Annotated in this window: 46 protein-coding genes and 2 pseudogenes; 23 read left to right on the top strand and 25 right to left on the bottom strand. The window is 61.1% G+C overall.

Going from position 1 to position 50009, the window contains the following annotated elements; all coding sequences use genetic code 11:
• Positions 1-115: 115 nt before the first annotated feature.
• The 3 genes from K9857_RS11300 to K9857_RS11290 all read right to left on the bottom strand — a co-directional run bounded on the left by K9857_RS11300 (position 116) and on the right by K9857_RS11290 (position 2804).
• The gene (locus K9857_RS11300; RefSeq protein ID WP_224535791.1) at positions 116-745 is read right to left on the bottom strand and encodes a glutamine cyclotransferase; all 630 of its coding nucleotides are present in this window, start codon (positions 743-745) and stop codon (positions 116-118) included.
• Between the two features lie 36 nt (positions 746-781).
• A complete protein-coding gene (locus K9857_RS11295) occupies positions 782-2002 on the bottom strand; it encodes a helix-turn-helix domain-containing protein (RefSeq protein WP_224535789.1) in 1221 nt (406 codons plus the stop codon).
• A 247-nt stretch (positions 2003-2249) separates the two neighbouring features.
• The gene (locus tag K9857_RS11290) at positions 2250-2804 is read right to left on the bottom strand and encodes a MarR family winged helix-turn-helix transcriptional regulator (RefSeq protein WP_224535787.1); all 555 of its coding nucleotides are present in this window, start codon (positions 2802-2804) and stop codon (positions 2250-2252) included.
• Between the two features lie 124 nt (positions 2805-2928).
• Between K9857_RS11290 and K9857_RS11285 the strand changes: the two genes are divergently transcribed.
• Genes K9857_RS11285 through K9857_RS11275 form a run of 3 tightly spaced genes read left to right on the top strand, consistent with a single transcriptional unit; the run spans position 2929 to position 4211 of the window.
• Positions 2929-3669 (top strand): hypothetical protein, encoded by a 741-nt coding sequence (locus K9857_RS11285; protein ID WP_224535785.1) that lies wholly within the window; start codon positions 2929-2931, stop codon positions 3667-3669.
• The gene (locus K9857_RS11280) at positions 3669-3929 is read left to right on the top strand and encodes a DUF2024 family protein (RefSeq protein WP_224535794.1); all 261 of its coding nucleotides are present in this window, start codon (positions 3669-3671) and stop codon (positions 3927-3929) included. Before K9857_RS11285 ends, K9857_RS11280 begins: the two co-directional genes overlap by 1 nt.
• Positions 3930-3932: 3 nt before the next feature.
• Positions 3933-4211 carry a Rho-binding antiterminator gene (locus K9857_RS11275; RefSeq protein WP_224535783.1) on the top strand — a complete coding sequence of 93 codons (279 nt, stop codon included), beginning with the start codon at positions 3933-3935 and terminating at the stop codon, positions 4209-4211.
• 166 nt (positions 4212-4377) lie between these two features.
• On the opposite strand, the gene K9857_RS11270 is transcribed toward K9857_RS11275, so the two are convergent.
• The gene (locus K9857_RS11270) at positions 4378-5127 is read right to left on the bottom strand and encodes an SDR family oxidoreductase (RefSeq protein WP_224535781.1); all 750 of its coding nucleotides are present in this window, start codon (positions 5125-5127) and stop codon (positions 4378-4380) included.
• Between the two features lie 100 nt (positions 5128-5227).
• Here K9857_RS11270 and K9857_RS11265 point away from each other — a divergent pair, with 100 nt between their 5' ends.
• From K9857_RS11265 to K9857_RS11250, 4 genes are all read left to right on the top strand, one after another.
• Positions 5228-6127 (top strand): LysR family transcriptional regulator, encoded by a 900-nt coding sequence (locus K9857_RS11265; protein WP_224535780.1) that lies wholly within the window; start codon positions 5228-5230, stop codon positions 6125-6127.
• A 111-nt stretch (positions 6128-6238) separates the two neighbouring features.
• Positions 6239-6745, top strand: a complete 507-nt coding sequence (locus K9857_RS11260; RefSeq protein WP_224535778.1) for a sigma-70 family RNA polymerase sigma factor — start codon at positions 6239-6241, stop codon at positions 6743-6745.
• The gene (locus K9857_RS11255; RefSeq protein WP_224535776.1) at positions 6742-7722 is read left to right on the top strand and encodes a FecR domain-containing protein; all 981 of its coding nucleotides are present in this window, start codon (positions 6742-6744) and stop codon (positions 7720-7722) included. The genes K9857_RS11260 and K9857_RS11255 overlap by 4 nt, the downstream gene beginning before the upstream one ends.
• 90 nt (positions 7723-7812) lie before the next feature.
• Positions 7813-10254, top strand: coding sequence for a TonB-dependent siderophore receptor (locus K9857_RS11250; protein ID WP_224535774.1), 2442 nt, complete (start codon positions 7813-7815; stop codon positions 10252-10254).
• Positions 10255-10405: 151 nt separating this feature from the next.
• On the opposite strand, the gene K9857_RS11245 is transcribed toward K9857_RS11250, so the two are convergent.
• The 3 genes from K9857_RS11245 to K9857_RS11235 are packed head-to-tail and all read right to left on the bottom strand — an operon-like array spanning position 10406 to position 13954.
• Positions 10406-11641, bottom strand: a complete 1236-nt coding sequence (locus K9857_RS11245) for a nucleoside permease (protein WP_224535773.1) — start codon at positions 11639-11641, stop codon at positions 10406-10408.
• Positions 11642-11693: 52 nt separating this feature from the next.
• Positions 11694-12794 (bottom strand): sugar phosphate isomerase/epimerase family protein, encoded by a 1101-nt coding sequence (locus K9857_RS11240; RefSeq protein WP_224535770.1) that lies wholly within the window; start codon positions 12792-12794, stop codon positions 11694-11696.
• Positions 12791-13954 (bottom strand): Gfo/Idh/MocA family protein, encoded by a 1164-nt coding sequence (locus K9857_RS11235; RefSeq protein ID WP_224535769.1) that lies wholly within the window; start codon positions 13952-13954, stop codon positions 12791-12793. The genes K9857_RS11240 and K9857_RS11235 overlap by 4 nt, the downstream gene beginning before the upstream one ends.
• A 175-nt stretch (positions 13955-14129) precedes the next feature.
• Between K9857_RS11235 and K9857_RS11230 the strand changes: the two genes are divergently transcribed.
• Positions 14130-15137, top strand: coding sequence for a LacI family DNA-binding transcriptional regulator (locus K9857_RS11230; RefSeq protein ID WP_224535767.1), 1008 nt, complete (start codon positions 14130-14132; stop codon positions 15135-15137).
• A 252-nt stretch (positions 15138-15389) separates the two neighbouring features.
• On the opposite strand, the pseudogene K9857_RS30525 reads toward K9857_RS11230, so the two are convergent.
• The 4 genes and pseudogenes from K9857_RS30525 to K9857_RS11215 form a co-directional block, all read right to left on the bottom strand.
• Positions 15390-15926 (bottom strand): annotated as a pseudogene (locus K9857_RS30525) (methyl-accepting chemotaxis protein); the annotation flags it as partial.
• 324 nt (positions 15927-16250) lie between these two features.
• Positions 16251-17144, bottom strand: a pseudogene (locus K9857_RS30520) (cache domain-containing protein); the annotation flags it as partial.
• A gap of 468 nt (positions 17145-17612) precedes the next feature.
• The gene (locus tag K9857_RS11220; protein WP_175378424.1) at positions 17613-17951 is read right to left on the bottom strand and encodes a hypothetical protein; all 339 of its coding nucleotides are present in this window, start codon (positions 17949-17951) and stop codon (positions 17613-17615) included.
• Positions 17952-18168: 217 nt separating this feature from the next.
• Positions 18169-18669 (bottom strand): winged helix-turn-helix transcriptional regulator, encoded by a 501-nt coding sequence (locus tag K9857_RS11215; protein WP_224535763.1) that lies wholly within the window; start codon positions 18667-18669, stop codon positions 18169-18171.
• A gap of 99 nt (positions 18670-18768) precedes the next feature.
• On the opposite strand from K9857_RS11215, the gene K9857_RS11210 reads away from it, so the two are divergent.
• Together K9857_RS11210 and K9857_RS11205 are read left to right on the top strand one after the other, a co-directional pair.
• Entirely contained in the window at positions 18769-19392 is a 624-nt protein-coding gene (locus tag K9857_RS11210; RefSeq protein WP_224535761.1) for an isochorismatase family cysteine hydrolase, read from the top strand.
• Between the two features lie 8 nt (positions 19393-19400).
• A complete protein-coding gene (locus K9857_RS11205) occupies positions 19401-20966 on the top strand; it encodes an aldehyde dehydrogenase (NADP(+)) (protein ID WP_224535759.1) in 1566 nt (521 codons plus the stop codon).
• Positions 20967-21092: 126 nt separating this feature from the next.
• On the opposite strand, the gene K9857_RS11200 is transcribed toward K9857_RS11205, so the two are convergent.
• On the bottom strand, positions 21093-22160 hold the full coding sequence (locus tag K9857_RS11200) for a GGDEF domain-containing protein (RefSeq protein WP_224535757.1): 1068 nt from the start codon (positions 22158-22160) through the stop codon (positions 21093-21095).
• Positions 22161-22508: 348 nt separating this feature from the next.
• Here K9857_RS11200 and K9857_RS11195 point away from each other — a divergent pair, with 348 nt between their 5' ends.
• The 4 genes from K9857_RS11195 to K9857_RS11180 all read left to right on the top strand — a co-directional run bounded on the left by K9857_RS11195 (position 22509) and on the right by K9857_RS11180 (position 25736).
• A complete protein-coding gene (locus tag K9857_RS11195) occupies positions 22509-22655 on the top strand; it encodes a hypothetical protein (RefSeq protein WP_224535755.1) in 147 nt (48 codons plus the stop codon).
• Positions 22656-22958: 303 nt separating this feature from the next.
• Positions 22959-24272, top strand: coding sequence for a C4-dicarboxylate transporter DctA (locus K9857_RS11190; protein WP_224535753.1), 1314 nt, complete (start codon positions 22959-22961; stop codon positions 24270-24272).
• Positions 24273-24323: 51 nt separating this feature from the next.
• The gene (locus K9857_RS11185) at positions 24324-25034 is read left to right on the top strand and encodes a FadR/GntR family transcriptional regulator (protein ID WP_224535751.1); all 711 of its coding nucleotides are present in this window, start codon (positions 24324-24326) and stop codon (positions 25032-25034) included.
• 24 nt (positions 25035-25058) lie between these two features.
• The gene (locus tag K9857_RS11180) at positions 25059-25736 is read left to right on the top strand and encodes a GntR family transcriptional regulator (protein ID WP_224535749.1); all 678 of its coding nucleotides are present in this window, start codon (positions 25059-25061) and stop codon (positions 25734-25736) included.
• Positions 25737-25879: 143 nt separating this feature from the next.
• On the opposite strand, the gene K9857_RS11175 is transcribed toward K9857_RS11180, so the two are convergent.
• Positions 25880-26077, bottom strand: a complete 198-nt coding sequence (locus tag K9857_RS11175) for a YbdD/YjiX family protein (RefSeq protein WP_224535747.1) — start codon at positions 26075-26077, stop codon at positions 25880-25882.
• Between the two features lie 15 nt (positions 26078-26092).
• Positions 26093-28150 (bottom strand): carbon starvation CstA family protein, encoded by a 2058-nt coding sequence (locus K9857_RS11170; protein WP_224535745.1) that lies wholly within the window; start codon positions 28148-28150, stop codon positions 26093-26095.
• A 488-nt stretch (positions 28151-28638) separates the two neighbouring features.
• Here K9857_RS11170 and K9857_RS11165 point away from each other — a divergent pair, with 488 nt between their 5' ends.
• Together K9857_RS11165 and K9857_RS11160 are read left to right on the top strand one after the other, a co-directional pair.
• Positions 28639-30006 carry a cache domain-containing protein gene (locus K9857_RS11165; RefSeq protein WP_224535743.1) on the top strand — a complete coding sequence of 456 codons (1368 nt, stop codon included), beginning with the start codon at positions 28639-28641 and terminating at the stop codon, positions 30004-30006.
• Between the two features lie 24 nt (positions 30007-30030).
• The gene (locus tag K9857_RS11160) at positions 30031-30663 is read left to right on the top strand and encodes a response regulator (protein WP_224535741.1); all 633 of its coding nucleotides are present in this window, start codon (positions 30031-30033) and stop codon (positions 30661-30663) included.
• A 344-nt stretch (positions 30664-31007) separates the two neighbouring features.
• Here the strand turns inward: K9857_RS11160 and K9857_RS11155 are convergent, their stop codons facing one another.
• The 7 genes from K9857_RS11155 to K9857_RS11125 form a co-directional block, all read right to left on the bottom strand.
• Positions 31008-32354 (bottom strand): glutamine synthetase family protein, encoded by a 1347-nt coding sequence (locus K9857_RS11155; RefSeq protein ID WP_224535739.1) that lies wholly within the window; start codon positions 32352-32354, stop codon positions 31008-31010.
• Positions 32355-32376: 22 nt separating this feature from the next.
• Positions 32377-32931 carry a helix-turn-helix domain-containing protein gene (locus K9857_RS11150; RefSeq protein ID WP_224535737.1) on the bottom strand — a complete coding sequence of 185 codons (555 nt, stop codon included), beginning with the start codon at positions 32929-32931 and terminating at the stop codon, positions 32377-32379.
• 25 nt (positions 32932-32956) lie between these two features.
• Positions 32957-34246: an NAD(P)/FAD-dependent oxidoreductase gene (locus tag K9857_RS11145; protein WP_224535735.1), complete on the bottom strand. Its 1290-nt coding sequence runs from the start codon at positions 34244-34246 to the stop codon at positions 32957-32959.
• A gap of 374 nt (positions 34247-34620) precedes the next feature.
• The gene (locus K9857_RS11140) at positions 34621-35169 is read right to left on the bottom strand and encodes a cupin domain-containing protein (RefSeq protein WP_175380457.1); all 549 of its coding nucleotides are present in this window, start codon (positions 35167-35169) and stop codon (positions 34621-34623) included.
• Positions 35170-35583: 414 nt separating this feature from the next.
• Complete coding sequence (locus tag K9857_RS11135; RefSeq protein WP_224535733.1) at positions 35584-36882, bottom strand: NAD(P)/FAD-dependent oxidoreductase; 1299 nt, start codon at positions 36880-36882, stop codon at positions 35584-35586.
• 52 nt (positions 36883-36934) lie between these two features.
• Positions 36935-38425 carry an aldehyde dehydrogenase gene (locus tag K9857_RS11130; RefSeq protein ID WP_224535730.1) on the bottom strand — a complete coding sequence of 497 codons (1491 nt, stop codon included), beginning with the start codon at positions 38423-38425 and terminating at the stop codon, positions 36935-36937.
• A 169-nt stretch (positions 38426-38594) separates the two neighbouring features.
• A complete protein-coding gene (locus tag K9857_RS11125; RefSeq protein WP_224535728.1) occupies positions 38595-39971 on the bottom strand; it encodes a glutamine synthetase family protein in 1377 nt (458 codons plus the stop codon).
• A gap of 283 nt (positions 39972-40254) precedes the next feature.
• On the opposite strand from K9857_RS11125, the gene K9857_RS11120 reads away from it, so the two are divergent.
• The 5 genes from K9857_RS11120 to K9857_RS11100 all read left to right on the top strand — a co-directional run bounded on the left by K9857_RS11120 (position 40255) and on the right by K9857_RS11100 (position 45563).
• Positions 40255-41016, top strand: coding sequence for a gamma-glutamyl-gamma-aminobutyrate hydrolase family protein (locus tag K9857_RS11120; protein ID WP_224535726.1), 762 nt, complete (start codon positions 40255-40257; stop codon positions 41014-41016).
• 343 nt (positions 41017-41359) lie between these two features.
• Positions 41360-42502 (top strand): polyamine ABC transporter ATP-binding protein, encoded by a 1143-nt coding sequence (gene potA / locus K9857_RS11115; RefSeq protein ID WP_224535724.1) that lies wholly within the window; start codon positions 41360-41362, stop codon positions 42500-42502.
• Between the two features lie 29 nt (positions 42503-42531).
• Positions 42532-43413, top strand: a complete 882-nt coding sequence (locus tag K9857_RS11110; protein WP_224535793.1) for an ABC transporter permease subunit — start codon at positions 42532-42534, stop codon at positions 43411-43413.
• Complete coding sequence (locus K9857_RS11105) at positions 43410-44294, top strand: ABC transporter permease subunit (RefSeq protein WP_224535723.1); 885 nt, start codon at positions 43410-43412, stop codon at positions 44292-44294. The genes K9857_RS11110 and K9857_RS11105 overlap by 4 nt, the downstream gene beginning before the upstream one ends.
• Before the next feature lie 171 nt (positions 44295-44465).
• Positions 44466-45563, top strand: coding sequence for a polyamine ABC transporter substrate-binding protein (locus K9857_RS11100; RefSeq protein WP_224535720.1), 1098 nt, complete (start codon positions 44466-44468; stop codon positions 45561-45563).
• A gap of 234 nt (positions 45564-45797) precedes the next feature.
• Here K9857_RS11100 and thpR read toward each other — a convergent pair whose 3' ends face one another.
• Complete coding sequence (gene thpR / locus K9857_RS11095) at positions 45798-46337, bottom strand: RNA 2',3'-cyclic phosphodiesterase (protein WP_224535718.1); 540 nt, start codon at positions 46335-46337, stop codon at positions 45798-45800.
• Positions 46338-46457: 120 nt separating this feature from the next.
• Here thpR and K9857_RS11090 point away from each other — a divergent pair, with 120 nt between their 5' ends.
• Positions 46458-46649 carry a hypothetical protein gene (locus K9857_RS11090; protein ID WP_224535716.1) on the top strand — a complete coding sequence of 64 codons (192 nt, stop codon included), beginning with the start codon at positions 46458-46460 and terminating at the stop codon, positions 46647-46649.
• 16 nt (positions 46650-46665) lie between these two features.
• Here the strand turns inward: K9857_RS11090 and K9857_RS11085 are convergent, their stop codons facing one another.
• Positions 46666-47019 carry a DUF1428 domain-containing protein gene (locus K9857_RS11085; RefSeq protein ID WP_224535714.1) on the bottom strand — a complete coding sequence of 118 codons (354 nt, stop codon included), beginning with the start codon at positions 47017-47019 and terminating at the stop codon, positions 46666-46668.
• A gap of 16 nt (positions 47020-47035) precedes the next feature.
• Complete coding sequence (locus K9857_RS11080) at positions 47036-48100, bottom strand: hypothetical protein (RefSeq protein WP_224535712.1); 1065 nt, start codon at positions 48098-48100, stop codon at positions 47036-47038.
• 552 nt (positions 48101-48652) lie between these two features.
• Here K9857_RS11080 and K9857_RS11075 point away from each other — a divergent pair.
• Complete coding sequence (locus tag K9857_RS11075) at positions 48653-48916, top strand: hypothetical protein (RefSeq protein ID WP_224535710.1); 264 nt, start codon at positions 48653-48655, stop codon at positions 48914-48916.
• Positions 48917-48997: 81 nt separating this feature from the next.
• Here the strand turns inward: K9857_RS11075 and K9857_RS11070 are convergent, their stop codons facing one another.
• On the bottom strand, positions 48998-49888 hold the full coding sequence (locus K9857_RS11070; RefSeq protein ID WP_224535708.1) for a LysR family transcriptional regulator: 891 nt from the start codon (positions 49886-49888) through the stop codon (positions 48998-49000).
• Between the last annotated feature and the right edge of the window lie 121 nt (positions 49889-50009).

Raw genomic sequence — 50009 nt, 5'->3', positions numbered from 1 at the left:
CCCATCTTTTGGGGCCGCTTCGCAGCCCAGCGGGGGCAAGCCCCCTCGCCACAATGTTCTTCATCGCTCTTAACTAATTAGCCTTGAGCACCCTTTTTCGTACGTGCTGGAACAATCAAGGACGACGCACCACCCTCACCTTCCCACTGTTACCACCCCCACAGAAAAACCGCTCACCACCATCGGACTCCAGCCCCGACACACCAATGCCAGCCGGCAACGTCAGACTCTCCAGAACCTCACCGGTACGCGAATCAACGCGGCGCAATTCACTCTCCTCCCCCTCCCAGGTCCCATGCCACAGCGCGCCTTCGACCCAGGTCACGCCGGTGACGAACCGGTTGGATTCCAGCGTGCTCAGAATGGCGCCGCTGTCCGGATCGATCCGGTGGATTTTGCGCTCGCGATACTCGCCCACCCACAGCGAACCCTCGGCCCAGGTCAGACCCGAATCATTGCCGCCACCGGGGGCCGGAATGGTGCTGAGGACCTTGCCGGTGTGCGGATCGATTTTCTGGATGCGGTCTTCGGCGATCTGGAACAGGTGCTTGCCATCGAAGGCGGTGCCGGCGTGGGCGGCGACGTCGATCGAGCGCAACGTGCGGCCACTGTCGGGGTCAAGGGCGGTGAGTTTATCGGTGGCGGCGAACCACACCTGCTGCCCGTCCCAGGTCAGGCCGTGCACGGCGTCGACGCCCTCGAAAGGGCCATATTCACGGAGGATTTCAGCGGCTGACTGTTTCATCTTGGTGTTCCTCGAAAGGGGTTGGTGGCGTTCATCCTAGCCACCGGGCAGCGGCACCGGGAGTAACAAGGTCGTCGCGAAACCGGGCACCGGCGGCGTCAGCCAGCGTCGAGCGCGGCCCTGTCCGAACGATTGCACCTTGCCCTGCGCCGCCAGCGAATCGAGGGCACGCTGCACGTTGCGCTGGCTTTGACCGAGCGCCAGGGCCAGCGCCGAACTCGACCAGGCTTCGCCATCGTTGAGCAAGGCGAACAATGCCGCGTACTTCTCTTCGACCGGAGGCGTGAGCAGCACCACGTCGGGGGATGACTGGGTGACCAAGGCGAATCCGCGCTTGGTCGCGGTGATACCCGCCAGCGGTTTGAGCGCCACCCGCAGCCGCCCGATTTCGACCCGCAGGCGCGCACGGTGGGATTCATCGCTGAGCTTCAGGCGAAAGGCGCGGGAGATGAGAGTTTCGCGCGGCACATCGTTTGGCCAGGCTTCAGCCAGTGTGCGTGCGAGGGTGAACAGGATCGGGCGCGTCGATAACGACAGCGACATGCCGGCGTCGCGAACGACGTAACGACAGGCGTCCACCACCAGTGACGGCGAGGTGAGCAGCGCTTCTACCGCTTCCAGCGACAACGGCTGTTGCTGCCCCTTCGTCGTCAGATGCGCGGCCGTGCTGTTGAGCAGTTGAACCGCGCTGTCGACTTCCGCCAGCAGCGCCGGGATCGCCGATTGCCGGGCAGCGAGTTCGGCCCTGGCCAGCGCCGCATGGGCAGTCTGCGATTGCAGATGACGCATGGCGATCCCCGCCGCCACCATTTCATGGGTAGCTCTTAGCGCCGATGGCAAAGTGGCCGGATCGAGTGGCGCCAGTTTTTCCTGCGCCTCATCGAGCTGCCCGATCAACAGCAAACGACGGATATCCAGATAGCGCGCATGGGCAGCGTTCACCCAATCGCCATGCGCCTCCAACGTGACCCGCGCCGCCTCCAACGCCGCCACGGGCCAACCCAGATCCCGCGAAGCCAACGCAATCTCCGCCTCGGCCACCACACACCGCGCCCGCGCCACCACCTCCTTCGCCCCAAACGCCCTCGCCGCCCGCCGCACCAACACCCGGGCCCGCGCCAGATCACCCAACTGCGCCATGGCAATCCCGCGCAACGCCAACGCCGGCGCATCCTCACGCAACGCCACCCGATCCAGCGCCCCCAACGGATCCCCCGCCGCCAGCGCCTGAGCGGCGGCGGTGATCAGCGAGTCCATTGCAGTCCTGCCATGGGGGCTCTCCGGTGGTGGGTGGGTGTTGTTGAGTCTATATCAGGGAATTTGTTGTGCCTGCCGAGACGCCTTCGCGGGCAAGCCTTGCTCCTACGGGTCCTGCGTCGTTTACGCAAATTGCGAACAACCGCAATACCTGTGGGAGCGGGCTTGCCCGCGATGGTCGTCAACGATTACGCGGGCTGTCTGGATGCCCGCGGTGTCTGTACCTCCATCGCGAGCAAGCTCGCTCCTAAAGGGGTTCTGGAACCTGGTGTTCGCGGCAGATCAACTCGATTTCTCGCGCTTCAAGCGGCTCTTGGGTCAACCCACAAAACGCCCCGCCCGCCACAGTCTGATGAAACCGACACGTCCGGCACAGCCCGAATCCCGGCACGTCTTCCCCGCGCTGGATGTTGCGCAACAACTCCATCAGTAACCCCTCCAACACCTGCGCATCGGCGCCCATGCGTTGTGCGGCGCTGGCCAGGAAGTCCGGCGGCGTCACCGCGTCGAGTAGCGCTTGCGCCGGTGGGGTCAGTTTCAGGTGCACGCTGCGTTTGTCTCTGTCGTCCGGCTGTTTGGTCAGCAGCCCCTTGCCTTCCAGGGCCTTGAGCGATTGGGAGACGGTGCCTTTGGTCAGTCCCAGGTATTCGGTGACCGCCAAGGGCGTGTCGGAGTAGCGATTGCAGCGGCCGAGGTACATCAGTGCGCTCAACTGAATCGGCTGCAAGTCGGTCAACAGCGGGTGTTCGCGGAACCAGACGCGCGTGAGGCTCGAGAGCCTTTCCAGCAGATCAAACAACACGGGGGTGATTCCTGATAGATGAATTCAATAAATGGTATCGAATAAATACCATATTGACAAAGGATCGACTTGCCGTAGTCTATTGGTATCGATTCGAAACATAATCATCCACGGGAGACGCATCATGAAAACTGCACTGGCATTGACCCTCGGCGCCCTGTTGGCCGCTCCGGCCTGGGCCCACGACACGCAAGGCATCAGCAGCCCCAAAGGCAAGGCCGACGCCGCCTTTGATCTGGTTAACACCCGGGTCTTCAAAGACGGCAACGATCTGGTGTTCGAGCAACTGGTGGACGGCAAGGCCGGCAGTCGCGTGCCGAGCGCCAAAGGCTCGTTCGCCGGTGCCGAGGTCTACAGCTATGTCTGGCCGACCAGCCTGGACAGTTCCGCGGTCGGCTTTGAAGCGAAGTCCGGCATCCTTGCGCTGGCGCTGACCTCGCACCCGGATTTCGACGACACCCCTCAGCTGGACGAAAACAAGGACGGCAAGAAGGATAACGATGGCGGTCTGTGGCACTCGCACTGGGTGGTGTTGACCAAGGATGAAAGCTGCGGGCCTGGCGGGTTGAAGGTGCGTGACATCCCCAAGGATGCCAAGCCGAAACTGCCGGCGACCTGGCCCGGCGCGCCGATCTACATCGACTCCCCCGGCTATGATCTGAGCGTCGAGAAAAACGCGGCGAAGATCCGTGTCCCGCTGGCGGCGGTCGGCTTTCCTGAAAGCTTCAACTACGACGGTGTGACTGCGGCCCTGAAGGTCAATGCCGATCTGCACAATCCGTTGCTGTGCGTCAGCAGCGTCTACGACATTGCCTCGGGCGACCTTTCGTTGCCGGGCACCTGGAAACTGAAGGAGAGCAAATGATGAGCATCAAGGTCTTCGATACCCACGTGCGCACCAAAGACGGCCGTTACCTGCACTTCGATGTGCTGATCGAGGAGAACGATCCGGATCTGGCGAAATCCTATGCTCGCCGGTTCCTTGATGAACAGGGCGTTCAGGAAGAAGATGTTGCCCAGGACCGATGCCAGTTCTGTCACGTCGAACCATCCAACCCGCAAGTGGCCGAGGCCATCGCCCGGCAGGGTTACTTCATTCTCAAACTGCAAGGTTGTCGGGAGTAACGTATGAACACTTATCAGCCCATGAACTGCGACCTGTACGACTACCTGGAGATCGCCTGCATGCGCGGTTACCGGCTGCATATCGAGCTGCACGATGGTTCGCGCCTGGAGGCCAAGGCACTGACCACGCGGACGGCGAGCAGCAAGGAGGAGTTCTTGTTGCTCGAATCCGCGGACGGCCAACAGGAGATCCGTCTGGATCAACTGCTGGCCATCACGCCGCTGGATGCGAATGCGCAGTTTGGGCGGGTGGTGTTTTCCGATGCGGTTTGCAGCTTCTGACGCGGAACCCCTGTACCTGTACCTGTACCTGTAGGAGCCGAGCTTGCTCGCGATGAACGTGAGAACAACGCGGGGTGTCAGGCAGCCAGCGTCATCGTTGGCGACCATCGCGAGCATGCTCGCTCCTACAGTGGGTCCGGGTACATCCGTGAAATCGGGGCGGTGTTTAGACCAACGACATACCCCCGTCCACATTCAACTCGATCCCATTGACGAACGAACTGTCGCTGGACGCCAAATACAGCGCCGCCCGCGCCAGCTCATCCGCCTCGCCCAAACGACCGGCCGGGATCATATCCGCCATCATCTGCATGAACCCCGGGCGCTGCTCTTCTGAAACCCCCAGCTTGCCAATGATCGCCGTATCCACCGGACCAGGGCTCAGCACGTTCACACGAATCCTGCGCGCACGCAGTTCCAGCGCCCAGTTACGAGCAAACGCCGCGATGGCCGCCTTGGACCCGGCATACACCGCGTGCCCGTCGAGCACTTTGGTTGCGGCCAGGGAGCTGGTCAGAATGATGCTCGCCCCGTCACGCAACACCGGCGTGATCGACTGCACACCGAAAAACACCCCGCGTGTATTGATGTTGAATTGCGCGTCAAACTCCTGCGGGGTGACCTGCTGCGAAGGCGTCAGGGTGATGACCCCGGCGTTGGCCATGTAGATATCCAAACCACCGAATCGCTGGCGCACCTGTTCGGCCACTTCGGCGTGATGCTCAAGGCTTGCGACATCGCCCTTTATGCCGATCGCGTCATGGCCGATCTGGCGAACGGCCTCGTCCAGAATCTCCTGGCGGCGGGCGGTGATGATCACCTGCGCACCCTCTTTGGCGAACAGGCAGGCCGAGGCCAGGCCTATGCCGCTGTTGCCGCCGGTGATCACCGCGACCTTTCCTTGAAGACGTTGCATCTGCTGACTCCGCTTGTTGAAGGAGCGCAGTATTATGTCGCCCGCCCCAATGCCCACCAGTCCAGCGAACGGCACATCAGTTGTGCCCTGGAGTCATACCATGTCGAGCCTGTTGAACCAGTCGGCCAGCCTGATTGCTTTCGTCCGCGCGGTCGAAGCCGGCTCGTTCAGCGCCGCCGCGCGCAACGCCGGGACCACCCCATCGGCCATTTCGAAAAGCGTCGCCCGGCTGGAGTCGGAACTCAATGCCAAGTTGTTCCGCCGCTCCACGCGCATGCTCAGCCTGACGCCCGAGGGCCAGGCATTTTTCGAGCGGGTCGCGCCGCTGTTGCAGGCCATCGACGATTCGGCCGACGCCCTGCGCCACACCGGCGGTGCCCGTGGTCATCTGCGGGTGAGCATGCCCAGCGAACTCGGCCGGTTGCTGATGCCGCGGATTCACTCGGTGTTCCTCGCCGAGCATCCGGAGGTGGAGCTGGACCTGACCCTGCTCGACCACCACGTCGAGGTGATTCGCGAGGGCTACGACGTGATTTTCCGTGTCGGTAGCCTCGCCGACAGCGACCTCAAAAGCCGCACGCTGGCCCAACTGGAAATGGCGCTGGTGGCTTCTCCCGGGTTTCTCGAGCGATCAGGCAATCCGACGTCCATCGAGGAGCTGCGCGCCCTGCCCTTCGTGCGGTATCAGTTGAATGGTCGGACCTTGCCCATCGTGTTCGCCAATGGGGAAACGGTGGTGCCGCGTGGGCGCATCGGGCTTGATTCGGGATTCGGTTTGCGCGCAGCGGCACTGGAAGGCATGGGCATCGCCTATCTGATGAGGTGCACGGTGCAGCGGGATCTGGATGGAGGGGATCTGGTGCAGGTGTTGCCCGGGGAGCAGCTGCCGGTGCTGGCGATGCATTCGCTGCATGCGTTTGGTTCGCTGACACCTATCAGGATCAAGCTGTTTGCCGATTTTGTGCAGCAGGAACTGCAACGCTGGAACTCCCCCCGATGAGCGCAAGAGCAAAAAGGCCAATCATCACTTCACAAAGTCTGCGATTGCAGCAGCTCTGTTCATCCGGGTAGTATTGCGAACGATTCCCACTAACACTTGGAAAGTCCTTCGGTGCAACCTACTTCGACCAGCAAGCTGAGCTACTTTTTCAGCGACCATCACCGTTGGCTGCTCCAGCATATTCAAAGGCGACTGCGCAATCACGCAGACGCCGAGGACACCGCCGCCGATACGTTCTGCCAACTGCTGACCGCCCGCGTCGATCCCGACACCATCGAACAGCCTCGCGCCTACCTCTCGACCATCGCCCGACGGCTGATTTTCGATCGGCATCGTCGACGCAAACTGGAACTGGCGTATCTGGAAAGGTTGTCTGCCCTGCCCGAAGTACACGCCCCCTCCCCCGAAGACCAGCTGCAACTGATAGAAGCCCTGGTCGCCATCGATCGGGCGCTTGATGGCTTGCCGATGGTGGTCAAGGCCACGTTCCTCTACAGCCAGCTGGACGGGATGAGTTATGTGACCATCGCGAAAAAACTGGATCTGTCGGAGCGCACGGTCAGCCGCTATATGAAGCAGGCGTTGCTTCAGTGTTACCTGAGCGAGTCGTCGTCATGAGTAAACCGCGGCTGGACCCGGTCAGCGAGCAAGCCATCGACTGGATGGTGCGACTGCGCGCCGGCACGCCTACCGAGGCCATGCAGGCGCGTTTCAACGCCTGGCTCAACAAGGACCCTGCGCACGCCCTGGCCTGGACACGATTACAGGAACGGGTCGGCGGCTCCTTCAATACGGTGCGCAACCTGGATCGACGACTGCCCGGTCAATCCGAGCATGCCCGCCAACTGCTCTTGCAGCCTCAGAGCTCCAGACGCGATGCACTGCGGGTGATTGCCGGCCTTGGCCTGCTCGGTGGCGGCTTGTGGCTGGGCGCCCGCAGCCCGCTGGGCGACTCGCTGCTGGCCGATCTGCACACCGGTCGGGGGCAGCGCCAGGATTTCAATCTGGCCGACGGCAGCCGCTTGAGTCTGAACGCCGACAGTGCAGTGAACCTGCAATTCGACGACCAGCAAAGGCTGGTCATCCTGCGCCACGGTGAACTGATCATCCAGGTGGCGGCCGATCCTCGACGTCCCCTGCGCGTACGCACCGCGCAAGGCGAAATACGCGCTTTGGGCACACGCTTCCTGGTGGCGCAGGAGCCGGAGGCCAGTCGCGTGGTGGTGCTGGAGCACTCCGTCGAAGCCAGCCTGTTCAATGGCACCCGGCGCAATCTGCAGGAAGGCGAATCTGCCCTGCTCTACGCCGGGCGCATCGATTCCGTCAACGGCGACCAGCGCTATCGCGCCGACTGGCTCAGCGGGCGGCTGAATGTTCTGGACGAGCCTCTGGAACAAGTCATCGCCGCGCTGCGCCCCTACAGCCGCGGCTTCGTGCGGGTTTCTCCCGAGGTACGCAACCTGCGCGTCCAAGGCGTATTCCCGCTCAACGATCCCGCCAGAACCCTCGCGGCGCTGGCCGAAACCCTGCCGATCCGGGTCGATCACTACAGCCCGTGGCTGACGCTGATTCGCGCGAAAACCGACCGAGAATAATTATTTTTTGGAAATCTTTCTTATTTGTGTCCGGTTTTCATTTCTCGCCCCACCTATCTCCTGACACTTACAAACCTTCAGGAGAATGCTGTGTTCAACCCGTGGCCTCACTCACTGTCCGTAGCCGTTGCCCTGGCGAGTCTCGCAGGCCCTGCCATGGCCCAGGCGCAAACCCTGTCGTTCAATCTGCCGGCTGGCCCGCTCGCCAGTACGCTGAACGCCATCGCCAGCCAGAGCGGACAAATCGTTTCGCTGGAACCTTCGCTGGTCCAGGGCAAGCAGGCGCCTGCCGTCATCGGCCAGATGTCGCCGGAACAGGCGATGCAAACGGCGCTGACAGGCAGCGGCCTGCAATTGCGCGTGACCGCACAGGGCAACTTCAGCGTCGAGCCCGCCGCCGGCAGTAACGCCACCGTGCAACTGGGCGCGACCAACATCGTTGAACACAGCCTGGATGCCACCACCGAAGGCTCGGGCTCCTATGCTGCAAAAGCGGTGACCATCGGCAAGGGCGTGCATACCCTCAAGGAAATTCCGCAGTCGATCACTGTCATGACGCGCAAGCAGATGGACGATCAGGACCTGACCGACCTCAAGGATGCCGTGAACAAGACCACCGGCCTGGTCGGTGTCCAGGGCGTGGGTAAAGGCATGATCATTACCTCGCGCGGTTTTCAGATCGATGACTGGCAATACGACGGAGTTCCGGTCCTGCGCAACTCCTACGCGCTGGGCAACTGGGCCACGCAAGACCTGATCTTCTTTGATCGCATGGAAGTGCTGCGCGGGGCATCTGGATTGCTTCAGGGCACCGGCAGCCCGGGCGGGGCAATCAATCTGGTGCGCAAGCGTGGCCAGGTTGCGCCGACCGTGACTGTCACCGCCAAGGCGGGCTCCTGGGATCATTACGGCTTGCAACTGGACGCCGGCGGACCGCTGAACCAGACCGGCACCATTCGCGGTCGTTTCGTGGCCGACGAGGACCGGAGCGACTCGTTCATCGACTACGAATGGAGCAGGACGCACTCGCTGTACGGCGCACTGGACATTGACCTGCGTGAGGACACCACTCTGGGCCTTGCCGTCAGCAACTCCGACGGCGAGTCACGCCCGATGGTCCGCGGCCTGCCTCGCTACGCCGATGGCAGCTCCCTCAATGTGCCGCGCTCCACATACACCGGCGCGCGCTGGAACCATTCGGAGATCGACGTCACGACTGTCTACGCCGATCTGGAGCACCGTTTCAACGACGACTGGACGTTCAAGGTCGGCGGCGTACGCATGACTGAAGACAACAAATCAAAAAACCAGCGGCTGCAGAGTATCGGCGACGCCATTGAAGCCGATGGCAGCGGCGTGCAGTACGCCGACTTCGTGACCGATTTCGACTCCACCAAATATGGCCTGGACATGAACCTCGTCGGGCGCTTCGAAGCCTTGTCCATGCAGCAGGAAATCATGGTCGGCGGCAACTACGAGAAGTTGAATTCGGATGACCGTTTCGCCCGAACCTTCAACGACAGCACCGACACCATCTTCGGCATCGACCACAACCGCCCCGACATCAGTTATGACGGTTTGATCAATACCGAAGGTGGTCGCGGAACGCCGAGCAAATACGACATCCGCCAAAAAGGTCTGTACGGCAGCTGGCGGGTCAAGCCGATCGAGCCGTTGACGTTGGTACTCGGCTCGCGGGTCAGCTGGTATGACTACAGCTACAAGTCATGGACTCAGCAAGCCTTCAGCGACGTTGCCACCGCGGAACCGGAAAGCACCGCCAACGAAAACGGTGAGGTCACGCCCTACGCCGGGATCATCTACGACCTGAGTCGCGAATGGGCCGTGTATGCCAGCTACACCGATGTGTTCGAACCACAAACCGCACGTGATGTGGGCGGTTCGGTGCTCAAGCCGGTGATCGGCAGCAACTACGAAATCGGCCTCAAGGGCGAGTTGATGGATGGACGGGTCAACACGTCTCTGGCGGTGTTCCGCTACGATCAGAAGAACCGTGCCCTCAATGATCTGGACTCGGGCTTCGCCTGCGATGGCTGGTACTGCTCGACGGCATCGGGGAAAGTACGCAGCCAGGGGATCGACGCCGAGATCAGCGGCGAAGTGCTCAGCGGCCTGCAATTGTTTGCCGGCTATACCTACAACACCACCAAGTACCTCGATGACCCGGAAAACGAAGGCAAGGTCTTCAGCACCTGGACGCCCAAGCACATGCTGCGGGTGTGGGGCGACTACCAGTTCAGCGGCGACTGGAATCGCGTCAGCACCGGCCTTGGCTTCACCACGCAAAGTCATACCCTGGGTTACGAACACACCTATGAAATCCCGGGCTATACCGTGTGGAGCGCGCGGGTCGGCTATCAGCTGACACCTGAAATCGCCCTGGCGCTGAACGCCAACAACCTGTTCGACAAGCATTACTACACGGCGGCGTACAACCAGCTCAACGGCAACAACAACTACGGCGATCCGCGGAATGTGATGTTCAGCGTCAAATACACCCCGACGTTCTGAAATCACCACCTCCCCTGTAGGAGCGAGCATGCTCGCGATGGAGGTCAACGATAACGCTGGGTGTCAGGCTTCCCTCGTTATCGTTCACGACCATCGCGAGCATGCTCGCTCCTACAGAAAAGCGGGTTCATCAGCAAAAGTCCGTTGGCTGTCAGGCCGGCGATTGTGCCGCCACCGGTTGCCGTCCCTTGAACGCCACGGAGAAGCAGAAAAAGATCGCCAGAGCAAAACCGGCCGGGAACAGCCAGATGTTCTTCCAGTCATGCCCGCCCGCCGTTGCGGCGTAGTGATCGGTCACCTGCCCCGCCACCCAGAAACCGATCAGCATGCCCAGGCCGTATGTCGCCAGGGTGATCAAACCCTGCGCGGAACTTCTGAAACGCTCCGAGGCCTTGGCGTCGGTATAGATCTGGCCGGAAACGAAGAAGAAGTCATAGCAGATGCCATGCAAGGCGATGCCGGTGAACAACATGAAGGCCAGGTCGCCATTGTTGCCATAGGCGAACAGCAGGTAGCGCAGCGCCCACGCCAGCATGCCCACCAGCAGCGCGAGCTTGATCCCGAAACGGTGAATGAACAGCGGCAACAGCAGCATGAACAGCACCTCGGAAACCTGCCCGATGGCCATTTTCGCAGTCGGGTTGGTCACACCGATTTCCGCCAGGAACGGGTTGGCATTCTGGTAGTAGAACGCCAGGGGAATGCAGATCAGGATCGAGGCGATGAAGAACACCAGGTAACTGCGATCCTTGAGCAGGCCCAGCGCGTCCAGGCCGAGCATCTGCTTGAGGCCGCCGTTGCCCGATTCGTTTTTCAGCGGAGCGGTAGATGGCAAGGTGAAGCTGTAGAGCCCCAACAGCAGCGAAGCCACGGCGGACATCAGGAAGGTGTTGCGCAAGGCACCGGTGGCGATCGAGCCCTGGGAGTCCCAGGCGAACACGAAACTGATCACCAGTCCGGCGACGATCCAGCCCACCGTGCCCCAGACGCGAATACGGGAAAACTCCAGCGCCGGGTCGCGCATCTGCCGGAACGCCACGGAATTGACCAGCGCCAGGGTCGGCATGTAGATCATCATGTAGGCCAGCACGAACGGATAGAAGGTGCTGAAGTCCGGCGCGCGATACAGCTGGAACAGCAACACCGCACCCAGCAGGTGCAAGACCGCGAGAATGCGCTCGGCATTGAAGAAACGGTCGGCGATCAGGCCAATCACGAAAGGCGCAATGATCGCACCCCAGGACTGGGTCGAGAAGGCCATGCCGATCTGCCCGCCACTGGCCCCCAGATTGCTGGCCAGAAACGTGCCGAGGGTGACGAACCAGCCACCCCAGATAAAGAACTGCAAAAACATCATTGCGCTTAGCCGCGCGTTCATCTTGCTCATAACAGTCACCGTCTTATTGTTGTTTTTTTCTGCATGGAAAACGCAAACAGGTTCAGGCGTCGGGCAAGCCCAACAATCGTCGATTGAAGGTGGCATCGGACGACACGCCGGCGAAATCGTCGAAAGCCTTGCGGGTCTTTTCGATCATGTGCCGCTCGATGAACGCCGCACCTTCGGCCGCGCCTTGCGCCGAATCCTTCAGGCAGCATTCCCATTCCAGCACCGCCCAGCCCTGGAAGTCGTATTGGGCCAATTTGCTGAAGATCGATTTGAAATCGATCTGGCCATCGCCCAGGGAACGGAAACGCCCCGGCCGCTCGACCCAGCCCTGATAACCGCCGTAGACACCCGAGCGGGCGTCGGGCCGGAACTCGGCGTCCTTGACGTGGAACATGCGAATGCGCGCGTGGTAACGGTCGATGAAGCCCAGGTAGTCCATTTGCTGCAGCAACAGGTGGCTGGGGTCGTAGAGAATCGCCGCGCGCGGATGGTGATCGACCGCCTCGAGAAAACGCTCGAACGAGGCGCCGTCGTGCAGGTCTTCGCCGGGGTGGATTTCGTAGCACAGGTCGACACCGGCCTCTTCGAAGCAGTCGAGAATCGGCAACCATCGCCGGGCGAGTTCATCGAAACCCTGCTCGACCAGGCCACTCGGGCGCTGCGGCCAAGGGTAGACATAGGGCCAGAGCAAGGCGCCGGAAAAGGTCGCATGCGCCTTCAGGCCCAGACGCTGGCTGGCCCGGGCGGCGAGTTTCAATTGCTCAATGGCCCAGGCGGTGCGTGCTTCAGGCTGGCCGCGCAGGTGAGCGGGTGCGAAGTCGTCGAACAGCGTGTCGAACGCCGGATGCACGGCCACCAGTTGCCCTTGCAGGTGAGTCGACAGTTCGCTGATCTGCACCCCGGCTTCAGCGCAGACGGCCTTCAACTCGTCGCAATAGCTCTGGCTTTCGGCAGCTCGCGCAAGGTCGATGAACTGCGTGCCCAAGGTCGGCAACTGAATGGCTTTGTAGCCTTGGGAGGCAGCCCAGCGGGCGATGTTGGCCAGGGTGTCGAACGGCGCCTGATCGGACATGAACTGCGCGAGGAAAATGCCCGGGCCGCGCAGGCCCGTGGGTGGTGTCGGGGAATCGGTCACGGAAGTCTCCAGGTTCATGGGTTGCACGCCAGTTCGGTCCACTTGGTGTCGCCGCGATGGTTGGCGATCGCCGCCTCGATGAACGCCATGCCCCGCAGGCCGATCTCGATACCCGGCACACCGGGGGCGTCAGGCCCCGCCACTTCGCCACGAATGGCCGTGGCAAAATCGCCATACAGGTTGGCCATGGCTTCGAGGTAGCCTTCGGGATGCCCGGCGGGCAGGCGCATGCGTCGGCTCGCGGCGTCGCACAACCATGGCTGGCCGACACCGGAACGCAGGATGCGCAGGGGTTGATCGAGGGCGCGGTGGATCAGGCTGGCGGGTTCTTCCTGGCGCCATTCAAGGCCACCCTTGTCGCCATAGATGCGAATCTTCAGCGGGTTCTCTTCACCGGCGCAGACCTGGCTGGCAATCAGCATGCCGCTGGCGCCATCGGCCATCTTGAACAACATCGAGGCGTCATCATCCAGTTGCCGGCCTTCGATGTGGACGTTGAGCATCGCGCAGATCTGCTTGATCGGTTGATCGGCAACGAACTCGGCCAGGGAGAAGGCATGGGTACCGATGTCACCGATGCAACCGCCCAGCCCGGACTGCTCCGGCAGATCGCGCCAGGCCGCCTGCTTGTTGCCCTGCCCGGCCACGTCCTGGCTGAGCCAGCCTTGCGGGTATTCGACGATCACTTTGCGCACGCTGCCGATCACGCCGTTGCGCACCATGTCCCGGGCCTGCCAGACCATCGGATAGCCCAGATAGGTGTGAGCCAGACCGTAGAGGCGGTTGCTGCGCTCGACCACGTCTTTGAGCGCGAGCAATTCGCCGAGATTCAGCGCCGCAGGCTTTTCGCTGAACACATGGAAACCCGCGCTCAGCGCCTCGCCGGCCACGGGTGCATGCAGATGATTGGGGGTGACGATGATCAGCAATTCCATGCGTTGTTCGGCGGGCAACGCGCGCTCGGCTTCGAGCATGTGGCGCCAGTCGCTGTAGCAACGGGAATCCGGCAAGCCCAGGGCAACGCCGGTTCGCTGGTTGTTCAGGGGATCGCGGCTGAACGCACCGCACACCAGTTCGAAGCGTCCGTCGAGCCCGGCGGCCTGTCGGTGAGCCGTGGCGATGAACGCGCCCTCGCCGCCCCCGACAAAACCCATTCTGATTTTTGGCACAGCGTTCATCGCAAGGACTCTCTTGTTTTGGGTAACCGCTGAATAATGTAACCGGTTACATCGTGGCGGAAATGTAGGCTCAGTCAGCACAGGTGTCAAACCCCGAATGCCACCGGTGAGCATTTCAGCCGATAGCCATCCTGCGGTAAGCTCCCCGGCCGCGCGGTTCGAAAGTGAGGTGATTTTGTCCAATATCCGTGAAGTGGCCCGTCTGGCCGGCGTCTCGGTCGCCACAGTGTCCCGGACCCTGAAGTCTCCGGAGCGCGTGCTCCCCGAGACTCGCGACAAGGTCAACGCTGCCGTGGAACAGGCCGGTTACCGGCCGAACCTGATGGCGGTGCAGTTTCGTTCGCGGCGCACCGGCAACCTGGTGATTCTGGTGCCGACCATCGCCAATACCTTCTTCGCCCGGGTCATCAGCGGCGCCCAGCAAGCGGCGCAGACTGCCGGGTATCGAGTGCTGCTGTGCGACACCCAGGGCCGCGAGGACATCGAACGGGAATTCGCCGAACTGGTGCACAACCATCAGGCCGATGGCGTGATCCAGTTGCGGGCTTTCGACCCGTTTGCCGAGCCCTGTCACAACCTGGAACCTGCGCCGATCGTCAATGCGTGCGAGGTTATCCAGGGCGGTCGGCATCCGACCATCAGCCTCGATAACCGGGCCGCGGCCAAGGCCATGACCGAACATTTGATCGGCTTGGGCCACCGTCGCATCGGCTTGATCAAGGGCCCGAAAAGCAGCCCGCTGACCCGCGACCGAGTGGCCGGTTATCAGGATGCCCTGCAGGCGGCGGGCATCACCTGCGACCCGGCCCTGATCTGCCACGGCGACTTCACCCTGCAAGCCGGCCACGACGGTGCCGCCGCGCTGCTGGCGCTTTCAGAACGCCCGACGGCGCTGTTTTGCGAGAACGATGAAATGGCCATCGGTGCGTTGAAACGCATCAAGGAGCAAGGTTTGCGGGTGCCCGAGGACATCTCCCTGGTAGGCTTCGACGACATCCCCTTCGCCGCCTACTGCGACCCACCACTGACCACCATCGCGCAACCGGCTGAAGTGTTCGGACAGAAAGCGGTGGAAATGCTGATCGCACTGATCGAGAAAAAACCGCTGGCCGAGCGGCATGTGGTGCTGCCGTTTGAGTTGGCGTTGCGGGGGAGTACGGCGGCGGTGAAACATGAGAAATAGTGGCGCCCGACACACCGATCCACTGTAGGAGCGAGGCTTGCCCGCGAAGGCGTCGGCTCAGTCAACATCAATGCTGAATGTACCGGCCTCTTCGCGAGCAAGCCCGCTCCCACAGTGGTTGTAGGTGAACCATAAATTCGGGACATACCCCAATCCCTGTGGGAGCGTGGCTTGCCCGCGAAGGCGTCAGGACAGCCAACATCATTGTTGGATGTGCCGGCCTCTTCGCGGGCAAGCCACGCTCCTACAGGGTCAATCGCGGAATTGGGTCAGTTGCTGACTCAGCGACCCGGCCTGATCGCGCAGTTTCACCGACTGGTCGAGCAGGCTGCGGATTGCCTGGTCGTTCTGTTCGGAGATTCGGCTGACGCCCTGGATCGCCACCGACAATTGCTCGCCGGTCGCGGCCTGGCTCTGGGTCTGGCGTGCGACTTCGCTGATGCGGGTGAGGATGTCCTGGGCATGCTGGCGGATCTGATCCACGCCCTGGGACGAAGTGGTCAGTTGCACCACGCCCTGGCGCACCGCTTCGCCAACCTGCTGCACGTTGGCCACGGTGTTGCGCACGTCCGAACCGATGGCGCCGATCATCTCGCCGATTTCACCGGTGGAACGGCTGGTGCGCTCCGCCAGTTGTCGCACTTCGTCGGCCACCACGGCAAAACCACGGCCCTGCTCCCCTGCGCGCGCGGCTTCGATCGCCGCGTTCAGGGCCAGCAGGTTGGTCTGGTCGGCGATGCTGCGAATCACCGCGATGATCCCGGCGATCTGCTGCGAACGCTTCTCCAGATCCCCCACCGCACCGGCCACCACGTCCATGGTCTGGTCGATGTGGGTAATGCCGGCCAGGGTCTGGCTCATGTCGGTGGAGATGTTGGTGGTCAGCACTTCGGTGTTGCGCGCCAGTTGCTCCACATCCTCGGCCTGCTGCGACATCTCGGTCACCGAGTGCGCCAAGGCCGTGACGCCGCTGGCCATCTCCTCGGTGGCGGTGTGCTGCGAGGTCGCGCGTTCGGCGACAGCCTGAGTGGTGTCGCCCAGGTGATTGGAGATCTGCATCAGCGTGGTGCTGCTCTGGCGGATCGAGCCGACGAGGTTGCCCAGACGCTGAATGAACTGGTTGAACGCGCCGGCCAGCTTGCCGGTTTCATCGCCACTGCGCTGTTCGAAACGCAGCCCCAACTCACCTTCCCAGGCCTGGATGCCGACGGTCAGACCTGACAACGGACGAATCTGCCACGCCAGCAAATGCCATAGCACGATGGCCAATACCAGCAACGCCACCAGACCGATGATCACCGCGGTGTAGAGGAAATGATTGATGCCCGCCATGGCCTCGGCCTGCGGATAAGCGACCATCAAGGCCCAATTGTTTGGCGCCTTGCCGATACGCACCGGCTGCAGCACATAACCCCAGCCATCGAGTTCGAAACTGTAGGCCTTGCCCGCCTTGATCGCGTCCTTGGCAGCAGCCGGCAATTCATCGGCCGATTTGCCCAGGCGCTTGGCATCCGGATGGCTGGCGTACAGCCCGTCACTGGAGACCAGAGCGCCGTAGCCTTTGTAGGCATCGATTTTCGCCAGCTGGCGGTTGATGCTTTCCAGCGGAATATCGACCCCCGCCACACCCACGGCTTTGCCCCCTTGCAGAAGCGGCAGCATGATCGACACCAACATCGCCTGCTGACCGTTGCCGAAGCTGTAGGCATAGGGTTCGGACGCCCATGGCTGGCGGGTATGCAGCGGGCGGTAGTAATACTGGTTGTCGGAGTTTTCCGGGGCGTAGCCGCTCAGCGCTTCGGATTTCACCGACCCGCCGGCGCGGTTCCACCAGGTCAGGTAACGACCCGTGGCGTCGTGGCTGGGCTGGTTGACGAACTCACTGTCCTTGCCATCGAAAGCGTTCGGTTCCCAGTACTGACCCAGGCCGAGGAAGTTCGGATTAGCCTCGAACAGCTGGCGAGTCAGCGCATCGGCGGTCTTGCGATCGACCTGCTTTTGCTGCATTGCCGTGGCGACGCTGGCCAGGGATTCGGCCACGGTATAACCGGCGCCGAGTTCGACTTCCACTTCCTTGGCATTGGCCTTGACGATGCTGTCGACCAGGGCGAAGGTTTCTTTGACGGAATTGCCATAGGCAATGTAGGCGATGGAGCCGAGCAGCAGCGCCATGACGACGACGGTGCCGATAAGCGCTGTCCAGAACAGCTTGAAGTGCAGTGAGCGATTAGACATGAACATTCTCGAATTGACGATATGTCAGCCAACACAGCCCCGCGCCTGAATATGAATGCAGCAGCCCTGCTGGCGATTATTTATAGTTGATATTATTCTGCCACTATCTCAGAGCCACATCTCCGTTGCAACTTAATTGAAGGCTTGTTCAATCAAAAAAATGACAGGAAAAAACGCCTCGCGATCACGCCTGATTCAAGCGTGTTCGCGAGGGTGGGAAAGGGATTTTTCAGTGCGGATTTACAGGCATTCCTGAGCCGCACGCTCAAGTCGCGAAGGCCCGAACGTCGAGGCCAGCAGCGCACGTTCGTAGAGGAACACCTTGCCGCCGTTCGATGCCTTATAGGCTTCGAGCACATCGTTGGCGGCGACTTTGCTCGACACCGTGATGCGGTAGCTGCGCTGAGTTTCAGAGACGGTCGCGTGCAGTGAATCTTCCTGCAGTTTTGGCAGCACGCAATGCGCGTAGTCGGCCGGTGCCTTGCTGGTCTGCAGGGTCAGCGTCGGGTCGTTGGGCGTGGAGGCGCAACCGGACAAGAGCAGTGAGGCGGCAATCGTCAGCCGAGTGTAGAAGTTCATCGCGCCGATTCCTGGGTAAGCGTTCTGGATGGGCCCGATTTTGCGGGTTTGCCGTTGGCAACAGAACTTGTGATCAGTGATTGTGACTATTACGTGAAGCGATAGTAGAACCTGTAGGAGCGAGCTTGCTCGCGATGGTCGTCAACGATGACGTTGGCTGCCTGACACCCTGCGGTGGTCTTGCGTCCATCGCGAGCAAGCTCGCTCCTACAAAGGGCTATGGTTTGGATTTGAAGGCTTCGCGCCGCGCGATCCGCTCTTCGACGTAGGCGTCGGTGGGTTCGCTGATCAGCTCCTCTCGTCGCAACACTCCCCCACAGTGATCGCACAGCGGCCCAAGCCCGGCCTGGTGCCCGCAAGTCCTGTGGGTATAGCGCACCGCCAAACCCTCGCCCTCTTCCTTGCACCAGGTCTCTCCCCACGCGCGCAGCGCCAGCACCACCGAGTAGAACGCTTCACCCTTGGCGGTGAGGTGGTACTCGTAGCGCGTCGGGCGCTCCTGATAGGCGCGGCGTTCGACCATGCCATCCGCCTCCAGGCTTTTCAGACGCGCAGCGACCATCTGCGGCGTGCCGCCGGTCTGCGCCTGGATCTCGTCATAGCGATGGTTGCGCATGAACAATTCGCGCAAGACCAACACCGTCCATCGGTCTCCGACAATGTCCTCGGCCCGTGCGATCGGACACAGGGTTTCAGGACTAGTCTTTTTTACGGCCATGCAGGCTTGCCTCTTTCACTGTAACTATGATTATCATATCTACACTATGCCGGGGCAAGCCCTTGGCACAGGTCAGCCATCCATACTGGAGAATTTGTCATGTCGAATGTTGCTTATCCGCTGGATCGCACCGCCTACCTGCTGGTCGATCCGTACAACGATTTTCTCTCCGAAGGCGGCCGGGTGTTCCCGCTGATCAAGCCGATCGCCGAACAAGTCGGCCTGCTCGACAACCTGCGATCACTGGATCGCGCCGTACGCGCCGCGGACATTCAGGTGGTCATCGTACCGCACCGTCGCTGGGAACAAGGCGATTACGAAAACTGGGATCACCCAAGCCCTTCGCAATGCAAGATTCAGCACATGCACCACTTCGCCCGCGGCGAATGGGGTGGTGAATGGCACCCCGATTTCGCACCGCAGGAAGGCGACATCATTGCCTCCGAGCACTGGGGCTCGAGCGGTTTTGCCAACACCGACCTGGATTTTCGCCTCAAGCAGAAAGGCATCACCCACGTAATCATCACAGGTCTTCTGGCCAATACCTGCATCGAGGCCACCGCCCGTTACGCCCAGGAATTGGGCTACCACGTGACCCTGGTGCGCGACGCCACCGCCGCCTTCAAACCGGAAATGATGCACTCCGCCCATGAACTGAACGGCCCGACCTACGCCCATTCGATCGTGACGACTGAACAACTCGTCGCCACCCTGAAGCAGTGATTACGCACATGAATCTGACTGGAAATCTCTTGATCGGCTCTCACGAAGCGCCCGCCTCCGAGGGCACGATGAAAGCCCTGAACCCCGCGACCAACCAGACCATCGAGCCGGCCTTCGCCCTGGGTGGCGCTGCCGACGTGAATCGGGCGGCGATTCTTGCCGACGAAGCTTTCGATCATTACAGCCATACCTCGCTCGCCGAGCGCTCGGCGTTTCTGGAGCGCATCGCCGACAACCTCGATGCTGTCGCCCCGCAACTCGCCGCCCGGGCTGCGCTGGAAACCGGCTTGCCCGAAGCCCAATTGCAAGGGGAAGCGGCCAAGGCGGCGACCCAGTTCCGCCAGTTCGCCGGTGTCGTGCGCAAAGGTCGTTTCCTGCATTTGGCCATCGACCCGGCACAACCCGATCGCCAACCGCGGCCGCGCATGGATCATCGCCTGCAAAAAATCGCCATCGGCCCGGTAGCGGTTTTCGGTGCGAGTAACTTCCCGATCAGCTACTCCGTTGCCGGTGGCGACACCGCTTCGGCATTGGCGTCGGGCGCAACCGTCATCGTCAAAGCCCATAACGCTCATCCCGGCGCGTCGGAGATCCAGGCGCGGGCAATCCTCAAGGCGGTGCAGGACAGCGGCTTGCCTGAAGGTGTGTTTTCGATGGTGCGCGGCGCCGGCAATGCCATCGGCGAAGCGCTGGTCGATCATCCGCTGATCAAGGCCGTGACCTTCACCGGTTCCGAACAGGGCGGCATGGCTCTGTATCGGCGCGCGCAGTTGCGTCCCGATCCGATCCCGGTGTTCACCGAAATGACCAGCGTCAACCCGACCTTCATCCTGCCCCAGGCTTTGGCCGCGCGGGGTGCGCAGATCGGTGACGGCTTCGTCGAGCGGATGCTGGTCAACGTCGGCCAGGCGTGCTTGAAGCCGGCGATTCTGATAGCCGTCGAAGGGGATGGTTTTGCGGCATTACGGGCGGCGATGGTCAAGCGTGTGACCGACGCACCGGCGCGGCCGATGCTGACGCCGGGAATTCATGGCGCTTACCTGAACAACCTCGATCACCTGCAAAGCGCCGGTGCCGGCCTGGTGGCCGTGGGCGCAGTGGCCCATGCCGAGCTGGATGGTCGTTCGGCGTTGCTGGAGGTCGATGGAGAGCGGTTCTTGAGCGAGCCGGCGTTGGCCGATGAGGTTTTCGGGCCGGCGGCGTTGCTGGTGAAGGTCAGGGATGAGGCGCAGATGCTGGCGGTTGCCCGAGCCTTTCGCGGTCAGCTCAGTGCGACTCTGCACCTTGAAGATACGGACCTGGATCTGGCCCGGCGTTTATTGCCGATACTGGAGCGGCGAACCGGGCGGATCGTGGTCAACGCCTTCGCCCACCCGCAGGAAGTGTCTTTCGCGACCATCCACGGCGGTCCGTTCCCGGCCTCGTCGGACAGTCGTTTCACCTCGGTGGGCATGACCTCCATCGAACGCTTTCTGCGTCCGATTACCTACCAGGGTTTTCCGGATGGGTTGCTGCCTGAGGCATTGCGCGAGCTGAACCCGCTCGGGTTGCCGCGTAGCGTGGACGGCCAATAAAGCCGCCCTGCCCCCTGTAGGAGCGAGCTTGCTCGCGATGGAATCAGAATCACCGCGGGGCATCAGATTGCCCGCGTCATCGTTGACGACCATCGCGAGCATGCTCGCTCCTACAGGTTCAGCGGTTCAGGCCTGAAGCGCCTGGGCTTTCTGTAGCGCAAACACCTGATTGCGCCCATTGCGCTTGGCTTCGTAAAGCCCGTCATCAGCGCGGGTCAGCAGGGTTTCCAGGTTGTCGCCGGGCTCGACGAAGGCAACGCCGAAAGATGCGGTGATGGTATCCAGCACAGTGTCGGTTCCACGCGCCTTGATCCGCAACGACTGCACTTTCAGACGCACCTGCTCGGCAAAGGCACAGGCCCCTTCCAGGCCCACGCAGTTTTCCAGCACCACACAGAATTCTTCACCACCATAACGCCCGGCAAACGCCTCGCCCGCCAGCGCGCCGCGCAACACTTGGGCGACATGCTGCAACACCCGATCACCCAACGGATGACCATACTGATCATTAAATTGCTTGAAGTGATCGATATCCAGCATCACCAGCGCGACCTGCCCGGTGTCCTTGGCCAGCGCTTTTTCCAACTGACGGGTGAACGCCGTGCGGTTGAGCAGTTCGGTCAGGCCATCCAGAGTCGCCGCCTGCTGCGCACGCTCGAGCTTGTCGCGCAGGGTCTGGATTTCGCTTTGCGCCGATTGCAACTGAGCCAGGAAGTGTTCCTGCTGAGTCTGCATCAGCCGAGTGCTTTGCTGCAGTTCGTTGAGGATGCCCGGCAAACGATCGCTGACCGGTTGCTCGAGCATTTCCAGGCACTCGCCGAGACGGTTCTGGAAATTGACGCTGCCTTTGACGCTGCGCGAAACATCCCGCTCCATGCCGTCGACCAGGCTGATGACCTGTTGCTGTCCGGCGCGCGCATCTTCCAACTCGTCGCGAATGATGAACTCGCGAAACAGCCGGGTCGCGGACTCCGGCGGGCATCCGTCGAAGTCACGAATCACGCGGTCCAAATGACGATTGAGTTCCGGTTCCTGACCTTTGCTGTAGGTGTACCACAGCGCGTAATGCACCGGATTTGGCGGGATATTGTGGCGAACCATCAGGGGCACGGCTTGCTTGAGCAACGCCGCCGCCTCGCGGGAGTCTTCAGGAAAAAGCGCTAGAACATTCGCACGCGTGTCTGATTGGCTCATGGATTCACTGTGGTTGTTAATCATTGGCGTTTGGCAGTGCGCTGAGCATACCGATACGCCCGACAAACGGCTATCCCGGTTTGATTGGCATCGCCATTTAATCCCTCACAGACGCAGCCGCGCATCACCAGACTCCGGCAATGAGCTATACATCAACAGACGCTATCTGATGCTGAAGCTCAGACCGGGAACCACGACCTCCGGAAAACAACAACGAATCAGAGCAATTCAGCGTGCGCGACGACAAATGGCAGCACAGTGCCACTAATGCATGGCATAATGATGCCATATTGTCGTCGAACATCTTAGCGGCGCTCGTGAAGAGATGTTCCTGCCTGAGGAAATGCCATGCTCCTGAATGTCCTGATCTGCTGGTTCGCACTCGCCATCGCCCTGGCAACGATCCTGTGCCGACAGATTCACAAGGCGAAGATGGCTGATCAGGCAATGGGCATTCAGCATCCGGAAGACCATTCGGGCATCTATCTGGCGTAAAGCCCCGGCGTCTCCCCCGCTTACCCATCTGTAGCATCTCCTCTCCCCTATCTATTGCTCCCGCCACCGGAAACCCGGTGCGCAGGCGTGCCTTCATGCGCCTCATGCTGAGCATTCGAGTGAACCGGTCAAACCACTGGTCAGACCGGTCAAGCCAATTTATTGATTTCCCCTTGTAACAATGAAAAAAACCAGCCTAAACTGAGCCTGCACTGGACATACCGGTAAGACCACAATAATTAAGTCCGAGGCCTGATGTGCGCCATGCACACGACAGCCGGGACACCGACCAGGATTCCTCCCATGCTCAGATGGTGCTCGCGTTCAATCTTCCTCCAAGTGGTTCTCGGACTGATGCTCGGCATCATCTGCGGACTGACCCTTCCCGAATATTCCGCACAGCTCAAACCGCTGGGCGACGGCTTCATCAAACTGATCAAAATGCTCATCGGCCTGATCGTGTTCTGCGTTGTCGTCAGCGGCATCAGCGGCGCAGGCGATCTGAAGAAAGTCGGCCGCATCGGCCTCAAATCGGTGATCTACTTCGAAGTGCTGACCACCATCGCCCTGGTCATAGGCCTGGTGTTCGCCTTCAGCACAGGCATCGGCAGCGGTGCCAACATTCATCTGGAGCAGCTGTCCGCCGCCGACATGGGCGATATAGCCCAGCGTGGCCAGCACATGCACACCACCACGCAGTTCCTGATGGACCTGATCCCGACCTCGGTCATCGGTGCATTCGCCGACAACAACATTCTGCAAGTGCTGCTGTTCTCGGTGCTGTTCGGCAGCGCCCTGAACCTGGTGGGCGAAGCGGCGTCGGGAATTTCACGACTGATCAATGAGCTCAGCCACGTGATCTTCCGCATCATGGGCATGATCGTACGGCTGGCGCCGATCGGCGTGTTCGGCGCGATCGCCTTCACCACCAGCAAATACGGCCTGGACTCGCTGCAGCACCTGGGCAGCCTGGTCGGCCTGTTCTACCTGACCTGCGTGGCCTTCGTGGCGTTGATTCTCGGCCTGGTGATGCGCCTTTCCGGCTTGCGCATGTGGCCCTTGCTCAAATATCTGCGCGAAGAGTTGCTGATCGTGCTGGGCACCGCCTCCTCCGACGCCGTGCTGCCGCAGATCATGCGCAAACTCGAACACCTGGGCATCGGCAGTTCGACGGTAGGTCTGGTGATCCCCACCGGTTACTCGTTCAACCTCGATGGCTTTTCGATCTACCTGACACTGGCCATCGTCTTCATCGCCAATGCCACCGGCACGCCGCTGGCCATGACCGATCTGCTGACCATTCTGCTCGTGTCGCTGATCACCTCCAAAGGCGCCCACGGTATTCCCGGTTCCGCTCTGGTGATTCTGGCGGCGACGCTGACGGCCATCCCGGCGATCCCGGTGGTCGGCCTGGTGCTGGTGCTGGCGGTGGACTGGTTCATGGGCATCGGCCGGGCGCTGACCAACCTGATCGGCAACTGCGTCGCCACCGTGGCCATCGCTCGCTGGGAAAAAGACATCGATATCCAGCGCGCCAATAAAGTGCTTTCCGGCCAGGTGGGTTATACCTTCCAGCCGAGAAAACCGGCTGGCGCGGCGCACCAGCAAGAATTTTAAATAACCTGTGCCCACTGTAACGGTGGGCACTTTTATCGCTTGGAGCGAACAGTGATTACCTCCTCAACCGTCGTCAATTCAGTGGTAGAGAAACTTCGGGCCGCACTGGCCCGTGGTCAGTGGCGCTCCGGCGATATGTTGCCGGGCCAGCGCGAACTGGCCGAACAGCTGGGCATCAGTCGCCCCAGTCTGCGCGAAGCAGTGACCGTGCTGGAAACCCTCGGGCTGGTGCGCTCGATGCCGGGCAAAGGCGTTGTGGTACTGGATGCCAGTGCGATGGACCTCGACGACTCGCGCCAGGACAGCGCGGTGGCCGGGGCGAGTCTGGAGGACGTGCTGCAACTGCGCTACACCCTCGAACCTTTCATTGTCGGGCTGGTTGCGCAGTCGATCAGCAGCAAGGAAGTCGGGCAACTGCGCCTGACGTTGATGGACATGCGCGAAGCCCTGGAGGCCAACGACAGCGAAGCCGGTGTCAACGCCTACATCGCCTTCCACGAAGAGCTGTTCACCCTGACCTCGAATCCGATTTTCCAGAGCGTGGTGCAACAGACCAGCAACGCCCTCAAGCAAAGCGCCGAAGTGCTGCGCAATTCGCCTGAACACCTGGCCGAGCGCCTGGAAGAAAACGAAGCCGTGGTCCGTGCGATCCGCAGCAAGAACAGCGCCCAGGCCAGTGCCGAAATGCGCAAGCACATCCTTCGCGAAGGCCAGCGCATGGGCATCGAACTGAACATTCCGGAAGACAACCTCAGCGTTTGATTCCTTCTACTCTGGAGACAGGCCATGAACAGCTTCGCTTCACCGCAAACTTTTGTTGACCTGCCCTTGCACCTGGCGGCGGACGATCTCTATGCGCAGGTGTTCGACGCCATTCTCGACCTGCGTCTTCTGCCCGGCAGCCGGTTCACCGAGGACAGCCTGGGTCAGATGTTCGGCGTGCGCCGCAGTGAAATCCGCAGTGTCCTGACGCGCCTGTCCCATCAGCACATCATCATCCTTCGCGCCAACCACCGCCCTCGCGTGGCGGTACTTGACGCAGAGCAGACCCGGCAGGCGCTGCATGCGCGGCGATTGACCGAGACCACGTTGCTGCGACTGGTGTGTCAGCAGCCGGTGTCGCGGGACTTGAGTAGTCTGCGCGCGATCATCGAGGGCGAACGCCTCTGCACCGAGCGCGGTCAAGCCCTTCGTCTGTCGGGGGAGTTTCATCTGGAGTTGGCGGCGTTGGCGGGGAATGCACCGTTGGCGCATTTTCTCGACAGTCTGGTGCCGCTGATGTCATTGGCGATTGCGCAGTTCGAGGCGCGGATCGATGGGTATTGCGACTGGCGGGCGCATGAAGGGATTTTGGATGCGGTTGAAGGCGGGGATGCGGTGAGCGCGGTTTGCCTGCTCAACCGGCATCTGGATCATCTTGAGGGGTTGTTGCTTAGCCCACGCCAACAGCGCATGGCCTGCTGACAATCGAAACCCGAAACTGTAGGAGCGAGCATGCTCGCGATGGACTCAAGGACACCGCGGGGTATCAGGTTCCCAGCGTTATCGTTGACGACCATCGCGAGCGTGCTCGCTCCTACAGGAGAGCACGTCGCGATGTAGTCAGGTCAGCAGCACTTCGGCCCGGCCTTGCCGCCGTAACGGGCTTCCTGGCGCTCCCGGAAGAACGCCTCGTAGTCCATCACCGGCAGGTCGGGATGCTTGTTCTGCATGTGCTCGACGTAGTTGTCGTAGTCGGGCATCCCCACCATCAGGCGCGCGGCCTGACCGAGGTATTTTCCGAGGCGACTCAGGTCATTGAACATGCGGCAGATCCTCGATCAAGCTTCCGGCAGTGCCTGGTAGGGCGCTTCTTTATCCGTACGTTCCTTGCTGCCCCAGGCGGCGACGCCGACCTTGAGCGCGAAGAACAGGATGCTGAAGACCACGAACAGGAACAGCGCTGTCAGCGTGGCGTTGGTGTAGGCGTTATAGATCACGTGCTGCATCTGGTCGATGTTCTTGGCCGGGGCCAGCACCTGACCGTTGGCCAGCGCATCGCTGTATTTCTTCGCCAGGGACAGGAAGCCAATCGCCGGGTTGGCGTCGAACAGCTTGATGAAGCCTGCGGTGGTAGTGCAGATCAGCAGCCATACCGCTGGCAGCAGGGTCACCCACACGTATTTCTGGCGCTTCATTTTGATCAGCACCACGGTGCTGAGCATCAGCGCGATACCGGCCAGCATCTGGTTGGAGATGCCGAACAGCGGCCACAGGGTGTTGATGCCACCCAGCGGATCGATCACGCCTTGGTACAGCAGATAACCCCACATCGCCACGCAACCGGCAGTCGCGATCAGGTTGGCGGTCCAGGATTCGGTACGCTTGAGCGCCGGTACGAAGGAGCCCAGCAGATCCTGCAGCATGAAACGACCGGCACGTGTACCGGCGTCGACCGCGGTCAGGATGAACAGCGCTTCGAACAGGATCGCGAAGTGGTACCAGAACGCCATGGTGTTCTCGCCCGGCAGCACGTGGTGCAGGATCTGCGCGATACCGACCGCCAGGGTCGGCGCACCACCGGCACGGGCCAGAATGGTGGTTTCGCCGATATCGCGAGCCACGGCCTCAAGGGCGTCCGGGGTAATGGTGAAACCCCAACTGCTGACTGTTTGCGCAACAGTAATAGCGTCGGCACCGACCACGGCAGCCGGGCTGTTCATGGCGAAGTACACGCCCGGATCGATCACCGAAGCGGCGACCATGGCCATGATTGCCACGAAGGATTCCATCAGCATGCCGCCGTAACCGATGTAGCGGGCATGGCCTTCGCTGGCCAGCAGCTTCGGCGTGGTGCCGGAGGCGATCAGCGCGTGGAAACCGGACACCGCGCCACAGGCGATGGTGATGAACAGGAACGGGAACAGACCGCCCTTCCATACCGGACCAGTGCCGTCGATGAACTGGGTCAGGGCCGGCATTTTCAGCTCTGGCATGGTCACCAGAATGCCGATGGCCAGGGCGACGATGGTGCCGATTTTCAGGAAGGTCGACAGGTAGTCACGTGGCGCGAGGATCAGCCACACCGGCAGAACCGCGGCGACGAACCCGTAGCCGATCAGCATCCAGGTGATCTGTACGCCGGTGAAGGTGAAAGCCTTGGCCCAGACCGGGTCAGCGGCAATCTGCCCGCCCAGCCAGATCGAGCCCAGCAGCAACAGCACGCCGATGATGGAAATCTCACCGATGCGGCCCGGACGGATGTAGCGCATGTAAATGCCCATGAACATCGCGATCGGGATGGTCGCCATCACGGTGAACATGCCCCACGGGCTGTCGGCCAAGGCTTTCACCACGATCAGCGCCAGCACCGCGAGGATGATGATCATGATCAGGAAGCAGCCGAACAGCGCGATGGTGCCGGGGATACGGCCCATTTCTTCACGGACCATGTCGCCCAGGGAGCGGCCGTTGCGGCGGGTGGAGAGGAACAGGACCATGAAGTCCTGAACGGCGCCGGCCAGCACCACGCCGGCAATCAGCCACAGCGTGCCGGGCAGGTAACCCATCTGCGCTGCCAGGACCGGACCGACCAATGGGCCTGCGCCGGCGATTGCCGCGAAGTGGTGACCGAAGAGGACGTGTTTGTTGGTCGGCACGAAGTCCAGACCATCGTTGTTGAGCACGGCAGGCGTGGCTCGATTGGGGTCCAGCTGCATCACTTTGTTGGCGATGAACAGGCTGTAGTAACGATAGGCAACGAGGTAGATGGCGACTGCTGCGACTACGATCCAGAGGGCGTTGATCGCTTCGCCGCGGCGCAGGGCCACGACACTCAGCGCAATCGCTCCCAGGACAGCCACGGCAAACCAGGCGAGGTGTTTAGCCAGACGGGGCATATTGGTCTCCTGCCGACGGCCAGTGGCCACGGCGGTAATTTTTATAATTGTGTCCGCTTTGCGGAGCTGGCCAAATATCCGCCCATGGCGTCCACAAATAAATCCGCGTTACTACGTACGTGGTGTCTACGTAGTTCTACGTAGATGAGCCCGTATTGAACTGTGGGAGCGAGCCTGCTCGCGATGGCGTCCTGTCAGACGACATCCATGTCGAATGCCTTGCCCTCATCGCGAGCAGGCTCGCTCCCACAGGTTTGGACTGTGTATTCCACAGGGAACCAGCCACCGGTCATTCCGCCCGGCAGCGCTACTCGACAGGCGTATCTTTGGCCTATGATGCCGCCCCCCAGAACATTGAACCTGTAGGAGCGAGCATGCTCGCGATGAACGCAAGGGCACCGCGGGGCCTCAGGTATCCCGCGTTATCGTTGACGTCCATCGCGAGCATGCTCGCTCCTACAGAAAGCAAGCCCGAGGCGAGAGTAGATATGCAGCTCAAACACAAGATCGTCGCCCTCGGCATCCTCCCGCTGGTCCTGGCCATCGCCGTCATCTGCGCCCTGGTGATTTCCCTCAACCGGCAGCTCGGCGATCAGCAGGCGCAGTTGATCGAAGACAGCATCCTGGCGAGCAAGCGTGCGGAGTTGAAAAACTACGTAGAGATGGCGCAAAGCCTGATCGAGCCGCTGTACGACGACGGCCACGGAGACGCCGAAGCACAGAGAAAGGTGCTGGAAGAACTGCGCAAACTCAGCTTCGGCATCAACGGCTACTTCTTCGTCTACGACCACGAGGGGCGCAGCCTGATGCACGCCCGCCAGTCCGAGTTGGTGGGCCAATACCTGTGGGACATGAAAGACCCCCACGGCCTGCCCGTGATTCAGGCGCTGCTCAAAAGCGCGCAGTCGGGCGAAGGCTTTCAGCGTTATGCCTGGAACAAGCCCTCCTCCGGCCAGGTCACCGACAAGCTCGCCTACGTGGTGATGCTCGATCGCTGGGGCTGGATGCTCGGCACCGGGATCTATCTGGAAGACGTCGAACGCGCCACCCAGCAGGCCCGCGCCGAAGTGGCCATGGGCATTCGCAAGACCATGATGGCGATTGCCGTGGTGGCGCTGGTGGCGGTGCTGTTCGTGTTCGGCACCGGCATGACTTTGAACGTCAGCGAACACCGGCTGGCGGACAAGAAGCTGCAGCGCCTCACCCAGCGCATCGTCAGCCTGCAGGAGGAAGAGCGCTCGCGGGTGTCCCGTGAGCTGCACGACGGTATCAGCCAGGTGCTGGTCTCGATCAAGTTTCAGTTCGAACTGGCCAGTCATTTGCTGGAGAGTGGACGGGCGCAGGACAAGGGTTTGAACACGCTGAAAGATGCCACCGAACGCCTCGGCGAAGCCATCGGCGAGGTCCGCACCTTGTCCCATGACCTGCGCTCATCCCTGCTCGACACCCTCGGCCTGCAAGCCGCCATCGGCCAGTTGGCCGCGGAATTCGAGCAACGCAGCGGGCTGACGGTGAGCTACACCGACAATGAATTCGAATGCCAACTGGTCGATGGCGCGGCGGTCTCGCTGTTTCGCATCGTGCAGGAAGGCCTGACCAACATCGAACGACACGCCCGGGCGAAAAACGTGTCGATTACCCTGCGAGGCTGCGAGGACAATGTGCGCCTGACCGTGGTCGATGATGGCGTTGGCTTCAACGTCGCCCAGGTCGAACGTCGTCAGGCCGGCATCGGCCTGCGTAATATTCGCGAACGCGTCGAACACTTCGGTGGCCGCTTCGATCTGGTGTCCGTACCGGGCCGAAGCGAGCTGGATGTGCTGCTGCCGATGAAGCCGGCCGGCCATCGCGTCTGAACCCATAACAAGAGCGAACCCTGAATGAACCTGCCCTCCCCGATCCGCGTTGCGTTGGTCGACGATCACTCCCTGGTCCGTGACGGAATCAAGGCACTGCTGTCCGTGATGGCGCCGCTGGAAGTGGTGGGCGAAGCGGAAAACGGTGCCGAGGCGATCGAGATGGTCGGGCGCTGCCAGCCGGACCTGCTGCTGGTGGACATCAGCCTGGGCGACATGAACGGCCTGGAACTGACCCGCATGCTGCGCAGCCAGTACCCGTCGCTCAAGGTGCTGGTGCTGAGCATGTACGACAACTATGAATACGTCAGCGAATCGGTGCGCTCCGGCGCCAGCGGCTATGTGCTGAAGAATGCGCCGTCACGGGAAATCATCGCCGCCATCGAAGCGATCACCAGCGGCGGCACTTTCTATAGTGCTGACATCGCCCAACGCCTGATCGCCGACAAGAGCACCGACAACGAACTGACACCCCGCGAAAGCCAAGTGCTGCGCAAAATGGCCCAGGGCCTGAACAACAAGGAAATGGCCCGGGAACTGGACATCAGCGTACGCACGGTGGAAACCCATCGCTTGAGCATTCGGCGCAAGTTGAACATCGACAAGCCGGCGGCGTTGGTCAAGTACGCGATTGATCACGGAATTATCTCCCGCTAACCCCGCATCTCCTGTAGGAGCGAGCATGCTCGCGATGGTCTTCAACGATAACGCTGGGTGCCTGACTTCCCGCGGTGTCTGGGCCTGCATCGCGAGCATGCTCGCTCCTACAGTTAAAAGCGGGTCAAATCACCGGCAAAAAAAATCCCGGGCAGCTGATGGACGCCCGGGACTTAAAAATGCATAAACCGTGGTGGTGAACGCGGGGCGAATATTACGGAATATTTCGCCCTGTAACAAGATATTTTAATTAACCGCTCAGTTACTAACTTCGCTAAGCCCTTATATATCCAGATATTTTTTAGGGTTAACGTCGAATCCTCTTTAACTATGCCTTGGCGTAATTAAAGGAACCAACGATATTCCCGCGCACTGATTTCATTCATGAACGCCAGATGATCCTGACGCTTGTTCTCGCAATACACATCGACAAACTCCGCCCCCAGACCTTCACGCACCGGCCCGTGGTTCTGCATGGAACGCACGGCCTCAAGCATTTCCAGCGGGAAATCCACGCCACTGTTGCGATCGTCATTGAGCGGTGCAATCGGCTCGCGCTTCTGTTCCAACCCTTGCTCCAGACCGATCAGAATCGCCGCCAGCACCAGATACGGGTTGGCATCGGCGCCGGCCAGGCGATGTTCGATGCGCAGGTTTTTCGCGTCCGACTCCGGTACCCGCAGGCACGCGTCGCGGTCTTCGAAGCCCCAACTGGCGCGGGAAGCGACGTTCACCGTGGCGCTCAGGCGACGGGTGGCGTTGTGGTTCGGCGCGAAGATCGGCATGCAATGCGGCAACACGTCCAGGCAACCGGCCACCGCATGGCGCAGGGCCTTTTGCCCGTCGGCCGCCAGCAGGTTGTTGCCCGCTTTGTCGTAAAGGCTCACATGCACATGCATGCCGCTGCCGGGGTGCTGCAGGTACGGCTTGGCCATGAAGCTGGCGCGATAGTTGTGCTTGAGCGCCACGCCGCGGGTGCTGCGGCAGAACAAGGCGGCCCAGTCGGCGGCGCGCAGTCCGTCGTCGAGGTGACCGAAGTTGATTTCGAACTGACCGGGGCCCAGTTCGGCGGTGATTACCGTGGCGTCGATGCCCTGGGCTCTTGCGGTCTCGACCATTTCATCGAGCACCGGGGCGAAGCGGGTCAGGCGCTCGATGTGCATGTTCGGCTGATCGTCTGGGTCGCCGGTCAACGGGTCACGGGCAAACTGCGGCAGGCCATCGCGCAGGTGGCTGTCGAACAGATAGAACTCCAGCTCGAACGCCACCACCGGGAAAATGCCCTTGCGCGCCAGCCGCGCCAGCACCTGAGCCAGCACTTCACGGGGTTCGAATTCGATGGGTTTTTCCGTGCCGTCGGAGGTGATCAGCATCTGCCCCAGCGGCTGCTGTTCCCAGCTCACCAGCTTCAAGGTGCCCGGCACCAGGCGCCGTTGCGCGTCCGGGTCGCCGTCGTTGAAGCAGTAATCGCCGATCTTGAACAGCCCGCCCTGGGTGCCGAGCAACACGCAGTTCTGCGGCAACTTCAGCGCGCTGCCGGCGGCGACTTTTTCGAGCATTTCGATCGGGTAACGCTTGCCGTAGAAATGCCCTGGAATGTCCAGAGAGATCAGGTCGACGAAGCGCACGTCGGGGTAGCGCTGGCGGAACTCACGTACCTCGGCCAACAATTGAGTGCAGACAGCATCCATCATCTTGTTCCTTGTTGTTTTATCAGGTGTAGACCCAAAGTACGCGCGTGAGCTGATCGCCAAGGTTGCCGTAGCGGCAATGGGCATGGCTGGCCAGCTGGAAACTGTCGCCGGCGTGCAGGGTCACCGGCTCGTCGTCATCGAGCCACAGGGTCAGTTCGCCTTCGAGCACGTAACCGCCCTGCTCCGAGCTGTCCTTCATGTGCCGCTCGCCACTGCTGGCGCCGGGTTCCAGCTGACTTTCGAGCATGGAAAAGGACGCGCGCATCTTCGGCGAGACCAGGATGTCGGTGATGCCGTCGGCGTAGTACAGCGTGCGGCGCTCGTCCGGCCGGGTCACCCAGGGCAACGCCATGGGTTTGGGTAGGCTGTAGAAATAAGTGGTGGGCACGCCGAGGGTTTCGCTGATGGCGGTCAGATCCGCCACCGTCGGCCGCGACAGCCCGCGCTCGACCTGGGACAGGAAACCCACGGAGCGGCCGATTTTGTCCGCCAGATCCTTGAGCGTGTATTTTTTGTGTTTGCGCAGGTCCTGGATCAGGATCGCCAGCGCCGAAATCTCTTCTTGCATGTCCATCAATTGGCTTCCAGAAAGTGCCGAATCAAATGCTGTCGCGCAGCCGGTACCAGGCTTTGCCGATGGCCTCCAAAGGCGCGGCCATGTATTTGCCGCCGGGGAAGCTGCCGTTGGTCAGACCCTGATACAACGCCAGCTCATGCGCGTTACCGAGTATCGCATCGGACACCGCCCGCGCCCCGGCCAGGGTCGGCAGCACGCCATGTCCGGAATAGCCCTGCAACCAGTACAGATCACCGCGTCGGCCGATATCCGGCGTGCGCTTCAAGGTCAGGTCGATGTGACCGCCCCAGGAAAACTCAAGCTCCACGCCTTTCAGTTGCGGGAACACCCGCTCCAGGCATGGCCGGGTGGCAGCGGCGATGTCCTTGGGCATCCCGCCCAGATAAGTGCAGCCACCGCCGAACAGCAGGCGGTTGTCGGGAGTGCGGCGGAAATAGTCGAGCACGAACTGGTTGTCGGTGACGCACACATCGCTCGGCAGCAGCGCCGTCGCCTGAGCCTCCGACAGCGGCGCCGTGGCCACCTGATAGGTGCCGACGGGCAATACGCAACTCGACAGTTGCGGATCAAGTCGGTCCAGATAGGCATTGCAGGCCAACACCAGCACGTCCGCGCGAATGCTGCCGCGCTCGGTGGTCACCCGATAGCCATCGCCATCCTCGCTGTAGCTGAGCGCCTTGCTCTGCTCATGGATCACCCCACCCGCCCGCTCGATGGCGGCAGCCAGGCCCAGCGCCAGCTTCAAGGGATTGAGGTGCCCGCCTTCGGGGTCGAACAGACCGGCTTGATAACGGTTGCTGGCCACCCACTCCGGCAGCTGGCTGCGCTCAATGAACTGCAAGCCATCGTGACCCCATTTGTGGCTGGCCTCGTGCTGCCATTCGGTCAGCAGACTGACCCGCCGTGGCATCACCGAGGTCCAGAGGTGACCGGGCCGGTAATCGCAATCGAAACCATGGCGCGACGGCAGTTCACGCAACTCCTGCGCGGCCCAACGCATGCCGTCCCATAACCGCCGCGCACGCTCGTAACCGAGTGCCGCCTCCAACGGCGGCATGTCACAGGACCACCCCAGAATCGCCTGGCCGCCATTGCGCCCCGACGCCGCCCAGGCCACCCGGCTGGCTTCCAGCACCGTCACACGCTTGCCGGCCAAGGCCAGGCGCAGCGCGGTGTGCAAGCCGCTGAAACCGGCGCCGATGATCAGCACTTCGGTGGTCTGTTCACCCTTCAAGGCCGGCCGATTGACCAGGCGATCACTGCAGGAATGGGCGTAATAGCTCGCGACATGTTGCGGGGATTGCTGAAACATTACCGGCTCCATGAAATTTTATAGTTTTAATTTCATGAAAAAATACACGATGATTTTCACGCAGGCAATCAGCGCGTGACGAAGCACCCGGTTTTAGCGTGTCGCCCGGGTATTCATCGCGAGCAGGCTCGCTCCCACAGTTGAACCGCGTACATCCGCAAAATAAGGGTCGACTTTAAGGGCGCCTTCGCGAGCAGGCTCGCTCCCACAATTGAACCGCGTAAATCCGCAAAATAAGGGTCGACTTTGAGGGCGCCTTCGCGAGCAAGCCCGCTCCCACAGTAGTGCGGTGTACATCTGAGAAATCAGGCCGCCATCGCAGGCAAGCCAGCTCCCACAGGTTTTGCGGGAGACCGGATTGTCGCGTCAGATCGTCAGAAGTTGGCCGGGGTGTTGGCGCTGATGATTTCGGCCTCGTCCGCACCGATGTTGCGGAAGCTGTGGGGCAAGGTGGTCGGGAAGTAGTAGCCGTCACCGGCGCCCAGGATGCTGACCTGGCCGTCCACGGTGAGCTCAACCGTACCTCGCGTGACCAACCCGCACTCCTCGCCTTCGGCGTGCACGATCGGCTCTTCGCCGGAGCTGGCGCCGGGGGCGTATTGCTCGCGCAGCAGGCGCATCTGGCGGCTCGGCACGGATGCGCCGATCAACAGCAGACGCAGGCCATGGCGGCCCAGGTCCGGTTGTTCGTTGGCGCGGAAGACGTATTGGTGTTCACGCGGAGGCTGATCGAAGGTGAAGAAGTCCGCCAGAGACATGGGGATGCCTTCGAGCAGTTTTTTCAGGGAACTGACCGAAGGGCTGACGCGGTTCTGCTCGATCAGCGAGATGGTGGCATTGGTGACGCCGCTACGGCGGGCCAGCTCGCGCTGGGACAGTTTGTAGCTTTCGCGTACTAATTTGAGTCGTGAGCCCGTATCCATGACAGCCTTATGTGCCGACCTGCAGGAATTTGGTTGCTTGCGATTTTGGTCTGACCTTCAACATTGATGTTGGCTGATCCGACGCTATCGCGAGCAAGCTCGGCTCCTGCAGGGTTGATGGAGGGGTGGATGCAGGCGCGGATCACGCCGTGTTCCTGTCCCGGAAACGTGAAAGGCGGCTATTAAATCACGTTTGTTGATGTTGCAAAGCAGGTTCGATGGACGGCGGAAAAAAACACCTGCCCACCTTCACTTCTTACGGCCTGTAGGAGCGAGGCTTGCCCGCGAAGACGGTGTATCGGGCGACATTGATGGCGACTGGATGGGCCCGTTCGCGGGCAAGCCTCGCTCCTACAGAAATCTGGGGCAAAAAACCGGTGGCATCCACAGGGATAACCACCGGCGAGGTAACGCTTAAATCCCGAACCGATCACGCAACGCGTAGTACGCCGCGCCCATGGCGGTGAGCGGGGCCTGGAAGGTGCGGCCGCCCAACATCGGCATGTGTGGCAGGGAGGCGAAGGCGTTGAAGCGTTCGGCGTCGCCACGGATCATTTCGGAGATCAGCTTGCCGGCCAAGTGCGAGCAGGTGACGCCGTGGCCGCTGTAGCCCTGCATGTAGTAGGCGTTCTTCTCGATACGGCCGAATTGCGGCATGCGCGACATGGTCAGCAGGAAGTTGCCGGTCCAGCGGTAGTCGATCTTCACGTCTTTCAGTTGCGGGAAGGTCTTGAGGATTTTCGGGCGGATCAGTTGCTCGATATCGTCCGGCTCGCGAGCGCCGTAGACCACGCCACCGCCGTACAGCAGGCGGTTGTCGGCAGTCAGGCGGAAGTAGTCGAGCAGGTAGTTGCAGTCTTCGACGCAGTAGTTGTTTTTGATCAGGCTGCGCGCAACCTTCTCCGACAACGGCTCGGTGACGACGATCTGCGAACCGCACGGCATGCTCTTGGCGGTGACGCGGTTGTCCAAACCCTGCGGCAGGTAGGCGTTACCGGCGATCAGCAGGTACTTGGCGCGCACCACACCCTTGGCGGTACGCACGACGTTCGGTTCGCCGTAGGTGATTTCCACCGCCGCCGATTGCTCGAAGATCTGCCCACCCAGGCCGATGATCGCCGAGGCCTCGCCCAGCGCCAGGTTCAGCGGATGAATGTGCCCGCCTTGCATGTCCAGCAGGCCGCCGACGTAGTTGTCGCAACCCACTTCACCCTTGATGTCGGCCTCGCCGAGCAAAGTCAGGTTCTTGTTGCCGTAGCGTTCCCAGGTTTTCTTCTGTTCAGCCAGGCCTTTGAGTTGCTTCTTGTTCAGCGCGGCGAAGATGCCGCCCGGACGGTAATCACACTGGATGTCGTAGTGCTGTATGCGCTGACGGATGATGTCGGCGCCTTCGAAAATCATGCTGCCCAGCACCTCGGCGGTCTTGTCGCCATAACGCTCTTCGATCACGTCGACGTCACGGCTGTAGGAGTTGACCAGTTGACCGCCGTTGCGACCGCTGGCGCCGAAGCCGACTTTCGCCGCTTCCAGCACGGTGACCTTGTAGCCGGCTTCGGCCAGGAACAGTGCCGAGGACAGACCGGTGTAGCCGGCGCCGATCACGCAGACGTCGCAGTCCACCGCTTGCTCCAGCACCGGGAAATCGCCGATGAAGTTGCGGGTGGCGGCGTAGTAGCTGTCTACGTGCTTTTGAGTAGCAGAATTGTGTTTCATAGGTTTCTCCGATGGCCGCCAGCACAACCGGCGGCCGCCGCATTTATTGTTATTAGAGCTTGATCCAGGTCGCTTTGAGTTCGGTGTACTTGTCGAACGCATGCAGCGATTTGTCCCGACCGTTGCCCGACTGCTTGAACCCGCCGAATGGCGCGGTCATGTCGCCGCCGTCGTACTGGTTGACCCACACGCTGCCGGCACGCAGGCCACGGGCGAAGTTGTGGGCCTTGCTCAGGTTGCTGGTCCACACGCCGGCGGCCAGGCCGAAGATGCTGTCATTGGCGATTTGCAGGGCCTCTTCAGCGGTGTCGAAGGTGATCAGCGACAGTACCGGGCCGAAGATCTCTTCCTGGGCGATGGTCATGGCGTTGGTCACGCCGTCGAAAATCGCCGGTTCCACGTACAGGCCACCGGTGCTTTCCAGCGTGCGTTGACCGCCGGCGATCAGCTCGGCGCCCTGCTGGCGACCGATGTCGATGTAGCGCAGCACGTTGTCCAGCTGACGCTGATCGACCACGGCGCCGACGGTGGTTTCAGGATCCAGGGCGTGCCCCGGTTTCCAGGCCTTCAAGGCTTCCACCAGCAGCGGGATGAATTGATCACGGATCGAACGCTCCACCAGCAGGCGCGAACCCGCGGTGCAGACTTCGCCCTGGTTGAAGGCGATGCCGCTGGCCGCCGCCTGGGCCGCCACACGCAGGTCCGGTGCATCGGCGAACACCACGTGCGGGCTCTTGCCGCCGGCTTCGAGCCAGACGCGTTTCATGTTGCTTTGCCCGGCGTAGATCATCAGTTGCTTGGCGATCGCGGTGGAGCCGGTGAAGGCCAGCACGTCGACGTCCATGTGCAGCGCCAGCGCCTTGCCCACGGTGTGGCCGAAGCCCGGCAGCACGTTGAACACGCCCTTTGGAATCCCTGCTTCCAGTGCCAGCTGGGCGATGCGAATCGCGGTCAGCGGCGACTTTTCCGAAGGCTTGAGGATGAACGAGTTGCCTGCCGCCAGTGCAGGCGCGAATTTCCAGCTGGCCATGATCAGCGGGAAGTTCCACGGCACGATGGCCGCGACCACGCCGGCCGGTTCACGGGTGACCAGGCCCAGTTGATCGTGAGGCGTGGCGGCGACTTCGTCGTAGATCTTGTCGATGGCTTCGGCGGTCCAGCGGATCGCGTTGGCGGTCGCCGGGATATCGACGTTCATCGAGTCGCTGATCGGCTTGCCCATGTCCAGGGTTTCCAGCAACGCGAGTTCTTCGCGGTGGGCCAGGATCAGGTCGGCGAAACGGATCAGAGTGCGCTTGCGCTCGGCCGGGGCGAGATTGCGCCATACGCCGGATTCGAAGGTACGGCGAGCCACCGCCACCGCGGCGTTGGCATCGGCTTCGTCGGTACTGGCGACGTTGGCCAGGAAACGTCCGTCCACGGGGCTGACGCATTCAAACGTGGCACCGCTTTGGGCCGCGCAATATTGACCGTCGATGAAGGCACGGCTTTCGATGGTGAGGGACTGGAAGCGTTGTTCCCAGTCGCTGCGGGTCATGGTCATGAGAGTGACTCACACAGAGAAATGGTTGTTTGCCAGTTAAGGCCTGGAATGCAGTCCCCTGTGGGAGCGGGCTTGCCCGCGATGGCGGTGGGTCAGCTACAAAAATGCTGGCTGACAGGGCCTCATCGCGGGCAAGCCCGCTCCCACAGGGTTTGCGGCGTTTGACGAATCAAACGGTATGCAAGTACCAGTTGTACTCAAGGTCGGAGATGGAGTTTTCGAACTCGGCCAGTTCGCTTTCCTTGCACGCCACGAACACGTCGATGTACATCGGGTCGATGTACTTGGCCATGACTTCGTCGTCATCCAGTACACGCAGGGCATCGCGCAGGTTGTTCGGCAGGCTTTGCTCGTTCTGCTCGTAGCTGTTGCCTTCCACCGGAGCGCCCGGCTCGATCTTGTTGGTCAGGCCGTGATGCACGCCCGCCAGTACCGAAGCCATCAGCAGGTACGGGTTGGCGTCGGCGCCAGCTACACGGTGCTCGATACGCACGGCGTCAGGCGAACCGGTCGGTACGCGGACCGCCACGGTGCGGTTGTCGATGCCCCAGCTCGGCGAGTTCGGCACGTAGAACTGTGCGCCGAAACGACGGTAGGAGTTGACGTTCGGGCAGAGGAAAGCCATCTGCGCCGGCAGGGTCTCCAGCACACCGCCGATCGCGTGACGCAGCGCGGCGTTCTGCTCGGGATCCTCGCTGGCGAAGATGTTGTTGCCTTCTTTATCCAGAATCGAAATGTGCACGTGCAGACCGTTGCCCGCCTGGCCTGGGTACGGCTTGGCCATGAAGGTGGTGTCCATCTCGTGGTCGTAGGCGATGTTCTTCACCAGACGCTTGAGCAGGACCGCGTAGTCGCAGGCCTTTATAGGATCGGCCACGTGATGCAGGTTGACTTCGAACTGCGCCGGGGCGCTTTCCTTGACAATGGCGTCAGCCGGGATGCCCTGCTCTTTCGCGCCTTCGAGGATGTCCTGCAGGCAGTCGACGTATTCGTCCAGATCGTCGATCAGGTACACCTGAGTGGACATCGGGCGTTTGCCGGACACCGGCGAACGTGGGGACTGAGGACGACCGTTCACGTTGTCCTGGTCGATCAGATAGAACTCGAGCTCGAACGCGGCGCAGATGGTCAGGCCCAAGTCGTCGAACTTGCGCACCACATTGGCCAGCACTTCGCGAGGGTCGGCGAAGAACGGTTGGCCTTCGATTTCATGCATGGTCATCAGCAGTTGCGCGGTCGGGCGCTTCTGCCATGGCTCGATGCTCAGGGTGCCGGGGATCGGGTAGCAGATCCGGTCGGCGTCGCCGATGTCCAGGCCCAGCCCGGTGCTTTCCACGGTGGAGCCATTGATGTCCAGCGCGAACAGCGACGCCGGCAGGTTGATGCCTTTCTCGTAGACCTTATGAAGACTGGTGCGCTCGATGCGCTTGCCGCGCACCACACCGTTCATATCCGCAATCAGAAGGTCGACGTACAAAACCTCAGGATGTTTCTTAAGGAATGCGTTTGCTTCGTTGAGTTGAACGGCACGCAGAGGGACCGACATGATGCACCTATTTTTTACTGTTAATTATTATGTTCACCGCCCTTTCACGCAGCCAGTCAATCCGAAAGGCAAAGTGAAGTCAATAGCGAACACCTGGCCTTTGAACCTTTATTTTTGGGGCTCCCAGAAGCACGAGAGTGCCAGATCAGTCGCCAAACGCGCGTAAATGCTGAAGATCGGACGTGCGGCGTTTAGAATTTTTTACATGACAGTTGTTAATTAAAATCAACGAGGCTAAGCTCCAGAAAAGCTCGTTCAAGTGTCAAACTTCGAGGTGATAAAAATGGCATTCAAGCCATTGATCGGCGTTACTGCGTGCGTCAAACAAATTGGCCTGCACCCCTACCATGTCAGCGGCGACAAATACCTGCGTGCTGTCAGCGTTGCGGCGCTGGGGCTGCCCGTCGTCATTCCTTCCCTGGCGGAACTGACCGAAATCGAGGATCTGCTACCGCAGCTCGACGGTCTGTTGCTCACCGGTTCGCCGTCGAATGTGGAGCCCTTCCACTATCAAGGCCCGGACAGTGCCCCCGGCACCGAACACGATCCCCAGCGGGATCGCACCACCCTTCCCCTGATCCGCGCGGCCGTCGCCGCTGGCGTGCCGGTGCTCGGCATCTGCCGTGGCTTTCAGGAGATGAACGTGGCGTTCGGTGGCAGCCTGCATCAGAAGGTGCATGAACTGCCCGGCTTTCTCGATCACCGTGAAGCCAACCATCCGGACCTGGCGGTGCAATACGCCCCGGCCCACGCGGTCACCGTGCAAGCGGGCGGCGTGTTCCAGGCGCTGGATCTGCCGGCCGAATTCCAGGTCAACTCGATTCACAGCCAGGGCATCGACCGGCTCGCTCCGGGCCTGCGCTCAGAGGCTGTCGCGCCCGATGGCCTGATCGAGGCGATCTCGGTGGAGAACAGCAAGGCCTTCGCCCTCGGCGTGCAATGGCACCCGGAATGGCAGGTGCTGGACAACCCGCCTTACCTGCGCATTTTCCAGGCGTTCGGTGAAGCGTGCCGGCAACGGGCGGCATTGCGTAACCCGCGCTGACGTAACAACCGGATAACCCCATTTTCTGCCCCCGCGAGTCGGCGGGCGCGTTTGCGCGCGCCTGCACCTTGCGAAAACAACAACCTGCAATAACAACAAGCACTACCAGGCAGCCAGGACGGCGGCGCCGAATAAACCCGAGTGGGATGGATCAATCGCAATCCCCTGTAGGAGCGAAGCTTGCTCGCGAAGGTGTGTCAGTCGACACCCCGTTTGCTGACAGTCCTTCGCGAGCAAGCTTCGCTCCTACAGAGGATGGCGCCGACCACAAGGCTCGGGTTTGCAATCAACTATTAAGCCAGGCCGTGTTGGCCCGGCGACTGAAATTTGTTGGGAGTTTCAAATGGCAAACGCCTCCAGCACTTACAGGAAGGCCCTTGAAGGTCACCAGGCACCGAAAAAGGTCCTGGTGAAAGTCGATCGAGTCACCAAGAAATTCGACGAAACCACCGCCGTGGACGATGTGTCCCTGGAAATCCATCAAGGCGAAATCTTTGCCCTGCTCGGTGGCTCCGGTTCCGGTAAATCGACGCTGCTGCGCATGCTCGCCGGCTTCGAACGTCCGACCGAAGGCCGGATTCTGCTCGACGGCGTGGACATCACCGACATGCCGCCCTACGAGCGGCCGATCAACATGATGTTCCAGTCCTATGCCCTGTTCCCGCACATGACCGTGGCCCAGAACATCGCCTTCGGCCTCAAGCAGGACCGTTTGCCCGCTGCTGAAATCGACGCACGCGTCCAGGAGATGCTGCGTCTGGTGCACATGACCCAATACGCCAAGCGCAAGCCACATCAACTGTCCGGTGGCCAGCGTCAGCGCGTGGCCCTGGCCCGCTCCCTGGCCAAGCGTCCGAAGCTGCTGCTGCTCGACGAACCGATGGGCGCGCTGGATAAAAAGCTGCGTTCGCAAATGCAGCTTGAACTGGTGGAGATCATTGAACGCGTCGGCGTGACCTGTGTGATGGTGACTCACGACCAGGAAGAAGCCATGACCATGGCTCAACGCATCGCCATCATGCACCTGGGCTGGATCGCGCAAATCGGCAGTCCGGTGGATATTTACGAGGCACCGGTCAGCCGCATGGTCTGCGAGTTCATCGGCAACGTGAACGCCTTCGAAGGCACCGTGGTGGAAGACCTGGAAGGCCACGCGATCATTCACAGCCCGGACCTGGATCAGAAGATCTACGTCGGCCACGGCGTCAGCACTTCGGTGGAAGACAAGTCGATCACCTACGCCATTCGCCCGGAAAAACTGCTGGTCAGCACCACCAAGCCAGACTGCCGATACAACTGGTCCAGCGGCAAGGTGCATGACATCGCCTACTTGGGCGGACACTCGGTGTTCTACGTCGAACTGCCTGGCGGCAAAGTCGTGCAGTCGTTCATGGCCAACGCCGAACGCCGTGGCGCGCGTCCGACCTGGGACGATCAGGTCTACGTGTGGTGGGAAGACGATAGCGGCGTGGTACTGCGCGCATGAAAACCCTCAATCAACAATTCATGCGCTTTGTGCCGAGCGGCCGCAAGGTCGTGATCGGCATTCCATTCCTGTGGCTGTTCCTGTTCTTCATGCTGCCGTTCTTTCTGGTGATGAAGATCAGCTTCTCTGAAGCAGCCCTGGCCATTCCGCCCTACTCGGAGATCTACTCCTACGCCGAGCAGAAACTCAACCTGCTGCTCAACATCGGCAACTACACGATGCTGGGTGAGGACGAGCTGTACCTGTCCGCCTACCTGGGTTCGTTGAAGGTCGCGTTCTTCAGCACTTTGATGTGCCTGGTGATCGGTTTCCCGATGGCCTACGCCATTACCAAGGCCAGCAAGGAAGCACAGAACGTGCTGATGCTGCTGATCATGATGCCGACCTGGACCGCGATCCTGATCCGCGTATATGCGTGGATGGGCATCCTCAGCAACAACGGTCTGCTCAACGGCTTCCTGATGTGGATCGGCCTGACTGACCACCCGATCGAGATCCTCAACACCAACACAGCCGTGTACATCGGTGTGGTTTACGCCTACCTGCCGTTCATGATCCTGCCGCTCTACGCCAACCTGGTGAAGCATGATCAGAGCTTGCTGGAAGCCGCGTCGGACCTGGGCTCGAGCACCTTCAACAGCTTCTGGAAAATCACTGTGCCGCTGGCCAAGAACGGCATCATCGCCGGTTGCATGCTGGTGTTCATTCCGGTGGTGGGCGAGTTCGTGATCCCTGAGCTGCTCGGTGGTCCGGAGACGCTGATGATCGGTCGCGTGCTGTGGCAGGAGTTCTTCAACAACCGCGACTGGCCGGTGGCGTCCGCCCTGGCGGTGGTGATGCTGTTGATCCTGATTGTGCCGATCCTGCTGTTCAACCGCAGTCAGGCTAAAGAGATGGAGGCACGGGGATGAAACGTAACGGCTTTTCAAAAATGATGTTGGTGCTCGGCCTGTCGTTCATCTACCTGCCGATGCTGATTCTGGTGATCTACTCGTTCAACGCCTCCAAGCTTGTGACGGTGTGGGGTGGCTGGTCGTTCAAGTGGTACGCCGGTCTGCTCGACAACACACAACTGATGGGCTCGGTGGGGCGCTCGCTGGAGATCGCCTGCTACACCGCGATTGCCGCCGTGGCGCTGGGTACCTTGGCCGCGTTCGTGCTGACCCGGGTGACGCGCTTCAAGGGTCGCACGCTGTTCGGTGGCCTGGTCACCGCGCCGCTAGTGATGCCTGAGGTGATCACCGGTCTGTCGCTGTTGCTGCTGTTCGTGGCCATGGCGCAGATGATCGGCTGGCCGATGGAACGCGGCATCGTGACCATCTGGATCGCCCACACCACCTTTTGTGCCGCTTATGTGGCAGTAGTAGTCTCCGCCCGCCTTCGCGAACTGGACCTGTCCATCGAAGAAGCGGCCATGGACCTGGGTGCCAAGCCGTTCAAGGTGTTCTTCCTGATCACCATCCCGATGATCGCGCCATCGCTGGCGGCGGGCGGCATGATGTCCTTCGCCCTGTCGCTGGATGACCTGGTATTGGCCAGCTTCGTGTCCGGTCCCGGCTCCACCACCCTGCCGATGGAAGTGTTCTCGGCGGTGCGTCTGGGTGTGAAACCCGAGATCAACGCCGTGGCGAGCCTGATTCTGCTGGCGGTATCGATCGTGACCTTCATGGTCTGGTACTTCAGCCGTCGTGCTGAAGCGAGCCGCAAGCGGGCGATCCAGGAAGCGATGGATCAGACGGCGAATGAGTCTTGGCAGCAGCCGAAAAAACAAATAGCCGGCGCCACCGCCTGACACCACCCCACTGTAGGAGCGAGCTTGCTCGCGATGGACGTTAACGATGACGCTGGCAGCCTGATGCCCAGCGGTGCATCGGCTACCATCGCGAGCAAGCTCGCTCCTACAGGAGAGCGGCCACAAATGTTTGTCATGTGATTTGAATAAAAAAGAAATGGAGTTGTACCGATGAAAATGCTTGGCAGGACTCTGCTGACACTGTCCTTATTGGGCGCCATGGCAACCGGCGTCCAGGCCAATGACAAGGTACTGCGCGTCTACAACTGGTCGGATTACATTGCCCCGGACACCGTCAAGAAGTTCGAAGACGAGACCGGGATCCAGGTGACCTACGATGTGTTCGACAGTAATGAAACGTTAGAGGCTCGCCTGCTGGCGGGTAAATCCGGCTACGACCTCGTCGTGCCGTCCAACAGTTTCTTGGCCAAGCAGGTCAAGGCCGGGGTCTATCAGACACTGGACAAATCGAAGCTGCCGAACTGGAAGAATCTCAACCCGGTGCTGCTGAAAAACGCCTCCGCCAGCGACCCGGACAACGCCCATGCCTTCCCGTACATGTGGGGCTCGATCGGCATCGGCTTCAACCCGGAGAAGGTCAAGGAAGTGCTCGGCGCCAACGCCCCGACCAACTCCTGGGACTTGCTATTCAAGCCGGAAAACGCTGAAAAGCTGAAAGCCTGCGGCATCAGCTTCCTCGATTCGCCGACCGAAATGATCCCGGCCGCCCTGCACTACCTGGGCTACCCGGTTAACGATCAGGACAAGGCGCACATCGCCGAGGCCGAAGCGCTGTTCATGAAGATTCGTCCGTCGGTGTCGTACTTCCATTCCTCGAAGTACATCTCGGACCTGGCCAACGGCAACATTTGCGTGGCGGTGGGTTACTCCGGCGACGTGCTGCAGGCCAAGGCCCGCGCCCTGGAAGCCGGGGACAAGGTGAAGATCGACTACAGCATCCCCAAAGAAGGCGCCGGGAGCTTCTACGACATGGTCGCCATCCCCCGCGATGCCGCCAACGTCGAGAACGCCTACCTGTTCATGAATTTCCTGATGCGTCCGGACGTCATTGCCGATATCACCAACAACATCGGCTACAGCAACGCGAATGCGGCGGCTACGCCGTTGGTGGATGAAGCGATTCGCAACGATCCGGGGTCGTACCCGTCGCAGGAAGTGATGGCGACTCTGTATGCGATTCCGGATATGCCGATTGGTGTGCAGCGGGTGATGACCCGTGGGTGGACCAAAGTAAAGCTCGGTAAATAACTGACACAACACAAATCCCTGTGGGAGCGGCGGTGCGACGATTCGACTTGCTCGCGAAAGCGATGTGTCAGTCACCATCTATGTTGGATGATCCGGCCTCTTCGCGAGCAAGCCCGCTCCCACAATGGGATCAGCGTTTGAATCTTTTCCTGCGTGCAGCGCCTTACCACCGCTGCATTACTCACCTGGCTCCTCTCGGTTAAGGTGAAGTTCGGCGCCCTCGGGCGCCTTTTTTTATTGTGGGCCCAGCGGCCATTCGGCCAGCGCCCGGTAGCGGCCCTTGTGGGACTCGAACAGGGTGAAACGATCGGCGCGCAGGAAAAATTCCGGGGCCGTCGGTGATTCCGGCGCCGGTGCGCGATAGTCGCGGGCCAGGGTCAGGTGGGGGCGAAACTCCTTGGAGGTTTCCACAAGGCCAAACGGCAACAGCGCCTGTTCCAGGTCATACACCAGCCGCAACAACGCCGGCGGCGCCTGCTCCGGTGCCAAGACCAGCGCCCCTGCCCGGCGCCAGACATCCAGCCGATCCAGCACCACGGTCAAACGCTCGGCCGACGTGCGGACTGAAGCCGCCGCTTCACAGATCGCGGCGATCTGCGCGGTATCGACCGAGCCCAGAAATTTCAGGGTCAGATGAAAATTCTCCACCGGCACCGGTCGTCCGCTGCGCAGCTGCAGGGCGCTGCGCCATTGGCCGATGGCCTTGCGCTGAGCCGGCGCGCAGTCCAGGGCGAAGAACAGTCGTTTGAAGGGTTCGCGGGATTCGTCGTACATGACGGGGGCTCTCCTGAGGCTGTTGCGTGAGTATCCCGAGTGTACAACCGCCACCACCGTTTCTGGCGCCTGCCGACATGCGCGTTATAGTTGATGCACGCCAATTACCCGGAGGCTGCCATGCGACAGATCCTCAGCAAGGAACCCTGGTGGGCCGCCCCACCCGAACCCGGCCAGGACGAATTCGAACTGGAATGGGGCTGGCTGGTGCACTACAGCGAAGGCGAGCCGCGCTTCGAATTCATCCGCGAACGACCGACGGACGACGAGATTCAGCAGCGCAAGAGCTGCAGGATCACTCCGGTGGAGTGATCCTGAAAGCAATCGATCAAGCCTGCATGATCAATTCAAACCCGCCATAAATCATCCGCTGCCCATCGAACGGCATCGGGTTGACGTCGGGTTTCATGCGCGGGTCCTGCATCATTTTTTCCATGCCGGCGTTGCGGGTGGCCTTGTCCGGCCAGATGATCCAGCCGAACACCACGGTTTCGCCTTCCTGGCATTTCACCGCCATCGGGAACGAGGTGACTTTGCCTTCCGGCACGTCATCGCCCCAGCACTCGGCGATGCTCAGGGCGCCGTTTTCCTTGAAGACTTCGGCAGCGATTTTGCAATGTTTGAGGTATTGCTCGCGTTTATCGCTGGGCACCGAGGCAGAAAATGCATCGACATAAGACATGAGTGTTCTCCTTGCTTCACGGGTTGGTCTGCTGGTTAGTCGATTCGGTCGGCTGCCATTCGACAGTCCCCGCACTCAGTCCGACCGGTGGTTGGGCGGTCTTTGCCAGATTGCCTTCGATCTGCCCCGCCATATACAGGGTTCCCGCCATCACGCCCGAGTTAGGGTTCTGCAGCAGCTTGGTCCAGGCCTTGTCGAAGGTGTTGCCCATGCTGCTGCGAATCAGCGCCTCGCTATCGGGCCGGTCGCTGGCCTGGATCATCGCGCGGATGCCGGCCACGCCGACCGTGATCAAGCCCCCGGCCAGCTTGCCCGCCGCGGCCGCCACCGCACTGGCGGCGCCCCGGGGGGCCATTTCGGCTTCCATGCGCTGACTGGCACGCCTGGCCACCGGGGCCATGGCGTTTTCGGTGGAGTCGACGCCTTTTTCACCGCCGGCCTTGTGGACTTTGTCGATCAGCGCGGCATACGCCGGCAGCTTGTCGAGGGATTCGATGCGTATCACTTGATAGAGCGAAGCATCCCGCGTCGACGGCGGACCCAGGGCGATGGCCGGGACTTTCTGGATACGTCCGTTGAGTTGGGCGATAGGCACGCCATGGCGCTGGGAGATTTTCTGCAGTTCTTCCTTGAGGATGTCGACGTAGAACGCCGAAGCCAGGCTGAGAATCGCATCAGGATCGATTTCCACCGCGGCCGGCGCCAGAACCTTCTCCTGGTAAGCCTCAAGCAGGTAGGCAGCCAGGCGCTTTTCCGAAGCGTCCTGCTCGCCCTGGGCACTGAGGGTGTACCAGCTGACTTTCATCGACAGCCATTCCTGGGTCCAGTAGCTGCTGAACCAGGGGATGAAGTTTTCTTCGGTGAGCTGATAGACCCGCGTGCGCCAGTATTCCATGGCACCGCGGGCGTAGATTTTGGTCTGCTCGGTGGCCGACTGCGAGGCATCGATGATCTCGCGGTCCACCTGTTGCCAGGTGCTCGGCGCAATCATTACTTGCGGCGCTTCCACTGGCGCGCGCGGGGCCGTGGCGCATCCGGCCAATACCAGCAGCACGGCGACGATCAACGAACGCAGGTTCAAGATCGTGGCTCCTGAAAGTCAGCGCCGGACCGGCTGGCCGGCGCTTGAAAGCCCTGATTTGAGTATAGGTCGCGGTGGGTGGTGACCCCACTGCCGCCATCGCGAGCAGGCTCGCTCCCACAGGTTGTGTGTGTGGGATCACAGTTTTGTGTACACCGCCAAACCTTGTGGGAGCGGGCTTGCTCGCGAAAGCGGTGTGTCAGGCGACATAAATACTGGCTAATCCGGCCTCTTCGCGAGCAAGTCGAATCGTCGCACCGCCGCTCCCACACTGGATCTGTGGTGATCAGCCGCTCTTGTGTGGGAGCGAGCCTGCTCGCGATGAGGCCCGCAGGAATACCCCGCAAACCCGACCATCACTCCCATCGATATTCACAATCGCCACGATTGCCTTCCGCCCTGCCGCCGTCAGCGTAGGATCAATCCCAAGCCAACACGAAACCCTGAAGCGGAGGGGCCAATCATGCTGATCCATCTCTTGACCTGTATGGCCCTGACGGCCTTCACATTGAGCGTATTTGCCTGGTTCGTCCTGTCCGAGGAGCGCACGTCATGATCACTGAAGTCACCCTTGCCGTGAGCTTTCCGGTATTCGGCAACAACTATTACTCGCAGACATTCGAGTCCCGTAAGGTGTTGACCCTCGTGTTCGACGAAAAATTCGAGGACTTGCTGATTCCGGCTGCCGATCATCACTTCAGCAACGAAGTGGTCGGCCTGAACGATCAGTTTCGCTTCCTCAACGACGTGCTGGCCGAGCATTTGCTGGAAGCTGAACTCGCGGCGACCGCCCGTCGCAATCATCAACATTTTTGAGCCGACGCCCCCGTCGACCTGATCCAAGCTCCGTGTGCCTTGCTCCCCCTCATTGATCGTGACGGGGAGCTTTTTTTTGCCCTATCTACTGCACACCTCACGCAGACAGCCCCGCAACCAGCGATGCACCGGGTCGGCATCCAGCCGTGGGTGCCAGAGCATGGCCACGGTGAAATCCGGCAAAGTCAGTGGCAGGTCGAAGCTGTGCATACCGAGCCGCAGGTTGGCGGTGTGGCGTTCCGGCACAGTGGCGATCAGCTCGCTGGTGCGGGCCAGCGCCAGGGCGGTGGAGAAACCGGGGACGATGGTCGCGATCTGACGCGCCAGGCCGAGCGGCGCCAGGGCTTCATCGATCGGCCCCTTGTCCAGCCCGCGTCGCGACACGCTGATGTGACTGCCGGCCGCGTAGCGTTGGGGAGTGATTTCGCCGTCGCTGAGCGGATGACCAATACGCACCACGCCGATGAATCGATCGCGAAACAACCCCTGGGTGCGCAGTTCCGGACTGGCGGTCTTGCCGACCACGCCGGTTTCCAGATCCACCGTGCCGTCACGCAGTGAGGCGCTGTCCTTGTCGGGTTTGTGCATGAAGCGCAGGCGCACGCCCGGCGCCTGGTCGACGATGCGGGCGATCAGCGCGGCGCCGAAGTTTTCGACGAAACCTTCGCTGGTGCGCAGGGTGAATGTGCGTTCCAGCTGCTGCAGGTCCGGTTGCTCGGCCGGGCGCAGCACCGCTTCGGTGTCCTGCACCAGCTGGCTGACCCGTTCACGCAATTCCAGCGCCCGCGGCGTCGGCACCAACCCGCGCCCTGCCCTGACCAGCAACGGATCGCCGGTGGTCTCGCGCAAGCGGGCCAGAGCACGGCTCATTGCCGAGGGGCTCAGGTGCAGGCGTTTGGCGGCGGCTGCGACACTGCCTTCGGTGAGCAGGACGTCGAGAGTGATGAGCAGGTTGAAGTCGGGTGATTGCATGAAAAGAACCTTTGAGTTCTACAGTACACATCTGTGGCTACACAAAATCTTTTACTGATACAAAACCTGTGGCTCACACAGAACTGTGACTCACACAGAACCTGTGGCGAGGGGGCTTGCC

It is taken from the genome of Pseudomonas sp. REP124, assembly GCF_020164475.1.
GTDB lineage: Bacteria > Pseudomonadota > Gammaproteobacteria > Pseudomonadales > Pseudomonadaceae > Aquipseudomonas.
Note: the sequence above shows the minus strand (reverse complement) of the source record. Positions and strands in the feature narration are given on the sequence as shown.

Coding starts and splice junctions, on each gene's coding strand:
- K9857_RS11300 (WP_224535791.1), bottom strand. CDS start 745: ATGAAACAGTCAGCCGCTGAAATCCTCCGTGAATATGGCCCTTTCGAG.
- K9857_RS11295 (WP_224535789.1), bottom strand. CDS start 2,002: ATGGACTCGCTGATCACCGCCGCCGCTCAGGCGCTGGCGGCGGGGGAT.
- K9857_RS11285 (WP_224535785.1), top strand. CDS start 2,929: ATGAAAACTGCACTGGCATTGACCCTCGGCGCCCTGTTGGCCGCTCCG.
- K9857_RS11280 (WP_224535794.1), top strand. CDS start 3,669: ATGAGCATCAAGGTCTTCGATACCCACGTGCGCACCAAAGACGGCCGT.
- K9857_RS11275 (WP_224535783.1), top strand. CDS start 3,933: ATGAACACTTATCAGCCCATGAACTGCGACCTGTACGACTACCTGGAG.
- K9857_RS11270 (WP_224535781.1), bottom strand. CDS start 5,127: ATGCAACGTCTTCAAGGAAAGGTCGCGGTGATCACCGGCGGCAACAGC.
- K9857_RS11265 (WP_224535780.1), top strand. CDS start 5,228: ATGTCGAGCCTGTTGAACCAGTCGGCCAGCCTGATTGCTTTCGTCCGC.
- K9857_RS11255 (WP_224535776.1), top strand. CDS start 6,742: ATGAGTAAACCGCGGCTGGACCCGGTCAGCGAGCAAGCCATCGACTGG.
- K9857_RS11245 (WP_224535773.1), bottom strand. CDS start 11,641: ATGAGCAAGATGAACGCGCGGCTAAGCGCAATGATGTTTTTGCAGTTC.
- K9857_RS11240 (WP_224535770.1), bottom strand. CDS start 12,794: ATGAACCTGGAGACTTCCGTGACCGATTCCCCGACACCACCCACGGGC.
- K9857_RS11235 (WP_224535769.1), bottom strand. CDS start 13,954: ATGAACGCTGTGCCAAAAATCAGAATGGGTTTTGTCGGGGGCGGCGAG.
- K9857_RS11220 (WP_175378424.1), bottom strand. CDS start 17,951: ATGAACTTCTACACTCGGCTGACGATTGCCGCCTCACTGCTCTTGTCC.
- K9857_RS11215 (WP_224535763.1), bottom strand. CDS start 18,669: ATGGCCGTAAAAAAGACTAGTCCTGAAACCCTGTGTCCGATCGCACGG.
- K9857_RS11210 (WP_224535761.1), top strand. CDS start 18,769: ATGTCGAATGTTGCTTATCCGCTGGATCGCACCGCCTACCTGCTGGTC.
- K9857_RS11205 (WP_224535759.1), top strand. CDS start 19,401: ATGAATCTGACTGGAAATCTCTTGATCGGCTCTCACGAAGCGCCCGCC.
- K9857_RS11200 (WP_224535757.1), bottom strand. CDS start 22,160: ATGAGCCAATCAGACACGCGTGCGAATGTTCTAGCGCTTTTTCCTGAA.
- K9857_RS11195 (WP_224535755.1), top strand. CDS start 22,509: ATGCTCCTGAATGTCCTGATCTGCTGGTTCGCACTCGCCATCGCCCTG.
- K9857_RS11190 (WP_224535753.1), top strand. CDS start 22,959: ATGCTCAGATGGTGCTCGCGTTCAATCTTCCTCCAAGTGGTTCTCGGA.
- K9857_RS11180 (WP_224535749.1), top strand. CDS start 25,059: ATGAACAGCTTCGCTTCACCGCAAACTTTTGTTGACCTGCCCTTGCAC.
- K9857_RS11175 (WP_224535747.1), bottom strand. CDS start 26,077: ATGTTCAATGACCTGAGTCGCCTCGGAAAATACCTCGGTCAGGCCGCG.
- K9857_RS11170 (WP_224535745.1), bottom strand. CDS start 28,150: ATGCCCCGTCTGGCTAAACACCTCGCCTGGTTTGCCGTGGCTGTCCTG.
- K9857_RS11165 (WP_224535743.1), top strand. CDS start 28,639: ATGCAGCTCAAACACAAGATCGTCGCCCTCGGCATCCTCCCGCTGGTC.
- K9857_RS11160 (WP_224535741.1), top strand. CDS start 30,031: ATGAACCTGCCCTCCCCGATCCGCGTTGCGTTGGTCGACGATCACTCC.
- K9857_RS11155 (WP_224535739.1), bottom strand. CDS start 32,354: ATGGATGCTGTCTGCACTCAATTGTTGGCCGAGGTACGTGAGTTCCGC.
- K9857_RS11150 (WP_224535737.1), bottom strand. CDS start 32,931: ATGGACATGCAAGAAGAGATTTCGGCGCTGGCGATCCTGATCCAGGAC.
- K9857_RS11145 (WP_224535735.1), bottom strand. CDS start 34,246: ATGTTTCAGCAATCCCCGCAACATGTCGCGAGCTATTACGCCCATTCC.
- K9857_RS11140 (WP_175380457.1), bottom strand. CDS start 35,169: ATGGATACGGGCTCACGACTCAAATTAGTACGCGAAAGCTACAAACTG.
- K9857_RS11135 (WP_224535733.1), bottom strand. CDS start 36,882: ATGAAACACAATTCTGCTACTCAAAAGCACGTAGACAGCTACTACGCC.
- K9857_RS11130 (WP_224535730.1), bottom strand. CDS start 38,425: ATGACCATGACCCGCAGCGACTGGGAACAACGCTTCCAGTCCCTCACC.
- K9857_RS11125 (WP_224535728.1), bottom strand. CDS start 39,971: ATGTCGGTCCCTCTGCGTGCCGTTCAACTCAACGAAGCAAACGCATTC.
- K9857_RS11120 (WP_224535726.1), top strand. CDS start 40,255: ATGGCATTCAAGCCATTGATCGGCGTTACTGCGTGCGTCAAACAAATT.
- potA (WP_224535724.1), top strand. CDS start 41,360: ATGGCAAACGCCTCCAGCACTTACAGGAAGGCCCTTGAAGGTCACCAG.
- K9857_RS11105 (WP_224535723.1), top strand. CDS start 43,410: ATGAAACGTAACGGCTTTTCAAAAATGATGTTGGTGCTCGGCCTGTCG.
- K9857_RS11100 (WP_224535720.1), top strand. CDS start 44,466: ATGAAAATGCTTGGCAGGACTCTGCTGACACTGTCCTTATTGGGCGCC.
- thpR (WP_224535718.1), bottom strand. CDS start 46,337: ATGTACGACGAATCCCGCGAACCCTTCAAACGACTGTTCTTCGCCCTG.
- K9857_RS11090 (WP_224535716.1), top strand. CDS start 46,458: ATGCGACAGATCCTCAGCAAGGAACCCTGGTGGGCCGCCCCACCCGAA.
- K9857_RS11085 (WP_224535714.1), bottom strand. CDS start 47,019: ATGTCTTATGTCGATGCATTTTCTGCCTCGGTGCCCAGCGATAAACGC.
- K9857_RS11075 (WP_224535710.1), top strand. CDS start 48,653: ATGATCACTGAAGTCACCCTTGCCGTGAGCTTTCCGGTATTCGGCAAC.
- K9857_RS11070 (WP_224535708.1), bottom strand. CDS start 49,888: ATGCAATCACCCGACTTCAACCTGCTCATCACTCTCGACGTCCTGCTC.